38 protein-coding genes are annotated in these 43,984 nt (G+C 61.8%); 29 read left to right on the top strand and 9 right to left on the bottom strand.

Annotated elements, in window-relative coordinates; translation table 11 throughout:
* From IH971_03330 to IH971_03340, 3 genes are all read right to left on the bottom strand, one after another.
* A partial coding sequence (locus IH971_03330; GenBank protein MCH7496866.1) for a hypothetical protein occupies positions 1-263 on the bottom strand: 263 nt, incomplete at its 3' end.
* A 196-nt stretch (positions 264-459) separates the two neighbouring features.
* Positions 460-1,086: a hypothetical protein gene (locus tag IH971_03335; GenBank protein ID MCH7496867.1), complete on the bottom strand. Its 627-nt coding sequence runs from the start codon at positions 1,084-1,086 to the stop codon at positions 460-462.
* Between the two features lie 11 nt (positions 1,087-1,097).
* Complete coding sequence (locus IH971_03340; GenBank protein MCH7496868.1) at positions 1,098-1,826, bottom strand: TerB family tellurite resistance protein; 729 nt, start codon at positions 1,824-1,826, stop codon at positions 1,098-1,100.
* Between the two features lie 240 nt (positions 1,827-2,066).
* On the opposite strand from IH971_03340, the gene IH971_03345 reads away from it, so the two are divergent.
* The 6 genes from IH971_03345 (at position 2,067) to IH971_03370 (ending at position 10,246) form a co-directional block, all read left to right on the top strand.
* A complete protein-coding gene (locus IH971_03345) occupies positions 2,067-4,901 on the top strand; it encodes a PD40 domain-containing protein (GenBank protein MCH7496869.1) in 2,835 nt (944 codons plus the stop codon).
* A gap of 6 nt (positions 4,902-4,907) precedes the next feature.
* Positions 4,908-6,092 (top strand): PQQ-like beta-propeller repeat protein, encoded by a 1,185-nt coding sequence (locus tag IH971_03350; GenBank protein MCH7496870.1) that lies wholly within the window; start codon positions 4,908-4,910, stop codon positions 6,090-6,092.
* Positions 6,089-6,526, top strand: coding sequence for a hypothetical protein (locus IH971_03355; GenBank protein ID MCH7496871.1), 438 nt, complete (start codon positions 6,089-6,091; stop codon positions 6,524-6,526). Before IH971_03350 ends, IH971_03355 begins: the two co-directional genes overlap by 4 nt.
* On the top strand, positions 6,523-7,785 hold the full coding sequence (locus tag IH971_03360) for a hypothetical protein (GenBank protein ID MCH7496872.1): 1,263 nt from the start codon (positions 6,523-6,525) through the stop codon (positions 7,783-7,785). The genes IH971_03355 and IH971_03360 overlap by 4 nt, the downstream gene beginning before the upstream one ends.
* Before the next feature lie 69 nt (positions 7,786-7,854).
* Positions 7,855-9,336 (top strand): hypothetical protein, encoded by a 1,482-nt coding sequence (locus tag IH971_03365; GenBank protein ID MCH7496873.1) that lies wholly within the window; start codon positions 7,855-7,857, stop codon positions 9,334-9,336.
* Position 9,337: 1 nt separating this feature from the next.
* Positions 9,338-10,246, top strand: coding sequence for a DMT family transporter (locus tag IH971_03370; protein MCH7496874.1), 909 nt, complete (start codon positions 9,338-9,340; stop codon positions 10,244-10,246).
* Here IH971_03370 and IH971_03375 read toward each other — a convergent pair.
* Both IH971_03375 and IH971_03380 read right to left on the bottom strand, forming a co-directional pair.
* Positions 10,215-10,649: a type II 3-dehydroquinate dehydratase gene (locus IH971_03375; protein ID MCH7496875.1), complete on the bottom strand. Its 435-nt coding sequence runs from the start codon at positions 10,647-10,649 to the stop codon at positions 10,215-10,217. The genes IH971_03370 and IH971_03375 overlap by 32 nt on opposite strands.
* A gap of 28 nt (positions 10,650-10,677) precedes the next feature.
* A complete protein-coding gene (locus IH971_03380; protein MCH7496876.1) occupies positions 10,678-11,223 on the bottom strand; it encodes an NUDIX hydrolase in 546 nt (181 codons plus the stop codon).
* A gap of 73 nt (positions 11,224-11,296) precedes the next feature.
* Between IH971_03380 and IH971_03385 the strand changes: the two genes are divergently transcribed.
* From IH971_03385 to prmC, 15 genes are all read left to right on the top strand, one after another.
* The gene (locus tag IH971_03385; protein MCH7496877.1) at positions 11,297-12,193 is read left to right on the top strand and encodes a sugar kinase; all 897 of its coding nucleotides are present in this window, start codon (positions 11,297-11,299) and stop codon (positions 12,191-12,193) included.
* A gap of 81 nt (positions 12,194-12,274) precedes the next feature.
* The gene (locus IH971_03390) at positions 12,275-13,363 is read left to right on the top strand and encodes a tetratricopeptide repeat protein (GenBank protein MCH7496878.1); all 1,089 of its coding nucleotides are present in this window, start codon (positions 12,275-12,277) and stop codon (positions 13,361-13,363) included.
* A complete protein-coding gene (locus IH971_03395; protein MCH7496879.1) occupies positions 13,356-13,973 on the top strand; it encodes a hypothetical protein in 618 nt (205 codons plus the stop codon). The genes IH971_03390 and IH971_03395 overlap by 8 nt, the downstream gene beginning before the upstream one ends.
* 117 nt (positions 13,974-14,090) lie before the next feature.
* Positions 14,091-15,398, top strand: coding sequence for a phosphopyruvate hydratase (gene eno, locus IH971_03400; GenBank protein ID MCH7496880.1), 1,308 nt, complete (start codon positions 14,091-14,093; stop codon positions 15,396-15,398).
* Positions 15,395-15,763: a septum formation initiator family protein gene (locus IH971_03405; GenBank protein MCH7496881.1), complete on the top strand. Its 369-nt coding sequence runs from the start codon at positions 15,395-15,397 to the stop codon at positions 15,761-15,763. The genes eno and IH971_03405 overlap by 4 nt, the downstream gene beginning before the upstream one ends.
* 115 nt (positions 15,764-15,878) lie before the next feature.
* Complete coding sequence (locus tag IH971_03410) at positions 15,879-16,544, top strand: hypothetical protein (GenBank protein MCH7496882.1); 666 nt, start codon at positions 15,879-15,881, stop codon at positions 16,542-16,544.
* A 64-nt stretch (positions 16,545-16,608) separates the two neighbouring features.
* Entirely contained in the window at positions 16,609-18,375 is a 1,767-nt protein-coding gene (locus IH971_03415; protein MCH7496883.1) for a hypothetical protein, read from the top strand.
* Between the two features lie 87 nt (positions 18,376-18,462).
* Positions 18,463-19,989, top strand: coding sequence for an N-acetylmuramoyl-L-alanine amidase (locus IH971_03420; GenBank protein ID MCH7496884.1), 1,527 nt, complete (start codon positions 18,463-18,465; stop codon positions 19,987-19,989).
* Between the two features lie 64 nt (positions 19,990-20,053).
* Positions 20,054-21,286: a bifunctional folylpolyglutamate synthase/dihydrofolate synthase gene (locus tag IH971_03425; GenBank protein ID MCH7496885.1), complete on the top strand. Its 1,233-nt coding sequence runs from the start codon at positions 20,054-20,056 to the stop codon at positions 21,284-21,286.
* Positions 21,287-21,765: 479 nt separating this feature from the next.
* Entirely contained in the window at positions 21,766-23,013 is a 1,248-nt protein-coding gene (rho, locus tag IH971_03430; GenBank protein ID MCH7496886.1) for a transcription termination factor Rho, read from the top strand.
* 185 nt (positions 23,014-23,198) lie between these two features.
* On the top strand, positions 23,199-24,386 hold the full coding sequence (locus IH971_03435; protein ID MCH7496887.1) for a pyridoxal phosphate-dependent aminotransferase: 1,188 nt from the start codon (positions 23,199-23,201) through the stop codon (positions 24,384-24,386).
* A 15-nt stretch (positions 24,387-24,401) separates the two neighbouring features.
* Positions 24,402-24,614, top strand: a complete 213-nt coding sequence (gene rpmE, locus IH971_03440; GenBank protein ID MCH7496888.1) for a 50S ribosomal protein L31 — start codon at positions 24,402-24,404, stop codon at positions 24,612-24,614.
* The gene (locus IH971_03445; GenBank protein ID MCH7496889.1) at positions 24,595-25,575 is read left to right on the top strand and encodes a DUF1385 domain-containing protein; all 981 of its coding nucleotides are present in this window, start codon (positions 24,595-24,597) and stop codon (positions 25,573-25,575) included. The genes rpmE and IH971_03445 overlap by 20 nt, the downstream gene beginning before the upstream one ends.
* 6 nt (positions 25,576-25,581) lie before the next feature.
* Positions 25,582-26,643 (top strand): peptide chain release factor 1, encoded by a 1,062-nt coding sequence (gene prfA, locus IH971_03450; protein ID MCH7496890.1) that lies wholly within the window; start codon positions 25,582-25,584, stop codon positions 26,641-26,643.
* On the top strand, positions 26,640-27,533 hold the full coding sequence (gene prmC / locus IH971_03455) for a peptide chain release factor N(5)-glutamine methyltransferase (GenBank protein ID MCH7496891.1): 894 nt from the start codon (positions 26,640-26,642) through the stop codon (positions 27,531-27,533). The genes prfA and prmC overlap by 4 nt, the downstream gene beginning before the upstream one ends.
* Positions 27,534-27,548: 15 nt before the next feature.
* On the opposite strand, the gene IH971_03460 is transcribed toward prmC, so the two are convergent.
* Entirely contained in the window at positions 27,549-27,734 is a 186-nt protein-coding gene (locus tag IH971_03460; GenBank protein ID MCH7496892.1) for a hypothetical protein, read from the bottom strand.
* Between the two features lie 237 nt (positions 27,735-27,971).
* On the opposite strand from IH971_03460, the gene IH971_03465 reads away from it, so the two are divergent.
* From IH971_03465 to IH971_03495, 7 genes are all read left to right on the top strand, one after another.
* The gene (locus IH971_03465; GenBank protein ID MCH7496893.1) at positions 27,972-28,751 is read left to right on the top strand and encodes a geranylgeranylglycerol-phosphate geranylgeranyltransferase; all 780 of its coding nucleotides are present in this window, start codon (positions 27,972-27,974) and stop codon (positions 28,749-28,751) included.
* 147 nt (positions 28,752-28,898) lie between these two features.
* Positions 28,899-32,411, top strand: a complete 3,513-nt coding sequence (gene dnaE / locus IH971_03470) for a DNA polymerase III subunit alpha (GenBank protein ID MCH7496894.1) — start codon at positions 28,899-28,901, stop codon at positions 32,409-32,411.
* Positions 32,411-32,857, top strand: coding sequence for a D-tyrosyl-tRNA(Tyr) deacylase (locus IH971_03475; GenBank protein MCH7496895.1), 447 nt, complete (start codon positions 32,411-32,413; stop codon positions 32,855-32,857). Before dnaE ends, IH971_03475 begins: the two co-directional genes overlap by 1 nt.
* Positions 32,858-33,295, top strand: coding sequence for a cobalamin B12-binding domain-containing protein (locus IH971_03480; protein MCH7496896.1), 438 nt, complete (start codon positions 32,858-32,860; stop codon positions 33,293-33,295).
* Positions 33,295-34,854 (top strand): acyl-CoA carboxylase subunit beta, encoded by a 1,560-nt coding sequence (locus IH971_03485; protein ID MCH7496897.1) that lies wholly within the window; start codon positions 33,295-33,297, stop codon positions 34,852-34,854. Before IH971_03480 ends, IH971_03485 begins: the two co-directional genes overlap by 1 nt.
* Positions 34,851-39,845: a hypothetical protein gene (locus IH971_03490; GenBank protein MCH7496898.1), complete on the top strand. Its 4,995-nt coding sequence runs from the start codon at positions 34,851-34,853 to the stop codon at positions 39,843-39,845. The genes IH971_03485 and IH971_03490 overlap by 4 nt, the downstream gene beginning before the upstream one ends.
* Complete coding sequence (locus tag IH971_03495) at positions 39,842-40,942, top strand: aminopeptidase P family protein (protein ID MCH7496899.1); 1,101 nt, start codon at positions 39,842-39,844, stop codon at positions 40,940-40,942. Before IH971_03490 ends, IH971_03495 begins: the two co-directional genes overlap by 4 nt.
* 16 nt (positions 40,943-40,958) lie before the next feature.
* Here the strand turns inward: IH971_03495 and IH971_03500 are convergent, their stop codons facing one another.
* A complete protein-coding gene (locus tag IH971_03500) occupies positions 40,959-41,513 on the bottom strand; it encodes a hypothetical protein (GenBank protein ID MCH7496900.1) in 555 nt (184 codons plus the stop codon).
* A gap of 349 nt (positions 41,514-41,862) precedes the next feature.
* Between IH971_03500 and IH971_03505 the strand changes: the two genes are divergently transcribed.
* Positions 41,863-42,636, top strand: a complete 774-nt coding sequence (locus tag IH971_03505; GenBank protein MCH7496901.1) for a class I SAM-dependent methyltransferase — start codon at positions 41,863-41,865, stop codon at positions 42,634-42,636.
* 38 nt (positions 42,637-42,674) lie between these two features.
* Here IH971_03505 and IH971_03510 read toward each other — a convergent pair whose 3' ends face one another.
* Positions 42,675-43,568, bottom strand: coding sequence for a diacylglycerol kinase family lipid kinase (locus IH971_03510; protein MCH7496902.1), 894 nt, complete (start codon positions 43,566-43,568; stop codon positions 42,675-42,677).
* A 31-nt stretch (positions 43,569-43,599) separates the two neighbouring features.
* On the bottom strand, positions 43,600-43,984 hold a 385-nt coding region (locus IH971_03515; GenBank protein ID MCH7496903.1), incomplete at its 5' end, for a T9SS type A sorting domain-containing protein.

The following is a 43,984-nucleotide window of genomic DNA, read 5'->3' on the forward strand; positions in this document are numbered from 1 at the left end:
ACCTCCGCGGCGATCCTGGCTCCCGGTCCTCGGGCAGGGGTCAGACGCCCGGCCAGCCCGCGGTGCTGACTCAGCTCGATGGGCTTCAGCAGCAGCGGGGCGGCTTCCCGAGGCATCGGGACAGGTTCCGGCGGACCTTCCGGACGCTCCTCCCGCACGGCGATAACCTCGCCCAGTTCCCGGGCCAGAGCCTCCATGCGCCGCAGGAACTCCCCCGGCGTGGTGTCCAGCTTGATGCTGATGGCAGGCAGGCGGTCTTTCACGGACGACTCCTTAGTCCACGACCCCTAGTTTCACCCCGCGCTGCCCAATATTCAATTCTATTTTTTCATGTTCACTGGCAGGCCACCAACAGCCCCCGCTAGGCCCAACCCTGCTGGGCCTTAATCTCCTGGTAGGCCTCGTTGATGGCCTTGAACTTTTCCTCCGCGAATTGCCGGAATTCCTCGCCCAGGTGGTTCACCCGTCCCGGCGTTCGATGTCCACATCAAACTCGATCGAATAGGACTCGGGCATCGGCGGGATCAGGAGCCAGAAATACCGGCTAATGATCTTCTCGCAGGTGCCATAGAAGATGGCGTGTCCCCGGCAAATGTACCGCAGCTGTGCGTCTTCTCTGAACACCTCCACGCCAAAGCTATCGGCAGCGCAGCCGCCACCGCCTATTCCAATGCCCAAAAGGGTGTGGCTCGAGAAATCAATCTTGGGAAAACCAAAGATCGGCGGATCATCGGGATAGCCGCAATCCTTGACCATGCTGAAGGGGAGGAATTGGAACATCATGTCCTTGACCAAGGCCTCGTATTCTTCGTCGGTGAGCCCCGGGTTTTGCTGTTTCGCGGTTTCGAGAAGACCGGGATAAAAGCGCTCCCAATGACTGTCCAGTTTTTGCGTAAATCTATCGTCAAGGAACTGTTCGTATTCTTCTTGCGTCCGGACGACAAGCGTACCCGGAGCCATGATGTTGGGCATACACTTCAACGAAATCAGATCGAACGTCACCGATTCCAAGTCGTTTTCATCGTGAATTTCAGCACACGCGATCAGAAGTACCAGGCCGGAGAGGGATAAGTACCTATGTTTCATTATGTATCCCGCTAGGCCCAACCCTGCTCGGCCTTAATCTCCTGGTAGGCCTCGTTGATAGCCTTGAACTTTTCCTCCGCAACTTGCCGGAATTCCTCGCCCAGGTGGCTCACCTTGTCGGGGTGGTAGCGGTTGGCCATGCGGCGGTAGGCTTTTTTCACGCTGTCGGGGTCGGCGTTGGTGTCCACCTCCAGCACCTTGTAGGCGCTGGTGGTATCGCGGACAAACATGGCCTTGATGGACTCGAAATCCGCGGGGGCAATGCCCAGGTCGGCGGTGATGCGGGCGATGACCTTGATCTCGGCGGGGTGAATTTCACCGTCGGCTTGTGCCAGGCCGAACAGCAGGTGGAGCAGCTCCAGGCGGGAGGGGTGGTCCATGTGGCGGCGTATCTGGCGACAGACATCGCGCAGGGGGTAGTCCTGCTCCAGGATGTCCTTGAACAGGACCATCCGTTCCTGGGCGAATTCCGGGCCGAAAGTACGAATGAAGAAGTCCTTGACGAAATCGAGTTCGGACTTGAGGAGGCGCTTATCGGCGCGCATGACCGCCCCCAGTAGTACCAGCAGCGACACGCCGAAGTCGCCGGGGCGGGTGCGGGGGTAGGCGTCCGTCCGGCGGGCGGCACCCCCGAAGCGCTGGGCGCGCAGGGACCCCAGGGCAAAGCCCACGATGAGCCCGATAGGCCCTGCAACGGCCCAGCCCAGGCCGCCCCACAGCCATTTCTCCCAACCGGGCATCAGGGCACTCCCGGGGGACTAGCCGTCACGGACAGGCGCATATTCTCAGCCTCATACGCGGAACTTATGCCTGTGCGGTGAGGTGCCACAAGGCATGATCAGGCTACGGGCTGCGTGGCGCTTACGGCGCGCCCGCCAAGGGCGTCAAGGGTCACAGTGGCGGCAGATCGGTCACCAGGTGTGGACTTCGCGGCGGGGAGTGTCTATCTTCCGCATGATGCTCCACCGGACCCGACCCAGATGACCCGCCGCCCCAGCACCCGGGCAACCTGGGGCCAGACTGCCCGCGCCGCTACGGGGCTACTGGCCCTGATGGTGGTCCTGGCGGGGACACTCCACGGGCAGTTCTACTTCGGGCGCAACAAGATCCAGTACGACCACTTCGACTGGCAGGTGCTCAGCACACCCCACTTTCAGATTTTCTACTACCCGGAGGAAGAGGAGCTGGCACGGGCGGCCGCTTTCTGGGCCGAGGAGGCGTTCGGCGAGCTGGAGCAGAAATTCAACCACACCCTGGCGCGCCAGGTGCCGCTGGTGATTTACAGCAACCACCTTCACTTTCAGCAGACCAACACGGCCCCGTTTATGATTCCCGAGGGCGTGGGAGGCTTTTTCGAGTTTGTCAAGGGGCGCGTGGTGCTGCCCAACAACGGTTCCATGTACGACTTCCGGCACGTCATCCGGCACGAGCTGGTGCACGTGTTCATGTACGCCAAGATCAACGGAAAGGCAGCGGAGTCGGGTGTTTGGGAACGGCGGCTGCCGCCCTTGTGGTTCATTGAGGGGCTGGCGGAGTGGTGGTCCATTGCGTGGGACAGCCAGGCGGAGATGGTCATCCGGGATGCCCTGCTGAACGACCATCTGCTGCCGCTGGAGAGTATGTCGCTGATGGCAGCGGGGTTCCTGATGTACAAGGAGGGGCAGTCGTTTCTGCGACACTTGGATGCCCAATACGGCTCCGACCGCATCCGGCAGGTCATGGAGGAGTTCTACGCCCACGATACGTTCGAGGAGGCGCTGGCGGCGGTGACGGGCAAACTCTATTCTGAACTCATGCGGGACTGGCGGCAAGCCCTGAAGCAGAGCTCCGCCAATGCCCTGGCGCAGCAGTCCCTGCCCGGCAACAATGCCCGGCAGCTGACCCGTGCCGGAGCCAACGTGGCCCCCTCGGTCTACCGCGACGGTAAGGGCCAGGACCACCTGGTCTACCTCTCCTCCCGGGACGGCTACACCAATATCTACCGGCAACGCCTGGGCAGTTCCAAGGAGGAGCTCCTGATCCGGGGCGAACGGACCGCCGATCTGGAATCGCTGCACTTCCTGCAGAGCGGGCTGAGCGTTTCAACCGGAGGTGTGCTGGCCTTTGTGACCAAATCCTACGAGCGGGATGAGATTCGGCTGGTGGACCTGGAGAGCCTTGAGGAGGTGGGCAGTTACATTCATCCCGAGCTGCCGACCCTCCGGTCGCCCAGTTGGTCGCCCGATGGCCGCAGCCTGGTTTTCAGTGCCCAGAACCGGGGCGGAGTCACCGATCTGTATCTCTGGTCCCTGGACGACAGCGCCGCCGTGCGCCTCACCGATGACATTTACCTGGACCGGGAGCCGAGTTTCAGCCCGGACGGCAACTCGGTGGTGTTCAGCTCCGACCGCGGCCGCCCGGAACTCGACGGGGGGACCAACCTGTTCCTCCTTAACCTGGCGACCCGGGAGCTGCGCATGCTGACCAGCGGCCGCCACAAGGACCGGCGGCCCCGGTGGGCCAGCGGCAGCCCCGAGACCATCCATTTCGTCTCCGACCGCTCGGGGACCCCCAATATCTGGCGGCTCGGGCTGCAGGGCGAGGGCGCCACCGGCAGCGGAAATCCCACCCTGACACCGGTGACCAACCTGCACGTGGGGGCCGTCGACATGCTGCCACTGGCGGGGGACAGCCTACTCATCACGACCTTCCAGGGCTACAGCTTCCAGCTGCAGCTGGCAGCACCGGACCCGGGTGAGCCACTGCCCAATGCCAGGTTGCCTGAGGGCTCTGCAGCCAACTGGACGCCGCCCCAATACGAGGGGCCCAGCACCACAAAAGGCCAGCCCTACCGCCTCAAGTATAGCCTAGACATCGCCCAGACGGCCGTCGCTTACGATCCCATCTTCGGATTTCTCGGTGGCGTCCAGGTGGGCGTGTCGGACATGCTGGGGAACCGCTACTACCACTTTCTGGTGGCCAATACGGCCCAGTCCAGTTCGCAGTTCCTGAGCCGCTTCAACCTGGCCGCCACCGCCGCCAACCTCACCCACAGGGTCAACTATGCCGGGGGTGTGTTCCGCTTCGCCAACGAGTACTTCGACCCGTTTCAGGGCTTTTTCTTCGAGGAGGCTGTGGGGGTCAGAGCGGCCATGAACTACCCGCTCAGCGTCTTCCGGCGGGTAGAGCTGAGCGGCAGCCTGTGGCAGTCACACAAGGAATTCTTCGGAGGACGGGGCACGACAGACGCCACACTGGCTTCCAACTACGTGTCGTTCGTCCACGACAATTCCCTGTGGGTCCCGGTGGGCCCCATCGACGGCTGGCGGCTGCGTGTTACGGCGGGGCAAACCTTTGACTTTTCCCGGTCGCGGATTCACAACTACACCCTGTTGCTGGACAACCGCGTCTATTTGCGGCTGGCCCGACGCCTGACTTTCGCCCAGCGCACCATGCTGTGGTACAACGACGGCACCGACATCCGGCGGTTCTACATCGGGGGGAGCTGGGGCCTGCGGGGCTACGGATTCACGGAAATATCCGGGCGCAAGTATATCATGTTGAACCACGAGCTGCGCTTCCCGTTCGCGAGCAGCCTGGTGCTGAATACGCGCTCTTTCGCCCTGGGCATGGCCCCCATTCGGGGCGCCCTGTTCTTCGACGTGGGCAATGCCTGGGACCAGGAATTCCCCGGCTTTATCGGCAGCTACGGGTTCGGCCTGCGGGGTGTGTTTATGGGCGGACTGGTGCTCCGCCTGGACTACGGCAAGCGTACCGATTTCCATTCCAAGGACAGTCCCTTGTTCAGCCAGTTCTTTTTCGGTTGGGATTTTTAGGCCATCATGACGGTGCTGAAAATGCATGCCCATAAGGTGCTGAGCCTACTGCTGGCGGGCCTGCTGGCCCAGGCGTGCAGCCGGGGTCCCCGCCTGACCCCTGACGAGCTGGCCGCAACGGATGCAAGGCCTGATCTAACGGGCGTACCGGAGCTGGCCTGGGAAGTGAAGCTGCCCTCGCCGCCCGCGGCCCTGCTCTCAACGGGAGCCGAAACCCTGATCATTACAACGCATCGTGGCGAGCTGTACACCTTTGACCTAGAGGCGGGGATGCGCGCCAGCCCCCTGAGGCAGCCGTTGCGTAAGTCGATCTCGGCCCAACTGGTGGATACAGAGCGGCCGGCCATTTACATTGCCTCCTCAGCGGCGGCGGAGCTGCGGGCCTATGGCCTGGCCGACGGCAAGATGCTGTGGAAAATGAAACGCCACCGGGTCACCGGCCCCATGGCGCTCATGGACGGCCTGCTGCTGACGGCCAGCCGGGCGGGCAAGGTTTCGGCCGTGGACGTGGAAGACGGCCACATCCTGTGGCAGCGGCAACTGCGGGGACGAATCTATCAGGGTGTGTGGCGGGTTGACAGCCTGGCGGTTGTGCTCACCGATGGCGGGATCCTCTATGCCTTCCGCCCCCGTCCGGGGATGGATACCAGCGAAGAAGACCTGGCCGACTATCCGCATGTGTGGCGGCACGAACTGGGTTTGAGGCCCAATGCGGTGTTGGCGGCCGGGTCGGAGCGACTGCTGCTGGGCGATTCGGACGGCCAGCTGGTGAGCATCCGGGTGGGTCGCGAGGAACCCGATTTTCAGGTCCGGCTGGATGCGCCGATCTACAGCCGTCCCCTGATAACCGACCAGCTCGTGGTGGTGGCAACCTCCGCCGGGGAGGTCAGCGCATGGCAGGCCAGCGACGGCGCCCCGGTGTGGCGGGTGCAGGGGAACGGGCTGGTCAGGGAACCCCTGCTGGCATCCGCGCACAGCGCCACCAGCCCCCCAACGGCGGTACTGGTGCCCTTTGCCCGGGGTGAGCTGCTGGCGCTGGAACTGGCCACGGGCCGGGAGCTGTGGCGGCATACGTTTGAGCGGCCCCTGTCGCTGGTTAAGCTCACGCCGGGCGGGGTGGTGGCGGTCAACCGGCGCAACGAGCTCAGTTATTTGCGCCTGAAGCAGTCGTCCATACTCCAGCGGCCATGAGCCCCAGGCTGGCCCTGCTGGGCTCCCTGCTGGCGGTGGGGGCCCTCGCAGGGCAGACGGCAGACTCCAGCGACCGGGCCCCCCTAGCGCTGCCGCCTGAGTACTTCCCAGTCTGGAGCCTGCCCCCAGGCGCGGTACCGCTACCGGCGGCAGACACACTAGCCCTGCCGGGAACGGACTCCCGCCAGCGTCCACGGCTGAAGTCGGCCCGCTGGCTGGGCGTGGGAGCAGCTGCGTTATTTAGCGTGCTGGCATACCAGACCTACCAGCAGGCCGACGCGGCCTACCGGGCCTACCGGCGCTCGGCCAATCCCACCGAGCTGGATGCCCTGTTCAAGGAGACTAAGCGCCTGGACCGCCGCGCGGGCTGGTATTATGCCGCGGCGGAGGCTGGGCTCGTACTGGCAACGGTGTCGGTTGTCCTGGGCCGATGATGCGCGGGGCGCTGCTGCTGGCCGGGCTGCTGACCTTGGCCTGCTCGGACCGGGCGCGATCCAATCCCCTTGACCCCCTGAATCCGGTCTCCCACGGCGCGCCGACGGGTTTCCACGCCGCCACCAACCGCGACACCGCCCACCTTGTCTGGCAGTCCATGGACGTGGATGGCCTGTTGGGCTACCGGATCCATCGTGGTGTCGGCAACAATCCGCTGGCGGAGCTGGACACCGTTCAGCCAGCGGTTACCCGCTTCATGGATACACCGCTGCAATACGACACGCGCTACGCGTATGCGGTACAGGCGATCACCCCGGAGGGGCAGCCAGCCATTTCGACGCCCGACACGGTGGTGCCGGGACCGCACAATTTCTGGTTGGCCGACTTTAACCGCGGCAGTGTTGAGCGGGTGACATACGACGGCGGTCACTTGCTTGGCCAGCGGCAGCTGATTTCCCCGGAGGCGGTGGCGTACCTGCCGCAGGAGGGGCTGTTGTGGGTGGCCGATTTCTTTGACCGGACCGTGTTGCTGCTGGATGCCGGCCTGCGCGAGCTGCTCACGATCCGCCTGCCGGGGACGCCTATCGAGCTGGCCGCTGATGAGGGCGGCTCAGCGGTCTACGTTCTGCAGATGGACCCCGATTCGATTTACCACCTGGGGACCGGGGGCCAGGTCCTGGAGGCGTTTGGCGCGCCAGCGGAGGTGAGCATCGGCGGCTCCCTGGCATATAATGGTGTAACGGGTGCCCTCTGGCTGGGCCAGCCGGTGACAACAACACAGGGCCGGGTCTATCACCGGGCGCTGGGCGCAGGAGGCGACTGGGCCTTGGCCGCCAGCGGGCCACCCCCCCGCCGCCTGGCCGCCGACCCCATCAACGGCGGCTGCTGGGTGGCGACCGATGCGGGGGTCGTCAAACTCGATCCGGCGGGAGGCAGGACGACGTTTCTCCCGGAGATGCAGGTCTGGGACGTAAGCGTGAATACTGCCAACGGCGACTGCTATTACGTGGGCTGGATACAGGCGGAGGACCGCTGGCAGGCGGGGCGCATCCACGGCTGGCCGGATGCCAAGATTGCCGTCATCCTGGACAATAGTTACACCTCCCTCGTCCGCATTCAGGCGCTGCCGGGTCCAGGACAGACCGGGTTTATTACCAGCCAATCCACCACCGGCCGCATCCTCCGATTTGACGGGGCCGGCCAGCTCATGGGCGTGCTGGAAAACTACAGTTTTCCCCTGGAATTCGCGCTGGAATAACAGCAGCTCCAGCGCCTATCGCGCAGGCAGACAGATGGTGGCGGCCTGTGTACCTAAATTAGCGGCCTTATGACCGCCATCTGGGCAGCCTTTTTGCTATACGCCGCCGGGGCGATTGCCCTGGGTTGGCGGGCCAACCGGCGCTCACGCGCCCAACGGGACCCCGCGGCCACTGAGGACGAATTCTGGACTGCCGGGCGGCAGCTGGACGGGCTATCCGTGGGGCTGTCCATCTCGGCGGGCTTCATGTCGGTGTCGTGGTCGTGTGTTTACGCGGTGCAACTGTTCTATTGGTACGGGCTGGGGGCGCTCTGGCTCATCACGATCCCGTGGCTGCTGAGCCTGGCCGGCATCTACCTGCTGGCACGTCGCTACCACGGGCTGAGAGCGTTCAGCCAGCCGGAAATGGTGGGTCTGCGCTTCGGCGCAGCGGCCCGGCGAACCGTGGCCCTGGCCCTCGCACTGGTATTTCTGATTTGGGGCGGCGCCGAAATCTACGTGGCGGCCACCCTGCTGGCGCCGCAAATGGGAACTTCGCCCCAGGTGGTCACCATCATGGTGAGCGTCGTCGTCGGGGTGTACGCCACCCTGGGCGGGTTCCGGGCGGTGGTTGCCACTGACAAGTTGCAGTACGTACTGGTGGCACTCTATATCGTGTCGATGGGCTGGCTGGCCGCCAAGGGGCTCGCTCTGCTTGACCAGGGGCTGCCACCGGCCGCCACTACGGGCACGAAGTCCCAGCTGGGCTGGACCCGGCTGCTGTCACCGGGCCTGGCTACCGTCGCACTGACGTTCCTGGCCTACCTGCCGGGCTGGTTATTTGAGACCGACCTGTGGCTGCGGGTACAGGCTGCCCGCGATGATCGCGCGGCCCGCAAGGGGGTGGCACTGGCCGGGGCCAATGCGCTGGTGTTCGTGGGCGTGCTGCCCCTGTTTATCGGCGTTGCGGCCCTGGCCCTGTTTCCGGTGGAGGGCGGAACTTACCCCGCAGTTGTGGGCGCGGAGGGTGATGCTATCTTCGCCGCACTGGTGACCCGCTATGCGCCCGGCTGGTTGGCGGTGCTGGTAGCGGTGGGACTGGTGGCCGCCGCCATGAGCACCATCGACACCACGGCCAATGTGGTGGCGCTGGCAGTGGCCTACGATATGCTGGAAACCCACCGGCGGCCCGGGGGGCGGTTGTGGTCGCGGGTAGCGACGGCGGGGAGCATGGTTGCAGCGGCCGTGGTGGCCCTCAACATCGAATCGCTGTGGGACCTTTTTTACCTGTCATCGGGCATCCTCACGGCAGCGGTGGCCTTTCCCGTGGCGGCGGTCTTCCTGCCGTGGGCCAATCGCCGCGGTGTGTTTTGGTCTGCCATGGCCGGGCTGGTGGGCATCATCGCGGCCTACTTCCTGGAAGCCAGAGGCCCCCTCCTGGTTTGGGAGCCAGTCTGGCTGGCGGATTCGGGGTTGGGCTTTATTTTGTGGGGGCTTGTGGCGGCGGTGACGGGCTATCTTCTGGGGTGGCGGGCGGATGCGATCGTCGCGCGATCCGCAGCACGGCGCTAGCATGAATCTTACCCGCGGGAACCCGCTGCTACCCGAACTGGTCCTCCTGCTGGCGGTGTTTATCTGGGGCGCCACTTTCACGGTGGTCAAGCAGGCCCTGGAATTCACATCACCGTTCATGTTCATGACCCTGCGCTTTGCCATAGCCCTGGCCATCATCTCCGTAGCGAGCGCGCCGAGGCTGGGCGCCATCACGCGGCGGGAACTGCTGGGGGGCGCCATCACCGGGGTTGCCCTGTTCGCCGGATTCGCCTTCCAGACCTGGGGCCTGGTCTATACCAGCGCCAGCAAATCGGCCTTCATCACCGGTCTGAATGTGGTGCTGGTGCCCATCATGCTGTTTGGGTTCAACCGTCGGCCGATTGCGGGCAAGCGCTGGGCGGCGGTGGGGCTGGCCACATTGGGCCTGTTACTGCTGACAGACCCCACCAGCGCCGCCGGACTCAACCGTGGTGACGTGCTCACCGTGGGTTGTGCCGCCGCCTTTGCAGGGCAGATCATATTTCTGAGCATCTATGCACCCACTGTCAACACGCTGCGCTACTTCTGGGTGCAGCTGATCACCGTCACCACCCTGGCGGCGGCCGCCACGCTGGCTGTGGGTGGCTGGCGAGTGACGCCAACGGCCACGCTATGGTGGAGCCTGGGCATCACCGGTGTGCTTGGCACCGCCCTGGCCTTCCTGGCACAAACCTGGGCGCAGCGACGCACCTCGCCGACCCGCACGGCCCTCATCCTGACGATGGAGCCGGTTGTCGGGGCGCTCTTTGCCGTCGTCGTGGCCGGAGAAACGCTCCCGGCGACCGCGTGGTTGGGGGGCATCATTGTGGTTGCGGCGATTGTGTGGTCCGAGCTGGGGGTGAGCGGGAGAGAAGCGCTCAGGACGAGAGGTGCGACACCAGAGCCTTGAGTGCCCCGGCCAGCTGCTCCCCATCGGGACCCGCCGCGCTCAGCACCGCCACATCTCGAAAGACGGCATCTTCTTCCAGGGCCCACGGTCCCGGCTCCGGTGTCAGCTGGAAGACGGCCACCGGCAGGCCGACCAGCGTGAGCGTCTCGCGGAGGAGCAGGCCCGTGCGCGCCCATATACCCGGTATGAGCAGGACGCCGGCCACCTTCCGGCGCTGGCGTTGAACGAGTTTGCTGGCCGCGGCTTCGTCCTGGAGCTGGGCAATGTGCAATTCTACACTCAACCCGGCTGCCTGACGGCGGAGAGCACGGTTCAGCTTGTCCAGGGTTAGCCGGCCACCCGCAGCTCGAGATACCAGACCGAGCAGATTGAGGTTGGGGCCGTACAGGACCAATATTCGCATGCCAGCTGCCTGCCCTACTCAGGCGCGGCTACGCCCCGCCGGGAGCACCGGGCACTGCCTGCAAGATAACATCGGGAATGGTCATACCTTCGAGGTACATGCGAATGAGCTCCCGATGGCAGGCGAACACCACCGGGGGCAGGTGTTGCCAGTCGAAGAAGGTCGCCTCGACGGCATCGTCGCCGGGTGCCAGCTCGCCCGATATGCCGTCGGCCGTGCAGCCAATGACCAGCACGTCGCCCCGGACGCCGCCTGGATGGGGGCAAACGCCCAGCAGTTTCAAGGTCTCCGCGGTGAGGCCGGTCTCTTCGGTCAGTTCTCTGCCAGCGGCCTGGGTCAGGCTTTCACGCAGCTCCATGAAACCGCCCGGCAGGCTCCAGTGGCCTTTGCCAGGGGGCACACCGCGCCTGATAAGCAGCAGTCGCCCTGCCGCGACCACCAAGATAACCACGGCGGGGAGGGGATTCTCATAGTGGATCGTGCCGCAGTTGGGACAGACCTGCCGGGAACGCCCATCAAACTGCCGGGTCTGATTCTGGGCCCCACAGTGGGAGCAGTATATCAGGTTGCCCACAAATCAAATTAGACTTGATTGGGAGGCATTCAAACTTGCTTTTTGCTACGCTGCCGTCCTAAACTGGTCTGTTGTGGCTGCAAAACCAATCCTTGCAGTGGGCTCCATCGCCCTCGATACCATTGAGACGCCCCATGGCGGGCGCCAGGAGGTATTGGGCGGGTCAGCCACCTTCTTCGGTGTGGCGGCAGCCCTGTTCGCCCCCGTGCGGCTGGTGGGCGTCGTTGGCACTGACTTTCCGGATGCAGGCTGGCAGCTGCTTGAAGACCGTGGCATCGATGTCACCGATGTTCAGCGTGTGAAAGGCGCCACTTTCCGCTGGGGTGGCCGCTACTCAGCCGACCTTGACAGCCGCGAAACGCTGTTCACGGAGCTGGGCGTGTTCAAAAACTTTCGACCCAGCCTTACGGATGCAAACCGTGACTGCCGGATCGTCTATCTGGGCAATATCCAGCCCAGCCTGCAGCTGGCCATCTGTGCCGAAATGCGCAACGGTCCGGCAATCATCAGCGACACGATGAATCTCTGGATCGACCGCAACCTTGATGAACTAAAGCAGGTTCTGGCCCTGAGCCATATCCTGCTTATCAGCGACGAGGAGGCCCTGCAGCTCACGGGCCAGAGCGAGGTGGCCCAGGCGACGGATCGCCTGCTGGAGCTGGGTCCCGCGACCGTGGTGGTCAAGCTGGGTCGGGCAGGCGCCATCCTGGCAACCGGCAGTGAGCGCACCCTCATCCCGATCTATCACCCGGCACCCCGGGTCGACCCCACTGGTGCCGGCGACAGCTTTGCCGGGGGCCTGATCGGACACCTGGCCAACCACGGCGGGGCCGACATGGTGGCCGCGGTCATCATGGGCACGGCCACGGCGTCTTATACCATCGAAGGATTTGGCCTGGAGGGTCTTTTGAAGGCCACACCAGAGGGCATTAGGGCCAGAGCGGAGGCCGTGCGGCAAGCGATGGACTAATCCTTCGTTCCACCAAACCGATGGTTGTATATTCATTAACAGAGTGGTACCACAGGTGCCCAAGGACATAGAGGCAAATCCGTGAACAACAAAATTGCTTTCCTGGCGGGGTCATTACTCCTGGCTGCCTTGGGTTGCGAGAGCCAGGAATTTGTATCCGCCAAAATGTATATCCAGCAAGATGACCTGGAAAGCGCGGAGGAATACTTCCTCCTCGCAATGGACGTGGAAACCGAACAGCGCAATGCGGTGGTGCCATTTCTGCTCGCCCGGGACGTTTACGCCAAGCAACGGCGTTATGAGGACATGAACCGCATGCTGGATGAAGCCCTGCGGCGTAATCCCGCCCAAAGGCTGGACAATTTTGCGATGGATGAACTCGTACTGAACCTGCGGCGGATGGAGTGGTCCGCGGCTTACAAGCAGGCCGCTGCGCTATATAATGCGGTGATCGCCGAAACGGGCGGCGCCCCCCCGAACGACCTCCAGCGGGAGCAGCTGATCAAGGCCAAGGACCATTTCAAAACGGCCATCCTCATCTGGCCCGAAGAGCCATCAACGTTTGCAAACCTGGTTTATTGCTACCGCCACCTGGGAGATACGGAGAGCGAGAGGGCCGCCATTGCAACCGCCCTGGAGAAGGACCCCGAGAATGGCGTGATACTGCTCCTGGCCGGGGAGCAGGCCTGGAAGCTAGACGAACGGGAGCGCGCACTGGGGCTATACCGCCGCGCCTTGGAGGCCATGCCCGACAATATCGATGCGATGCAACGGCTGACGACGGCCTACCTTGAACTGGGTGACCGCGAGTCTGCACTGGAAACATTGGAGCTCACCCAGCGGCACGCCCCCAAGGACCCCGACGTTTACTACAATATCGGGACGGTCTATGCCAACATTGGAAATGATGCCGTGCAGCGGGGGCAATCACTCTACCGCGATGCCGTCGGTATGGAGGAGATACCCGTTCATAAACTCGTTGAGGCGGAAGAGGATTTCAAGCAGGCTCAGAGGGCGTTTTCAGAATCTCTTTATTTCATGGATAACACGTTGGCACTCAATCCGGATGATGAGGCGGCCACCCGCGCGATCAACGAAATACAGAAGATGAAAAAAATTCTCATCACGCTCCAGCGGTCCACTGAAGAGCTGATCAAACAGCGTGAGTGATCCCCGCCTAACGGTGGCGACCCGTTCGATGGGGGTCGTTGCGCTGGTGGGTCTGGTCATGCTTACCACGGGCACCCTGTGGGCCGCCCACTACGGCAAGGGGGCCCGGTCTGCCAGCACCAACGCCCCCGGCGAGCCGTCCTGCCAAGCCAGGAAGTGCCACACCCAGAACGAGCTGAACAGCGGCAATGGATCGTTGCAGCTGGCCGGGATTCCTAAATTTTACGAGCCGCTGAAGCGCTATACGGTTACCGTCACGCTGCAGCAAGAGGGGCAAAAGCGCTGGGGGTTTCAGGTCACCGCGCTGGATTCGAACAATCTGCCCATAGGCGATTTCTGGCTTAAGGACGAGGAACAGACCCAACAGAAAACACACACCTTTGAGGATGGCTCGGTACGCCAGTACGTGGAACACACGCTCAAAGGATCTTTCATGGGCCAACTGGACGGCCCGGTGGGCTGGCAATTTGGCTGGACGGCGCCGGGCAAAGGGGCGGGGCCGGTTTACTTTTACACCGCTGCCAATGCGGCCAACTTCAACAAGAAGCCCTGGGGCGACTATATTTACACCCATGTTGACACTGCCGAATCATCGGCACCCAGCCTGTAGCGCCCGCGCTCCCCTGCAGGGACAGACGCTGGGGGTGACGAGTCCGGCCACGCTCAACTTATCGCCAGCCCTGGAAACGGCCCCGTGGGCAGTGCTCCAGCTGCCGAGGGCACACTCATGGTCACCGTAAGCGCCGTCCACGGGCGGGAGGTGCTGGACTCCCGGGGTAACCCTACCGTTGAGGTGGAGGCACACCTGAGTGACGGGAGCCAAGGCCGAGCCATCGTCCCCTCGGGCGCATCCACCGGCAAACACGAAGCGGTGGAGCTGCGGGACGAGGACAGCCGCTATCTGGGGCGGGGTGTCCGCAAGGCCGTCGCGCACGTGAATGGCGAGCTGGCCCAGGCAGTGCAAGGCCGCGACGCGTCCGATCAGGCGGCCATCGACGAGGCTATGATCGCCCTCGACGGCACGCCCAACAAAGGACGTTTAGGCGCCAACGCCATCCTGGGTGTTTCACTGGCCGTGGCCCACGCCGCCGCCGCTGCTGCGGGGCTGCCCCTGTACGCCTACCTGGCCGGAGCGCAAAGTCCCCGCACCTTGCCCATTCCCATGATGAACATTATCAACGGTGGCCTGCACGCCGACAACAACGTGGACATCCAGGAATTCATGGTCTACCCGGTTGGGGCCGACTCCTTCTCCGAGGCGCTGCAGATGGGGGTGGAAACCTTTCACCAGCTCAAAGCCCAGCTCAAGAGCAAGGGACTGACCACGGCCGTGGGCGATGAGGGCGGCTTTGCCCCGGACCTGGCCTCCAACGAGGCGGCCATCGAATACATTCTGGAGGCTATCCAGCGCACCGGATACCGGTCCGGTGACCAGCTCTACCTGGCGTTGGATGCCGCCGCCAGCTCATTCTATGATGCGGGGTCCGGGCGCTATCGTCTGGCCTCCGAGGGAAAGGACTTCTCCGCCGAGGAGCTCATTGACTACTACGAGCGGTTGGTCCTTTCCTACCCCATCCTGTCGCTTGAGGACGGGCTGGCCGAAGATGACTGGACCCACTGGCCGCTGCTCCAACAGCGTCTGGGCGGCAGTGTGCAGATTGTTGGTGACGATCTTACCGTCACCAACCCCCAGCGCCTCCAGAAGGCCATCGATACGGGGGCCATGAACGCCATCCTGATCAAACTGAACCAGATCGGCACGCTGACGGAAACCCTGCAAACCGTGGCCCAGGCCCGGGCTGCCGGGTTCGGGACGGTCGTATCTCACCGCTCGGGTGAGACCGAGGATACCACCATTGCCGATCTGGCCGTGGCGACGGGAGTAGGACAGATCAAGGCCGGCTCGGCAAGCCGCAGCGAGCGGGTGGCCAAGTATAACCAGCTCCTGCGCATCGAGGAGGCCCTGGGAGCCGAAGCCCACTATCCCGGCATGGAGGCACTGCCCATATCCCGGAGCGAGGTGTCCTCAACGTGACCCGGCGCTCAGTCCGTCGTCAGCGCAGGCTCAATGCCCAGCATCGCCGAGGGCGATTCAAGGTTTGGATCAGCGTGCTGGTCGTCGTGGTTGTGCTCCTAATTGTTGCCCTTAACCGGCAGGGGCTGGGCAGATTATACCGGTTTAAGGCCGAGCAGGCACGGCTCGAGCTGGAAATTGCGGCCCTGGAGGCCCGGGCGGTGGAACTAAAGGTGGAGCGAGCCCACTTGGAGGTCGACATGGCCTACATTGAACGGCTGGCCAGGGAGAAATATCGCATGGTAAAACGGGGGGAGAAAGTATTCCGGGTGATGCCCAACAGCCCACCGACGGGTGGGGAGGTGGAAGAAAACGATCCCCCATAGCGCTGGATTCACCCTTGTTCTGTGTCTCTGGCTGACGCCACTGTCGGGCGCCTTTGAGGGGGCAGGTCTGTTTCGGACCGTCGGCGGCGGGGCTGAAGGCATTTTTCCGCCCGCCATGAACAATCCCGCCCGCCTGCCGGACCGGCCGTTGTGGTTGGCGCTGGGGTGGGGACAACCCCTGGGGTTGCCGTGGGCCAGCTATGGGAGCGCCTCGTTGGGCGGGGCGATCCACGACTGGCGGGGCGCGGCTGGCGTGTGGAGCTCGGGCGACGAGATCTACCGGGAAGTGAGCCTCAGCGCCGCCTTTGCCCGGCACATTCCCGGACTCTTTACCGCCGGTTTCAGTCTCGCTTACAACCAGGTCTCGATTCAAGACTTTCCACCGGCGCAGTCGGAGCTCCTCATTGGCCTGGGGATTGTAGCGCCTTTCACCAGCAGCAGCGAATTCAGTCTGTGGTATGCGGGCCAAACCCTCACCGATGAGCAGGCTTACCAAAGCCTGGGCCGGCAGCTGTATCAGTTGGCGGTAAGTTCGCGCGCTGGAGAGGCAGCCCGTTGGACCCTGGCGTTGGAGAAAACACCGGGTTACGACTTGCGCCAGTTGGCAGAGTTCAACCTGTTGGCCCGGCAAGGGGCGGCCCTACAGCTGGGGTATCGCACGAGCCCTGGCACAACCTACGTTGGGGTGCAGCTGCCTCTGCGGCGATTGTCCGTCAGCCTCCGGGTAAATATCCAGCCCCTGTTCGGGCTCTCCACCGCTATTGGCATCAGTTACAAGTAGGCTCCTGCCGGCCCTATTTATCGCGCTCCTTCGAGCGCAATCGCCCGAGCCTTTCAGCGGCGCCGTGCGCCACCTGCAGCTGCTCTCGGATGACGACCTTGCAGGCCTGTCATCCTTGTTGGACAATCCCATCAGCCTCAACGACGCCACAGAGAGCGACCTGTGGTTCTTGAGTGCTTCGCTGGTTGCTGCAATCGTCTCGGCAAAGGGGGCCGTGAATTTTCGCGACTGGGCCGATGTGGCCCGGCGCACGGCACTCCCGCTGGCGGCCATCAACGCGCTGCGACCCTTTTTCCGGCTACCCGACCCCGACCAGCTGGAAGCCCGTATATCGACCCGTGTCACAGCAACCGGTAGCGATGAGCGCCTTCGTACCCGGTTGAACCTGAGCTCAGGCTCCTGGCAGGCCCAATGGGTGCTTCAGAGGGACCCGGAGGAGTACAATCTGGCCGACCTGTCTGCCCTGAGCCTGAGTTTGCGCCGGGACTGGGGGCAGGTGGTCTTGGGAACGCACCGTATGAACTGGGGACTGGGATTGGTGTTGGCCGGAGAATTCGCCACGCCAAGGGGCGAGGCCCTCCTGCGGCCGGTGTCACGACTGGTGCGCCTGCGAACGGGTTTCAGCAACAGCAACATCGGCGCGCTGCGGGGGGCCGCCGCCGATATCCAGTGGGAGCGCCTGCGACTGGTGGCCGGCACTAGCGCCCGGCAAACCGACATTACCCGCGGCCCCGATGGCGGGCCCCGGGTGGTGGCCTACCGCACTCACGACGCACCGGCAGCCACCACGGGCGAGACCTTGCACTACCTCGCAACCACCATCACCGTGCTGGGTACGCGTGTTGGCGGGCTGGTCAGCCGCTATCACCTGCAGGCTACGGCGGAGACGGACCTGCTGCGGGACATGATCTACTCACTGGTGATCCAGCGCGAGTATCAAGGCCAGCTGGGCGCATGGCAGGCGACCCACGAACAGGCGCTGCGAACGACCTCCACGGGACCAGCTAGGGGCCAGAATGCGAGCCAGACCCGCCTGACGTTTGCATCACCCCGGGGGCTGGGCAGAGCGCAGCTGCGCCTGGCGCTGATGTATCGGCGCTACCCGCCGGGTTGGACCCCACTGCGTGGTCGGGCGGTAGGCCGGCGGGTAAGCCGGGGCAATGAATCCGGGTGGTTTTTCGGCTGGCGCATAAGCCGCAGCCGCCTTCGGGTCCACGGCTACCTGGACCTGTACCAGCAGAGGGAGGCCGAATCAGCCGGCGGCTGGCCCCGGGGCGGATCGGAGTGGGGGCTTACCGCCACGGCAAGCAAGCGCCCCGCCGAGGTATCCGCCTACTACCGCCAACGGGAGGAGGTCTCCACGAGCACCGTTCTAGACGGCAGGGGGCTGGAAGTGGTGGCGCAGCAGCTGGCCCGGTCACACTATGCCAGCCTCACTTGGGCACACGCTTGGTCCGCGGCTATCAGCACCCGGCTGATCGCCAGAGTCAACGTTTTTCCGCAGAACGGCCAGGTGCTCTGGGGGCGGGCAACCGGGGGCAGGCTGCTGCTCAGGATACGCTCGGCAAGTTCACTTGCTCTAGGTCTGCACACCTACCGGAGCGACGGGTGGGAGCAACGTGTCACGATCTATGAAGATGGCCTGCCCGGAGAATTCAACCTGCGGGCTCTGTCCGGCCGTGGGGTGCGCGTTCATACCCGTTGGGGACTGAACATCGGCAAAGGCGAGCTCTCCATCCGGGCGGCTTGGCAGTGGCAGCGAAGCAGTTCAGACCCTGCAGTGCTTGAAAGAACTGTTCAGACCGGCCTTCAGATGGATGTTGCACTGTAGCCGGCCCTCCTCTAAGTTTTCCTCCCGAGGACGCTAATTGACCGCATGCGACAAGTCAGCAGGAATCCCCACACGCACTCCACCCCGATGAGGCGCCGCCCAATCAGCGCACACTCGAGCCACCTGGGCTGGCTGCCCTATGTGGTCATGGTCATGCTGGCCAATGTTGTCCGCCCGGATGAAATACGGGTCGTGTTTCCCAACCAGCCAAATCGCCAGGAAGCGCTGCGTACCTTTTTTCGTGGCGACGTAGAGTATCTGAACAGCCGAGAGCTGGCCACCATATTTTCAGTCAATACATACGTCAATGATGACGTGAACAAGCTGGTGCTCTATTTTCGGGAGGGCGACGTCAAAATTACGGCGTTTTCATCTTTCGTGGTGGTGGACGAGCAGGCTTACCAGATGCCCTTGCCGGCCTATTTTGACGGCCAAGACTATTTCCTACCGGCGCAGTCCTTCTTTACCGTGCTGGGCGCAACCGTCTTGCGAGGCGCTCGCTATGATGTTGTTGACCGCACTTTCATCGGGCCATCTGCTCACACGGTATACAACATCCACTCTGCCACGGTAGAATCCAAGCAGAACGGCACCCTTATCCGGGTGAAGACCAGCAAGCGCTTCGACGGCCGCAACATCGTGCGGTATATCACCGATAACGGCTGGCTGGTTGTGCAAGTGCCGGGCGGCATCGTGGATACGCTGGCGCTGAAGCGGTCGTTGCTGGGGGGGATCATCAGGGCTGCATGGGGACGCCAGCTCGAGCGCTCAGCGGAGCTGCGTTTCAAGCTTGCCGAGAAGGTGAGCCTGCCGGAAGTCTACCAGGTTGACCAGGGCGCCGAACTACACGTGGCCATCCGCAATCCCGTGCGGAAGAACCGCGACCGCCGCGCGGCCATGCGGGAGCAGTGGTTCCTGGACACCATCGTCCTGGACCCGGGACACGGCGGCATCGATGCGGGCACGCTGGGTAAAGGGGGCCTGAAGGAAAAGACCGTGACGCTGGACGTGGCGCTACGCCTGGGTCGCCTCATCAAGCGCAAGACCAATTTGCGGGTGGTATACACCCGGGACGAGGATGTCTTTATCCCCCTTTGGCAGCGCACCAAGATTTCCAACGAGGCGGGCGGGAAACTGTTCATTTCCATCCATGCCAACGGGGTGGATAACAGGTCGGCCCATGGCTTTGAGACCTGGTTACTGGCGCCGGCGAATACTGAGGAAGCCATCGAGGTGGCCCGGCTGGAAAATGCCGTGATCGCATTGGAGGAGTCGAACCACACCTACCAGGATTTTTCCGATGAGGCGCTCATCCTGTCCACCATGGCCCACAGTACCTGGATGAAGGATAGTGAGGTGCTGGCCGAATTCATTCAGGCGGAGCTGGCGAAGCGGCTCGACGCGCCCAACCGGGGGGTGAAGCAGGCGGGATTCCTGGTGCTCATCGGGGCCACCATGCCCAATGTTCTGGTGGAGGTGGGCTTCATCAGCAACCGCATCGAGGAGAAAAAACTCACCCAGAACGAATACCGGCAGAACCTGGCAGAGGGTCTTCTCGCGGCCATTGTGCGTTTCAAGGAAAAGTATGAGGGCACCATGCTTGCGAAGCAGTAGTCGGCACGCCGTCAACCCCAGTCCAGGTCCGCCTGTCGGGCCAAGATCAGCCCAACCTCAAAACATGCTCCACTCCCGTCACGAGACCGAACGCCCCCATCTGGATTATCTGTTCGGCCTTGAGCGTCGCGGCATCAAGCTGGGGCTGGGCCCCACCACCGAGCTGCTCAGGCGCTGCGGAGACCCCCAGAGCGACCTGTCCATTGTGCAGATTGCCGGCACCAACGGCAAAGGAACCACGGCCGCCCTTACTGCCCGCATCCTCCAGGAGCATGGCCGGCGGGTGGGGCTGTTTACATCGCCACACCTGCTGCGGCTCCACGAACGCATCCGCGTTGATGGAGCCCCTATTGAGGACGGCTATATCATCGCTTGGCTTGACCGGCAACGGCCGGACATCGAAGCGATTCCGGCCACGTTCTTCGAGGCTATCACCGCTCTAGCTCTGTGCTATTTCAGTGACCGGCAAGTGGATGTGGCCGTGCTGGAGACCGGGCTGGGTGGCCGCCTGGATTCCACCACCGCCACAACCCCCTCCTGGACTGCCCTGACACCCATCGCCATGGATCACATGGACATGTTGGGCGATACGCTGGAAGCGATTGCCCGCGAGAAGGCGGGTATCCTGAAACCGGGCGTGCCGTGCTACTCGGCCCAGCAGAGACCCGAGGTGGAAGCGGTTATTCGGGCTGAAGCGCAGCGGGCGGCCGCGCCTGTTATTGACCTTGACCCACACGAACAAGTTCCCCAACCACGCAACCTGGCAGGCGCCCATCAGCATGCGAATGCCCGGTTGGCCTGGGCACTGACGCAGGGCATATTGGGCGGCGACTTTGACAGTGGCCGTGCAACCCGTGCGGTGGCAGCCACCATCTGGCCCGGCCGATACCAGCAACTTGGATCGCACCCGAAAATCATTTACGACGTGGCGCACAACCCTCACGGGATGGCCGCCTTTCTGGGAACGCTGGCCGCCGAGCCCGTCCGGGGACGCCGGAGGCTGGTGCTGGCCCTGCAGGAAGGCAAGGGGGCTGAAGAACTGCTGAGTCTGCTGCTACCAGTATTCGACGCTGTCACGTTTACCCAGACCGAAACGCGGCATTTCATTCCCGCCGCGCACCTGGCGAAGCTCGCAGCGGGTGGAAAGCATCGAACCCGAACTGAGCCGAACCCGATCGCAGCAATTGCGGCAATTCTCTCGGAGGCGGGGCAGGATGACCTGGTGGTCATCCTGGGGTCGCACTATCTGGGTCCGGCAGTTGCGGAGGTGTTCAAGATTTCATTTGACAACCTGTGATAAATGAGACAATTTATGGGCAAGCGCCTTACCCCGCTGATTTGATCCCAGAAATCATCGTCTTCAACCGCATAATTCGTTGCAAAAGGCGTAGCAGCTAAAACAGGACGACAACTGGTGTAGGACCGAAGGGGATGATCGACTGGTGGCGGGGAACTTTGGGGCGTAGAAAACATTTTATTGGGGACCGGCGGGCTGCAGATTAGCCGGTCGTGGCGCGGCAGCGTCAAGCAACCGACCCTTTTATTTGCATCCAAGTCCAGGGACTCATGCACGGCATGAGTTCTCATATTGCAACCGGAACGCAACGAGCGTTCCAGACCGTTTTTTCTAACCGCAGGGACCTATTATGGACCTGTATGCTGGCAACTGGATACAAAAGCAGTGCCGGCTTCAGGGTGCTGGCCGCTGCCGGCATCAACGATCCCAATTGATAACCCGTATTAGAATCTGAATTTTTCATGGCAGAGACGACTCAAATGGACATTAGTGAACTGCAATCACTGCGGGTGAAGGACCTCACCAAATTGGCGCAGGACCTGGAGGTCAGCGAGTTTTCGGGGTTAAAGAAACACGAGCTGATCATGAAGATCCTGGAATTCCAGGCCCAGAAGCAGGGGAACGTGTATGCCCGTGGGGTCCTGGAGATCATGCCCGATGGTTACGGCTTCCTGCGCTCGCCCGATTACAACTACCTCCCGGGCCCCGATGATATATATGTGTCCCCGTCGCAGATCAAACGGTTCGGCCTGCGCACAGGGCACCTCATCAGTGGTCAGGTGCGACCCCCCAAGGACAATGAACGCTTTTTTGCTCTGCTGCGCGTGGATGCTGTTAACGGTATCTCGCCGGATGAGATCAAGACGTACCCCCACTTTGAGGACTTGACGCCTGAATTCCCCACTGAGCATCTGGTCCTGGAAACCACCGCCAAGGAGAGCTCTGCGCGCATCATTGACCTGGTGGCACCCATCGGTCTGGGCCAGAGGGCACTCATTCCGGCGCAGCCCAAGACGGGTAAGACCATCCTTCTGCAGAAAATTGCCAACGCCGTGTCGCAGAATTATCCCGACCTCTTCATGATTATCCTGCTCATTGATGAGCGTCCCGAGGAGGTCACTGAAATGAAGCGGGGGGTGGATGCCGAAGTCATATCCTCTACCTTTGACGAGCCTCCCGAGCGTCACGTTCAAGTGGCCGAAATGGTGCTTCAGCGGGCCCGACGAATGGTGGAGGTGGGTAAGGATGTCATGATTCTGCTGGATTCCATTACCCGTCTTGCCCGGGCAAATAACACGGTGATTCCTCACAGTGGAAAAATTTTGTCGGGAGGCGTGGACGCAAACGCGCTGCAGAGACCCAAGCGCTTCTTCGGCGCGGCCCGAAATATTGAGGAAGGCGGCAGCCTCACGATCGTGGCCACAGCTCTCATCGATACGGGCAGCCGCATGGACGACGTCATTTTTGAGGAGTTCAAGGGTACCGGCAACATGGAACTGGTGTTGGACCGCAACCTCAGCAACCGCCGCGTCTACCCGTCCATCGACATCAATCGCTCCGGCACTCGGCGCGAGGAAAAGCTGCTCAGCCGGAAGGACCTGTCGCGCATCTGGATACTGCGGCGGTTGCTGAGCGAGATGAGCGTGGTGGAGGCCATGGAATTCCTGCTGGACCGCCTCCAACGCACCAAGACCAACCGGGAATTTCTGGATACGATGGGTAGCTAGACCGGTGTACTGACAACCCGGGTCCACCAGCGACTCCGGCTGGGTTGTCATCGGCGGCAAGTCCCCGCCGTCCTGGGGCCACCACTAGCGCTAGGCTCCGTGGCCCTGATTCCGTGAAACATGGCCGCCGCTTGCATTCATTCCGCACTGGGCGGAACTTCGTGCATGATGAATGGGACTGGATCATGACGTTTGCTGATCGGGTCGGCCGCATTAAGGGATCCATTACCCTGGAAATGACCGCCCGGGCTGCCGAGCTCAGGGCCCAGGGGGTGGATGTATTGAACCTTTCGGCCGGCGAGCCCGACTTCCCCACGCCGGATCACATTATTGAGGCCGCCAAGCGAGCCATGCACGAGGGCTACACGCGTTATACGCCGGGGCCGGGCCTGCCACAGGTGCGCCAGGCCGTGGCAGAGAAGCTTGAACGGGACAATGCGGTGCGGGTGACCCCCGATCAGGTCATCGTGAGCAACGGATGCAAGCATGCGCTTTTCAACGCCAGCATGGCCCTGTTCCAGCATGGAGATGAGGTGATTATTTTCGCGCCCTACTGGGTGTCATTTCCTGAGCTCGTAAACCTAGCCGATGCCACCCCGGTGATCATCAGTACCGATCCCGAAAAGCAATTCGAGCCCCTTTTCGATGAATTGGAAGACAGCATTACGCCGCGCACCAAGGGGATTATTTTGAACTCACCCTCTAATCCCACCGGTGGAGTATGGAGCCGCGAAGCCGTTGAGCGCATCCTTGAACTGGTCCGACGCCACGACCTGTGGCTGTTTTCCGATGAGTGCTACGAGGCCCTGTCCTACGACCGGCCTTTCGAATCACCTGCCGCATTGGATCCCGATTTTGAGAAATTGCTCACCTTCCAGAGCTGCTCCAAGACTTACGCCATGACGGGCTGGCGCCTGGGTTACATGGCGGGCCCGGTCTCATTGGTCAAGGCCATGACCAAGATCCAGAGCCAGTCCACCTCATCTCCTAATTCCATCAGCCAGATGGCTGCCGTGGCCGCGCTCACTGGCGATCAGGCGATTGTGGCTGAGCGCAGGGAGGCGTTCAGGCACAGGCGGCAGATCATCGTGCAGGAACTTGCGCAGATTCCGGGCTTGTCGTGCCGGAACCCTGGGGGTGCTTTTTACGTATTCCTAGGGGTCCGGGACCTATTCGGCCAGACTGCGGCCGGCAAGACGCTCCGCAATGCGACCGATGTGACCGAATATTTTCTTGACCAGGCCCGAGTGGTGACCGTCAGTGGCGAGGGTTTTGGCGACCAGGAGCATATACGCCTGACCTATGCCGTTTCGGATGCCGATATTAGCGCCGCTACCAGCCGCATTGGCTCAGCGGTGGCACAATTAGAATAATAGGGAAGAAAAGCCATGAAAAAGGACATCCACCCCGAATACCATCTGGTGACGGCACACTGCGCCTGCGGCAACACCTTCGAGACGCGTTCCACGGCGACAGAGCTGCGCGTTGAGATCTGCAGCGCCTGCCACCCGTTTTACACCGGTAAGCAGAAGCTGGTGGACACGGCCGGCCGGGTGGAGAAATACCGGCGCAAGTATAAGCTTGAAGCGCCTGCGGAATAATCTGCCGCTGCCCCTGCTGCTGGCGGGCCAGTCCCGTATTCTTGTGGGCGGGCAGGCCGTTATCGAAGGGGTCATGATGCGTGTGCCGGGCGCCTACGCCGTGGCGGTGCGCGATCCCGAGGGCGAAATTCGCACGCGGCGGGAGGCCTTTACCTCCGCCGTGGAGCGTTGGCGCTGGCTGAAACTGCCCCTTCTGCGGGGCATGGTACATCTGTTTGAGTCGCTGAAAATCGGCCTGGCCGCCCTTAACTGGTCGGCCGACGTGGCGCTGGCTGCCGATGAGAGCAAGGCGGGCTCTGCGTCCAACGTGGGGGGCACCATTCTGGCGCTGGTGCTGGGGGCGGGACTGTTCTTTGTGGCGCCGCTGTGGATCTCCTCCCGCCTCATCGAGCTGGAGCAGCACGCCCTGGCGTTTAACCTGATCGCGGGAACCATCCGCATCACGTTCTTTTTGCTCTACCTGGCCCTTATCTCCCGCCTGCCGGATGTGCAGCGGCTGTTCCAATACCACGGCGCCGAACACATGACCGTGTTTGCGTTCGAGGCCGGCAAGCCCCTCACGGTGGACAGCATCCGCGATTACCCCACTCAGCACCCTCGCTGCGGAACCAGTTTCATTTTCATTGTGCTCGTTGCCGCGATCCTGGCATTCGCCCTCATCGATAGCATCATACTGGCGGTGACGGGTGAGATTTCACTGGGACTGCGGCTGCTGGTGCACCTGCCGCTGATTCCGCTGGTGGCTGGGTTGGGCTATGAGGCTCTCAAATTGACCTCCCGCTACCAGCACGTGGCCCTGTTCCGATGGCTGTCCAGGCCCGGAATCTGGCTGCAGTATATCACCACCAAGGCACCCGATGACGAACAGGTGGCCGTGGCGCTGAACTCACTGAAGGTAGCCTTTGGCCCCGAGCTGAGCCGGGTGGAGGGCCGCCGGTACCTCGCTGATGCCATCGGCTGAGCGGCCATGATTACCAAGCTACGCGAAATTATCCAGCGGCAGGACGACCTCACCGAGCGCATGTCCGAGCCGGAGACCGCTTCCGACCCCAAGCGCTACGCCCAGTTGGCGCGGGAACACAGCGAGCTGAGCGAAGTCGCGGACAAGGCCCGCCGCTTTGTTGACCTGGACGGGCACCGGCATGAAATCGAGGACATGCTCACGGGCGATGATGAGGAACTCAAGGTGCTGGCTGCCGAGGAACTCCCGACCCTGATTGCACAGTTGGCCGCGTTGGAGGAGGAGCTCAAGGTGCTGTTGCTGCCCCGCGATCCGGCTGATGACAAGAACACGATTCTGGAGATTCGCAGTGGCACCGGCGGTGAAGAGGCGGCCCTGTTCGCAGCCGACCTGTACCGCATGTACAGCCGCTATGCCGAGCGCCGCAACTGGGACACCGAGGTGCTGTCGCTGTCGGAATCGGAAACGGGCGGCATCAAGGAGATTATCGTCTCTGTAAAGGGCAAAGGGGCCTATGGTGACCTGAAATACGAGCGCGGCGTCCACCGGGTTCAGCGGGTGCCGGCGACCGAATCGAGCGGGCGTATCCACACCAGTGCGGCTTCGGTGGCTGTTCTTCCTGAGGCCGACCCCGTGGAAGTGAACATTGTCCAGGCCGACCTGAAAATCGACACCTACCGGGCTTCAGGCCACGGCGGACAGCACGTGAACAAGACCGACTCGGCGGTGCGCATCACCCACCTGCCGTCCGGTATCGTGGTGACGTGCCAAGACGAGAAATCGCAGCACAAGAACCGCCTGAAGGCCATGAAAGTGCTGGCCGCGCGCCTCTACGCCAAGCAGTTAGAGAAGCAGCAAAACCTCCGGGCCAAGGAGCGGCGCAGTATGGTCTCCACGGGCGATCGCAGTGCCAAAGTGCGCACCTACAATTTTCCCCAGGGGCGTGTCACCGATCACCGCATCAACCTGACCCTGTATCGGCTCAGCGAGATCACCGATGGGGACCTGCATGAGTTGATCGCCCAGCTGCGGCTGCGGGACCGGATGGATCGTCTGGCCGAGGTGTGAGCAGCGCCGCTCCTCCCCGGGGGCGCACAGCTAACGGGGCGACCCAGTGGGACATCGTAGGGCTTATCCGGTGGGCCAGCGGTTACTTTGCAGCAAAAGACATATCCAATGCACGGCTGGAAAGCGAATGGCTGCTGGCCCACGTATTGGGCCTGGAGCGGGTCGACCTTTATGTTCAGCATGACCGTCCACTGGGGCCCGGCGAGTTGGCGCAGTTCAAGGCCCTGGTGAAGCGGCGTTCAGGGGGGGAACCGTTTCAGTATATCCTGGGCAAGGCGCCCTTTTATGGCCGTGACTTTCGCGTAACGCCGGATGTGCTTATTCCCCGCCCGGAAACCGAGACCCTCATCCGCGTGCTGCACCAAAGCATGGGCGCGCCGGAGCCCGGCGCCATTCTGGATATCGGAACGGGTTCGGGTTGCCTGGCCATCACAGCGGCGCTGCTTTATCCCGAGGCCAAAGTGCTGGCGGTGGACATATCCGCGGACGCCCTCAGTCTGGCGCATGAAAACGCGCAGCGCCTGGGCGCGGACAACGTGGACTTTCAGCGGCTGGATGTTATGACGGAAGAACCCATCGGGACATTTGATGCCATCCTGTGCAATCCACCCTACGTAGCCAGCGGGGAGCTGCCCGGCCTGCAGCGGGAAATTCGCGATCATGAGCCACTCGCGGCTATCACCGATGGGGCCGATGGGCTGAGTTTTTTCCGGCGGTTGGCTGCGATCGGCGCCAACCTGCTATACGACGGGGGGCGCCTCATCATGGAGCTGGGGGGGGTGCCGCAGGCAACGGCGGTGAGCGGGATGTTTAGACAGGCAGGCTTCGCGGTCACGATCCACGACGACTTGCAGGGTGATCCGAGGGTCTGCGAGTCCCTGAAAAAATAGGCGGGGTGAAACGGCCTAGCTGATATCCTTAAATGATGCCGCCGTGACTCGCCGGTCCAGGTAGAGCCGGCGGTTGAGCTGGATGCGTCGATCGGCGCCGCTCCTGTGTTCCTGGCTGATGGCTATGACATCGATGCGCCGGATCATTACCTGTCGCCGGAGCATATCCCTGCGGCGTGCCGCGCCACTTCTTTTGTCCACTTCCGGATGCCCCTCTCGTACAGAAAAAACTGTCGGTGAACGGATATTAGCATGCGCCCACCCTATGGACGGTGATCATGGTCACAGGCATTGCGCCGGAAAGATCAAACTCCTGCTGAGCTAAAAAGGGGGCCGTGCGCAGCTGGTCAAGACCCCCTAAATTCAGCCGTGGATTTCGTCTGGGCGGCAGTCCAACTTCTCCGACCCCTTAACCTTATTTTAGGGGCCTTGGCTGTGATGATTGCTGCCACGCTGGTGCCGGCCTGGCCGGATACGGAAGCGCTTATTGGGGTGCTCGTCACTGTTCTGAGCTATAACGGTGCGGCCAACGCGCTGAACGACTACTTCGACTACCCCGCCGATAAGGTGAACCGTCCCGGCAGGCCTCTTCCCCGAGGTGGACTCCGGCGTGGTGCGGCGCTCTGGCTGGCGGTGATACTGTTTGCCATTGGCAGCCTGTTTGCCCTGCACCTGCGCCCACTGGCCACGGCCATCGCCGTGCTTATTGCCCTTCCGCTTATGGCGTTCTACTCACCGGTGCTGAAAGGATTAGCGCTGGTTGACAATGCCATTATTGCCGCGCTTCTGGGGCTCACGTTCCTGTTCGCCGGCGCAGCGTTTGGGCAGCTGCCCGCCATGTGGCCCCCGGCGGGCTTGGCCTTTGGCTTCAATCTGTTGCGTGAGCTGGTGAAGGACATTGAAGATCTGGAGGGGGACGAAGGGGTCGGCGTAAGAACGTTTCCTGTGCGCTACGGCGCAGAAGCCGCGATAAAATTGGCCTTGATTCTGACTTTAATTTTGATGTTCGGCTGCCTGTTGCCTTACATTCTGGGTGTCTATAACAGCACCTATTTGGCCGCTGTTATTATCGGGGTTGAGATACCCCTTCTGTATGCCTTCAACTACCTGGTCAAGCATCCCACTCCAGCGGGTGCGGGATGGGTGGCCAAGGTGCTGAAAGTGGACATATTTGCCGGCCTATTGGCCATTTATTTGTCAGGGATCGGCACGGGTTGACGCGGCCTCCGGGCTCGTGGAACCTTGCCGTCCATCCACTTGGGGAGCCAGCACGAATATTCGGCCCGCGCACGAGCCTCAGATTTCCAGCCACGCTGAGTGGACGGCCGATTGTGCCCGGCAGCTAACCCAGTTGCTCCGCCAGGCATGACCAACTTCGTTCACCTCCATAACCATTCCGACTATTCGCTACTGGACGGCGCCCAGACCATCGATACATTTGTCAGCACCATCGGTGATCTCAACATGAGCCGGGTCGCCATTACGGAGCATGGCAACCTGTTCAGCATGGTGCCCTTTTACCAAGCGGCGGTGAAAGCCGGTATCCAACCTATCATCGGCTGCGAGGCGTACATCGCCAAGGGTGACCACCGCAAGCAGGAGTCCACCCGTGAATCTGGCTGGGGCTACAACCATCTGGTGCTCCTGGCCCAGAATCAGACTGGCCTGCGGAACCTGGTGAAGCTGGTGTCGATCGGCTATTTGGAGGGCTTTTACTATCGACCCCGGATGGATAAGAACCTGCTGCGCAAGTATGGGGAGGGGCTGATCTGCCTGTCCGGCTGTCTGAAGGGAGAAGTCCAGGAAAAGGCCGTCAGCGGCGACCTCGACGGGGCTCGCGCGGCCGCTCTAGAATTTGCCGAGATTTTTCCTGACCGCTTTTACCTGGAAATACAGCACCACGGCATACCCGAGGAAGATGCTGCCCGGGAAGCCAACGTGAAGCTATCATCGGAACTGGGCCTGCCGCTGGTGGCCACCAACGACTGCCACTACGCCCAGAAATCCCACTGGGAGGCACACGACATCATGTTCTGCCTGGGGACCGGGAAGGCCCGTAATGATCCCAACCGCCAGCGCTATGCGACCCCAGAGTTCTATTTTAAGACCGGCGACAGCATGTACCAGATGTTCAAGGATAGCCCCCAAGCCCTGGAGAATACGGTGGCGATTGCAGAGCAATGTTCCGTGGAGCTGGACCTAGGTAAGCTGCACCTGCCACAGTTTCCCATACCCCAAGAGGCCGACACACAAGACCCAGACGACTATCTTCGGCACCAGACCCAGACTGGCCTGGGGCAAAGAATTGCGGATGTTTCGGATGAGGTGCAGGCGCGGCTTGACCATGAGCTACAGGTCATCAAGGATACCGGCTACGCGGGCTACTTCCTCATCGTGGCGGACTTCATCCGCTATGCCCGCAGCCAGAATATCCCGGTGGGACCCGGCCGGGGCAGCGCGGCGGGCAGTCTGGTGGCCTATGCACTGGGTATTACCGGTGTTAATCCCATTGAGTACGATCTGCTCTTCGAGCGCTTTCTCAATGCCGAGCGCGTTTCCATGCCGGACATTGACATCGACTTCTGCCAGGAACGCCGGGGAGAGGTCATCGATTACGTGAAGCAGCGTTACGGCGAGAACGCCGTCAGCCAGATTATCACTTTCGGTAAGCTGAAGGCGCGGTCTGTTGTTAGGGATGTTGCCCGGGTCCTGGGCATGAATTTCAGCGAGGCAGACCGGTTGGCGAAGATGATCCCCGACAGCCCCAGGATCACCATAGATCAGGCCATGGAGGAGAACGCAGAGCTGGCGCAGGCAGCCTCGGTGGATCAACTGCATCAGGACCTGTTCACGTTCAGCCGCGTGCTGGAGGGCATGAACCGCCATGCATCCACGCACGCGGCGGGAGTTGTCATTGCCCCGGGAGAGCTCACCGACTATGTAGCGCTTTACCGGAATCCAAAAACGGGCGAGGTGGCCACGCAGGCGGACATGAACGGCCTGGAAGACTTGGGCCTGCTGAAAATGGACTTCCTTGGCTTGCGCACCCTCACTGTCATTGACAAGACGGCAAAAATGCTGGCCAAAAAGGGGCTCAAAATTGATCCTGAAAAGCTACCCCTGGATGATGAAGCGACCTTCGAGCTGTTTGCCAAAGGTCAGACCACGGGCATCTTTCAGTTTGAATCTTCAGGCATGCGGGAGTTTCTCACTCGACTGCGGCCCACCAGTCTGGCCGACCTGATCGCCCTGAATGCCCTTTACCGGCCCGGGCCCATGGCCTTCATTGGTGAGTTTATCGACCGTAAGCACGGCCAACAAAAGATCGCCTATCTGCACCCCATGCTCGAGCCCATCCTGAAGGAAACCTACGGCATCATCGTCTATCAGGAGCAGGTTATGCAGATCGCCCATGCCGTGGCCGGCTTCAGCCTCGCACAAGCCGACATCATGCGCCGGGCCATGGGGAAGAAAAAGAAGGCGGAGATGGCCCGCATGCGGGCCGATTTCCTGAAAGGTGCCACAGCAAATGGCTTTGCCGATGATAAAGCCCGCCAGGTGTTTGATCTCATTGCCCGGTTTGCCAGCTACGGTTTTAACAAGAGTCACTCCACTGCTTATGCCCTGCTGGCCTATCAGACGGCCTATCTGAAAGCCCACCATCCGGCGGAATTCATGGCGGCGAATCTGTCATCGGAGATGGGCAACCCGGACCGCGTAGCCGTGTTGCTGGCGGAGGCACGCAGCATGAACCTGCAAGTGCTGCCACCAGACGTGAACCACTCCGGGCGCAATTTCAGGGTAGATAGCGAAGGCCAGATCATCTTCGGGCTCAACGCCATCAAACACGTGGGCCAGAAGGCAGCGGACATCATTAAGACCGCGCGCAAAGCTGGCGACGGGTGGAAAACTTTACCCGCATTTGCGGCAGACGTGGACATCCAGTTGGTCAACCGCAAGGCTCTAGAGTGCCTGATCAAATCAGGAGCCTGCGACAGTCTGGAAGGTACCCGGAGCCAGAAATTTGAGTCCATGGACGACGTCATCAGGTTTGCCCAAAGCGCGCAGGCCGGCGCAAATTCGAATCAGGAAAGCCTGTTCAGCGCCAGCGCCGACCTGCCCCTGATTGCCGAGCCGCCTCTGCCCCCCGTTCCATCCTGGACCGATGAGGAGCACTATGAGATGGAAAAAGAGCTCACCGGTTTTTACCTCAGCGGGCATCCCTTGGAGGCTTTCGAAGAGGATCTGGCCGAATTTTCCACGCACGAGCTGACCGTTCAGTCACCGGCGTCCGGACAGGACCAGCTCCGCCTGGGAGGACTGGTGGCTAACCTGAAATTGCACCAGACCAAGAAGGGCACGCCCATGGCCTTCTTTACACTGGAAGGATTGGTGGGCCATGCTGAAATTGTCGTCTTTTCCGATCTGTATACCCGCATTCGGGATCTGCTGACCATAGACGCCAAGGTGTTTGTTATCGGGCGGCAATCCACCCGGGGATCGTTTCCGGGTAACGGCCAGGGCAATGGCGCAACGGGCTCCAACGGCTCCCAGCCTGCAGATGGGCTGAAGGTGGTGGCTGAGGATATCCTGCCGCTGGAGGAGCTGCGGCAGCGCCTCGCCAAACGAATCAATGTGCGGCTCAGGCTGAGCAGACTGGATTCTGAGGTCATCCAGAAAATCCGTTCCCTTTCTGACCAGTATCGCGGAACGTGTGAACTTTGGTTGCACGTCGCGGATGACACCCTACCGGATGATGGGGCAGCAGGTCCTTTGCGCCGAATTCGCTCCACCGCTGTTCACGTAGCGCCTGCACAAAGTTTTCTCAACGATTTGAGGGCCCTCATCGGCGACGAAAATGTCTGGGTATCCACGTGATGATCGCCGTGCTCCAGAGGGTATCCAGAGCCCGGGTGTTCGTGCATGGGGAAGTCACCGGCGCGATTGATTTGGGACTGGTGATCCTGCTTGGCGTGCACCGCGATGATTCGGAGGAAGACAGCAGCTATCTGGTGGAAAAGACCGCCATGCTTCGTATCTTCGCAGACGATGCCGATAAAATGAACCTGTCGCTACTGGATGTGGGCGGTGGCGCCCTGGTAGTGAGTCAGTTTACGCTCCTGGGCAACTGGCGCAAGGGCCGCCGGCCAAGTTTTACCCGTGCCGCCCCACCCGATACTGGAGAGCGGCTGTACCGGCATTACATCGACAGCCTGGCCGCGCGTGGCGTGCCAGTGAGCAGCGGCAGATTCGGTGCACGGATGGAGGTCGAGCTGGTGAATGATGGTCCCGTTACATTTGTGCTGGACAGCAAGGAGCGCTGAGTGGCCCGGAAAATTCGTGTATTGATGGCCAAACCGGGGCTGGACGGTCACGACCGTGGCATCAAGGTTCTTGCGCGGGCCTTTCGGGATGCTGGCATGGAGGTCATTTATCTGGGCCTGCGCCAGAAACCGGACATGATCGTAAGGGCAGCGGTGCAGGAGGACGTGGATGTGGTCGCCCTGTCCATCCTCTCCGGAGCCCATATGACCATCTTCCCCAAGGTGCTGGAACTCATGCAAGCGGCAAGTCTGGATAATGTACTGCTCACCGGTGGCGGCATTATTCCAGCCAACGATAGGGAAGCCCTCCAAAAGCAGGGGGTGGGCCGCCTGTTCGGTCCCGGCAGCTCCATGGCAACGATCACCGAGTATATCATCGGCTGGGTGAGGGAGCACCGTATGGAAGCAACGGCCACAGGGAAAAGAACCGACGCCTGATGGCCTCAACTGGTCATGCAAGCAACGAAGCGATCCTCGCGGCAGCCCGGGCCGAGGCACTGCTGGGCGGCGGTAAGGAGCGACTGCAGACACAGCACGACAAGGGCAAACTCACTGCCCGGGAGCGGCTGGACCTCTTTCTGGACGAGGGTTCGTTCACCGAGCTGGACATGTTTGTCCGTCACCATTCACATGAATTGGGGCTGGAGAATAATCGGCCACTGGGTGACGGTGTCGTCACCGGCTATGGCACTGTGGACGGACGGAAGGTATTCGTATTTGCCCACGACTTCACCGTGTTTGGCGGTTCGCTCTCTGAGTCATTTGCCGGGAAGATTTGCAAGATCATGGACCTGGCCATGAAAGTGGGCGTGCCGGTGATTGCATTCAACGACAGTGGCGGAGCGCGCATTCAGGAAGGGGTGGTGAGCCTGGGAGGATACGCCGACATTTTCCTGCGCAACACGCTGGCCAGCGGCGTCATCCCCCAGATCAGCCTGGTACTGGGCCCCTGTGCCGGCGGTGCCGTCTATTCACCAGCCATAACCGACTTCATCATCATGGTCAAGGGCACCAGCCATATGTTTGTCACCGGACCCAATGTGGTCAAGACGGTGACCCACGAGGAGGTCTCGTTCGAGGAGCTGGGCGGGGCCGAGACTCACGCCACCAAGAGCGGCGTCGCTCACTTCGCCTGCGAGAATGAGGTGGAGGCCATCGGCTACGCGCGGCAGCTGCTCAGCTACCTGCCGCAGAACAACCTGGAGAGCGCGCCGCGGGTCAACACCAATGATCCTGGCAGCCGTGAGGAGGTCGCCCTGGACAGCCTGGTGCCGGAAAACCCCAACAAACCTTACGATATGCACCTGGTCATCGAAGCGGTGGTGGACCAGGCGGAATTTCTCGAGGTTCACCGCCAGTTCGCCGCCAACCTTATTGTGGGGTTCGCGCGCATTGAGGGCAGAGCGGTGGGTATCGTAGCCAACCAGCCCGCACATCTGGCTGGAGTTCTGGACATTGACGCCGCCACCAAGGGGGCGCGCTTCGTGCGCTTCTGTGATGCTTTCAACATTCCATTGGTCACATTCGTGGACGTCCCAGGTTTCCTGCCGGGAACCGATCAGGAATGGCGGGGCATTATCCGGCAGGGAGCCAAGCTGCTGTTTGCCTACTGCGAAGCGACGGTTCCCAAACTGACCATCATCACGCGGAAGGCGTACGGCGGCGCTTACGACGTGATGAGCTCGAAGCACATTCGCGGTGATATCAATTTGGCCTGGCCAGGCGCCGAGCTGGCAGTGATGGGACCCCGGGGTGCCGTGGAGGTGCTGTGGAAGCGGGACATTGAGGCCGCCGACGATCCTGAGGCCCTCACCAACAAACTGATTCAGGAGTACCGGGAGATGTTCGCCAATCCATACGTGGCCGCCGAACGGGGGTTTCTCGACGACATCATCCTCCCCCGGCAAACGCGGCCCCGCCTGGCCGCCGCGCTGAGCATGCTGGCAACCAAAGTGGATACCAATCCACGCAAGAAGCACGGCAATATTCCACTGTGAGCGAAGCAGGCCTACACCAGCCGGAAACGTTGAGCCGGCAGGAGCGGAAGCGGCGGCTGGAACACCACTTCGCATCGAATTTCGATTCGCTGGCCTACCCTCTGCTGGCCGAGTTCTACTTCGCCGAGGGTGACTCGAAGCGGGCGCGCAAGGTTTGCGCCATCGGCCTTAAGCAGCACCCCAATCATGCGCTCGGTTTGTACATGTTGGCGAAGTTGACCATTCGTGAAGGCCAGCTGGAGAAGACTGAGGAACTGCTGCAGCTGGCATTGGCTAGCGACAGCCACCATGTGGAAGCGGCCGAATTGCTGGTGGCGGTGCAGGAGCGCCTGAAACGCCAGGGATCCATTCTTGAGCAGGCCTATCGCCAATTATTGGTAGCAAATCCGCTGAGCCGGGGCGCCCGGCAAAGACTTGAACGCATTGAGGCGGACCGGAACATGGTGCTGGAAGTAACGGCCCACCTGCAGGTCGAAGAGACCGGTGAAGAGCCCCCACTTGGCGCCGCCAGAAACAGCACGGCAGCCATAGCGCCACCGCGGAAGCAAACGGCCACGCCGAAGAAACAGGGTGACGTTGCCCCCGGTGCTCCTCCCGTGCGGAGTTCGACCCCAGCAAAGGTTGCGGCACCTACGGAACAGGCTCATCAGGCAGCTGGGGATGAGTTGACCTGGGAAGCCAACATCAAACGCCTGGGCGCGACTGTATCTCTGACAGGCGCGCAACAGGCCGAGTTGGAGGGGCCCACCCCTGACAGCGAGCCTGAGTCCCCCGCTGAGCCGGCAGCCGCACCCGAGGTTATTCCCGCTATGCTCAAGCCCCCAGCGCCGCCCATCGATGTAGGTCCCACTGGTACTGGACAGGCCAAACAGTCAGTTGCCCCTGCTACCGGACCGATGACAGCAGAACGGACCCATGGGGAGTCGCCGTACACCGGGGATGAGGTCGCGGACAAGTCCACGGACGTGAAGCCATCAATGGTCAGCGGTAAAGGGGCGGGGCGGGAAGATCGAATGGCCCCTGCCAGCGTCGCGCGAGAGCCGATCAGCATGGAATCGGGCTCCCTGGAAATGGGTATTGGCGCCGACGAAAACACTGCACAGCCGGGCGGGGTGCGCACTAATCAAGAGGAGAGTCAAGCGGCTACGGAGGTGCTTGAGTCTTTAGCGATAGCGACACTGGAAACGGAGCCAGAGGAACTGTTGGCGGTGCTGGATGACAGGGCGCCGGACGAGCTCAGCTCCACGACCGAAACTTTCGAGCCGGGGGCGGATGCAGAGCCTACAACCGAAAGCATGGATCCCGACCAGATCGAGGACACCATGACTGCCCTGGAAGAGGCGGAACGGAATGGCTCCAGAAGTATCTGGCCTGGTGAACATGACCTGCCGGAGTCAGATGAACTCCCCGGCGGAGACCCGACCCGCCGCGGACCCGAGGACAGTTTGCAGGCCGCCCCGCCCGTATTGCCGGCAGACCAGCTGGGGCCGGTCCCCGCGATGGAAGGAGAAGACGAGCCAGCCTCGGCAGCTTTGGCGCTGGATGACAATCTCGATCCGGGCGGCGGCGAGTCGCCTGCGTCGAGTAAGTCCGTTGAAGAAATTGACACCGACGGGACCGTCGCACTGCCAATGCGGGGCACCCCCTTTCAGCCTGGCGATACCGAGTTACCCTCCTCCGCCAGCCTGGCCCCCGCTGAATCGACCGATGTTGACGTTACCCTTGCAGACCAGCATACCCGAGCCCACCCGGCCGAGGCTGGCGAAGCGCATGAGGATGCCGATAGCGATCAAGAGTTGCGGGACGAAGTCAATTCGGAGACTTTTGAGCAGGCCAGCCCTGATAATGACGTAGAGGGCGAAACACCCGCGCTGGAAGAACAGACCGAGGACGGCGGGCTGGACGAAATCAGGGGCACACCTGAGCAGGAGTCCCCTTTCCAGCCCGGCGATGCAGCAGCTGCTTCACCTACCTACCAGTCGACCATCGCCGGCTCAGATCACGAGGACGAAGACATCGATCTGATGCCGGAGGGCGCGCGCTCCCCCATGGCGGGCGGACCAACCACTGAGGATGAAGCGGAGCTCGAGCAGGCGCTCACCGCCGATTCGGAGGCCACCGATCTCGACGGCGATACCCCCGGTGATGACGACACGACTGAGGTCGGCGATCGTGAAAACGCTAATGGAGACGAGGCCAACGAAACCCCTTTCCAGCCCGGTGAGGCCGCAGCTGCATCACCTGCTTTCCAGTCGACCATCACCAGCTCAGATCACGAGGACGAAGACATCGATCTGATGCCGGAGGGCGCGCGCTCCCCCGTGGCAGGCGGAGCCACCACTGGGGATGAAGCGGAGCTCGAGCAGGCGGCCGCCGCCGATTCGGAGACCACCGCTATCGACGGCGATACTCCCGGTGAGGACGACACGACTGAGGTCGGCGATCGTGAACACGCTGACGGAGACGAGGCCAACGAAACCCCTTTCCAGCCCGGCGATACCGAGTCGCCCTCCTCCGCCAGCCTGGCCCCCGCTGAATCGACCGATGTTGACGTTACCGGTGCAGACCAGCATACCCGAGCCCACCCCGCCGAGGCTGGCGAAGCGGATGAGGATGCCGATAGCGATCAAGAGTTGCGGGACGAAGTCAATTCGGAGACTCTGGAGCAGGCCAGCCCTGATGGTGATGTTGAGGGAGAAACACCTGCGCTGGAAGAACAGACCGAGGACGGCGGGCTGGATGAAATCAGGGCCACACCTGAGCAGGAGTCCCCTTTCCAGCCTGGCGATGAAACAGCTGCCTCATCCGCTTTCCAGTCGACCATCACCAGCTCAGATCACGAGGACGAAGACATCGATCTGATGCCGGAGGGCGCGCGCTCCCCCGTGGCAGGCGGAGCAACCACTGAGGATGAAGCGGAGCTCGAGCAGGCGCTCACCGCCGATTCGGAGACCACCGATATCGACGGCGATACCCCCGGTGATGACGACACGACTGAGGCCGGCGATCGTGAACACGCCAATGGAGACGAGGCCAACGAAACCCCTTTCCAACCCGGTGAGGCCGCCACGCCCACAGCCACAGATCAGCTCCGCCGGGAAGAAGCAGCGATGGAAGGTGAGCAGGACCTGATTGAGGCCGGTCAGGAGCGTGTGTTAACGGCAGATAAGCGAGTGTCCGATTCGAAGGCCGACCCGTTGGAGGTGGCCGACTCTCATGCCCTGGACCAAGACATCAGTTCCGGCGAGGCCGACGGAATAACGCCGGGGGCCACTGACGACACCGAGCGTGACAGCGCCATCACCGAGATACCTGAGCCTGCCTTCCGACCGGGCCAGGATACCACACCTGGCGGTGAAGCTCAGCTTCCGGAACAGTCGTCTGCCAGCGAGTCCATTGACAGCGGTCAGGCTCCGGAGTCTGCATCACCAGATGATCAGTCTGCCCACAATCAAGGAATGGGTGCTGATGACTTGATGACCGGAAGCGAGTCCAGGACTCCCGATTCTGAGGAAGATCATACCCGGCCCGGGGGGGATACGCCGAGCCTGGATGCCACGCTTGGTACCGATGATGCCCCCGAGCCAGCTGCCAGCAGCGATGATGCTACGGAGGCTGTCTTCCAGCCTGGTGAAGCAACGGGGCTGCCCGCCGACGGATTGACGCAGGAGACGCAAGCTGACATCACTCCTGCCGCTACGCCGTTACAGGGGGAGTCCTATCCTCATGATGTTGCGCCACGGGATCAGGATCGTGGTGAAGAGCGGGATTCATCTGCGACGTACGCATCAGATACCGAAAAAATGTCCGGCGATCGTGAAGCACTGGATGGCGAGACCCCCAGCGAGGATGAGTCGAGTGAGGCAAGCGGGATTGAGGTCGGGGACGATGCTGAAGGTGCGCCAGCCCCCTTCCAGCCTGGGACGGGGTCCTCGACGGTTGCTCGTGACGAGGTAGTGCCTGGCGGCGAGGGGAGCGATACCGAGGGCGCTGACGTGGCCGCAGCGGATCCCTTTGAATCGGATGGGCCGGTCGACGCAGAACACACCGCCGGGTCTGTCAGCGCTGATGCTGACGGCGGTACGGTTGCTGTTCAGCCCCAGAAGGATGAGCCCTTGCCAGGCGCCGAGTCCGGTGGCGACGCTACGCCCGAACCTGAAGCTGTGCCCGAGGATGGGCCCGGTCTCGATGGCAATAATGATGAGACATTTCAGCCAGGAAAATCCGCGGTCAGTGAAGGTGACGGGCTACCGCAAGGCGAGTCCAAGGAGCAAACATCCCCCGATGAGCTTGTTCGTGCCGGAGGCGGACCCGACGCCGAAACGACTCTGAATGACGATGCCGAAAATGACCGGGCCGTACTCGACCGTAAGGACCTTGTGACCGGAACCCCCGCGGACGAAGCCAACCTGGATTCAGGGACGGCTGACCCGGATCGTGGCGCCGACAGCGAAGTGGCCCTGGATAGCGATGATCTGGGCGCAGCACCCTTTGAGCCTGGCGACAAGTCAGAAGCAGCCGAAGAGTCGCCCAGCGAGGTGGATAGTTCGCAGGAGGCAGAGCGCGCAGGCGGGGATGATTCACAAGAGCCCTACCGGTCCGATATCGTCATGCTTGAGAAGGCAGCAGATCAGGAGGCCGAAGACCTGGACAAGCTGGCCCACGCGGGCGGGGACATGCCTGGAGAGCGGTTTGAGCCTACCCGGATCAAGCCTAAAGCTCCTGACGACGCGCCGGAGACGGACGACGAAACAGTCACGACTGAAAGGGAAGCCGACCAGGAAGAGGCTGATGCCGAACGTGACGCTCTGCAGATTGATCCCAAGCTGGCCACCTTTACTCTGGCGACCATTTACAAGGTGCAGGGACTGTATCATCAGGCCCTACAGGTGCTGGATATGCTGGAGGAAAAGGGCGCTGATCCGGAACGCATCAACGCCGAGCGCGATTCCATCCGCAAAGTGATGACCTCCGACACGAAATCGGAATGACCCCCACACAGCAACGCCTGGCCCGGCTCAGGTTGCGGCTGGCGGAACAGGGGTTGTCCAACTTGCTGGTTACCAATCTCACCAGCATTCGCTACCTGACCGGCTTTAGCGGTTCAGCCGGCATGGCTCTCATCAAGGAGGAGGAGGCGCATTTCTTCTCTGATGGTCGCTATCAGGAGCAGGCGCGCCAACAGGTTTCCGGCTACCAAATTCATATTGACGCAGGGACTGCTCAGACCCAGGCTCCGGGACTGGCTGGCTTTATTCAGGGGTTGGACCTCATTGACGCCGCACAGCACATTGCCTTTGAGGCAGACCATCTGACCGTGGCGGCTCTGAATCAGTGGCAGGAACTGTTCCCGCAGGTCACCTGGGTCGAGACAGCGGGCATGGTATCCGACCTGGCGGTGGTGAAGGATGACGAGGAGCTGGCCGCCTTGAAGCAGGCCGTCGCCATTACGGACCGGGTGTTTGAGTCGCTCCTGGAGGCGCTACGGCCAGGGGCTGTGGAGCGGCAGGTGGCCGCCCGCATCTCCTACCTCATCAAGCACCACGGCGGCGACAGTGACAGTTTCGAGCCCATCGTGGCCAGTGGCTGGCGGGGCGCCTTGCCCCATGCACGCCCCTCGGACAAAGTCTTTGAGCGGGGTGACTTCGTGGTGCTGGACTTCGGCGCCCGATTTGGCGGCTACCACGCCGACATGACCCGTACCGTCTGTGTCTCGTCGGCCAGCGACCGCCATCACGAGATCTACGACATCGTGCTGGAGGCCCAGCGCCTGGGAATCGCCGCTGCCCATGACGGGGTGCCTACGGCCGATGTGGACGCCGCGTGCCGGAACTATATCGAAGCCAAGGGTTTTGGCGACTATTTCATCCACGGCACTGGCCACGGGGTGGGACTAGAGGTTCACACGGCGCCACGCCTGTCGAGACAAAGCCGTGAAGTGCTGGCAGCGAATATGGTGGTGACGGTGGAGCCGGGCATTTATATCCCGGATTGGGGCGGCGTGCGCATCGAGGATGACATCCTTGTCGGCCTCGACGGCAGCGCCCCACTCAACAAATCGACGAAAGAATTACTGGTAGTTGGTTAGTATAGTCGGTTAACAATTATTGCCCATCGGCAGGCACGGGTTCGCCCAGGTCATTGCCTGGTGATTCGGTGCCACCGCTGCCGTTTTGCCCGCTAGCATGCGGGACCTCAGACTGACCATCATCCAGAAGCTGCTTCAGGCGCGCCAGCATGATGGTCAGATCTATCATGTCCATAAAGTGGTTGACGGTACGACCACCATTCTCAGCCAACAAATCCTCTAGCTCCGCCTTGCCCAGGACTACGCCGGCGTGTTCGGCCCTATCGCCCGCTATCGTGCTCCTTACGTCCTTCATCATGAGCTGCACCATTGACATGATATCCGCCTCCCGCAGGAAAGGTGAAGCCGTATTGCGGCTGACTTGGGAGACACCCAACCTCAAATGCGCTACATAGGCACGCCTCAGCGGGCGCGCCTCCGAGGCGTCATACTGAAGATCACGATAATGTGATTCAAGCTCAAGTGATTGGGCTGAGGCAGGATTTGAGGCCGCCACGGCGAGCTGGCCACCCTCGGTGGTCGCGCGCTTATCTGCCAGCCTCTGACCACGGGGGTCTGCCAGCGCCTTCATTTGTCCAGGCGTCAAACCCACCTTTGACAGCGAAACGGCGAGAGGGGAGAGCTGGGTGGATACACCGGGCTGCTCAGCAACTGAGGGCGCGAAATGCCGAGAACGACCTGCCGGGCGTAATCCCCGCAACGGCTGGGGCTTTTGCAGAGCATCCTTCCCCAACAGTAGCATGGCGCTCATTCGAACTGATTCAACCGAATTGTGCATGCTATTCATCCGAACTCTCTACATCCACTTATCGGCGCGCCCAGCCCTATTATAACCCAAAAGATGCGTTTTCGTGAGATCATTTCCAGTGTGCATGGGGGGATAACAAAATCTATCACCCCAGCGATTAAATTCAGACACCATGCCGCAGCGCCATTCCAAGCCAGATTTGAACATCTATCAGGATGCGGCCAGGTACGACGCTGAAAACTGGTGGAAGACTGACGACCTGGCGTTCTGGGGCGAGATGGCACGTGAATTTGGCCCCAACGTGCTGGAGCTGGCTGCGGGCACCGCCCGTCTGGCCCCTACCATCCTGGATTCCGGGGCCAGCTATACCGGACTTGACGCGGCCACGGAGCTTTTGCAGCGTGCCGGCAGCAAGGTGGCAGAGTACGGTGAGAGGGCCCGGTTGCTGGAGGGCGACATGCGCCAATTTGACCTGGGCAATACCTTCGACCTGATTATTATCGCCTTCAACTCGTTCCTGCACCTGCTTACCGATGAGGATGCGCTGGCGGCCCTGGCATGCATTCGCCGGCATTGCCACGCCCATACGCGCTTTGCTCTTGACATATTCGTGCCCGACCCGCTATTTCTATATCGCCCGGAAGGCCAAAAAGTCCCCGCCAAGATCTATACCGACCCCGCCACCGGTGCCAAGGTCAACGTGATGGAAACCAATCGCTATGAACCGGGCACCGATCTCAACCAACTACGCTGGTACTATTCCACGGCGGACAACCCGGATTTCCTGGTGCTGGACTTCACCTTGCGCATGATCTTTCCCGATACCATGGACCGCCTCCTGCATGATGCCGGATTCCGGGTGCTGGAGAAATGGGGAGACTACCGGCGGACGCCACTCAACAGCGGAAGTGCGCTACAGATTTATATGGCCGAGCGTGCGGGTTGATTCGGTGGGGACTGATTAGGGCGCCAGAAGCGGCGCTGCTAGATCAACATTTGAAATGCGCGCGGCATCATCTTCACGTGCAGGGGGCCGGCTGCAGTTAGTTCGCCATCGATATTGTTCCGCTCGTCCTTCTCGGGTATGATGGAAAACTCCGCTGTTTGAACATACTCAAGCAGCGGCGAGTTCACGTGCGAACCGTCGAAGACCTTGGGCAGCAGACGCAGGATTTTCAGTCGCGGGGCCGCACGGACAATGATCAGATCGATGAGTCCATCGGACACGTCTGCGCGGGGCGCCATGCGCATCCCCTTGCCAGTATAAGGCGTATTGCACCCCAGTATGAAACTGAAGCGATCGGTAGAATCGCGGCCATCGAAAATGAGGCGCGCCCGCCGCCGCCGGCCCTTGAGCACTTCCAGTGCGCTTGCCAGGGTGTAGCGTGTTTCCCCCAGCCAGCGGAGCTTCTCCGAAGTAGCCAGTACGTCGGCAACCAGCCCCCAACCCACGATGTTAAACGCATAGATGGTCTGATCACCCAGGGAGACGTGCGCAGCGTCGATGGCCCGAGCGTTGCCGGCGACAATTCGCCGGGCAGCATCGACGGGGTCCAGGCATTCAAACCCATGCAGAAAGGCATTGCCGCTACCGGCGGGAATCATGGCCAAAGGGAGTGCAGGCTTGTCCGGCCGGGACAGCAGACCGTTCACCGCCTCGTGCATGGTGCCGTCGCCACCCACAACGCAGAACGCGTCCAGCTCACTGGTGTCCAGCTGCCGCACCAGGTCGGCCGCGTGGCCGGCGTGCCGGGTCTCATGGATTGTGAGGGCGACATCGGCGGCCTCGAAGATGGGCATGAGACTGCGCAGGATGGACGGCCCGCGGCCGCCACCGCTATGGGGATTGACTGCGATCCAGAGGCGCCGGGGGATCATGTACCCACTCGATTAACCGAGTTGCCGAAGCCTACTTTAGTATGACCAGTTTGCGCGTTACGGCAAGATTGCCTTGCCGCAGACGATACAGATAAAGGCCCGATCCAACGCCCTCCCCGGCCCAACTGGCCTGATGGCGTCCCCTGGTCTGGACCTCATTCACAAGGGTCGCAACCCACCGCCCAGCGATATCGTAGACCGTCAGCGTAACCTGTCCTGACTGGGAAAGGTCGTACCGAAGCGTCGTGCCTGCGTTGAAGGGATTGGGAAAGTTCTGCGCCAGCTGGATTTGGCTGGGCAGGGGATCGGCGGAGGGACGGGTATCGACCGCGACCCAGTCCACCTCCAGCACGTAGAGTCCGGTTTGCATGTCGGAAGCAATGATTTTGCCCGATTCGAAGTAGGGATAGACCGAC

This window comes from Candidatus Neomarinimicrobiota bacterium (assembly GCA_022560655.1).
Classification (GTDB): domain Bacteria; phylum Fidelibacterota; class Marinisomatia; order SCGC-AAA003-L08; family TS1B11; genus JADFSS01.

Coding starts and splice junctions, on each gene's coding strand:
- IH971_03435 (MCH7496887.1), top strand. CDS start 23,199: ATGACGTTTGCTGATCGGGTCGGCCGCATTAAGGGATCCATTACCCTG.
- IH971_03335 (MCH7496867.1), bottom strand. CDS start 1,086: ATGAAACATAGGTACTTATCCCTCTCCGGCCTGGTACTTCTGATCGCG.
- IH971_03350 (MCH7496870.1), top strand. CDS start 4,908: ATGACGGTGCTGAAAATGCATGCCCATAAGGTGCTGAGCCTACTGCTG.
- IH971_03510 (MCH7496902.1), bottom strand. CDS start 43,568: ATGATCCCCCGGCGCCTCTGGATCGCAGTCAATCCCCATAGCGGTGGC.
- dnaE (MCH7496894.1), top strand. CDS start 28,899: ATGACCAACTTCGTTCACCTCCATAACCATTCCGACTATTCGCTACTG.
- rpmE (MCH7496888.1), top strand. CDS start 24,402: ATGAAAAAGGACATCCACCCCGAATACCATCTGGTGACGGCACACTGC.
- IH971_03495 (MCH7496899.1), top strand. CDS start 39,842: ATGACCCCCACACAGCAACGCCTGGCCCGGCTCAGGTTGCGGCTGGCG.
- IH971_03365 (MCH7496873.1), top strand. CDS start 7,855: ATGACCGCCATCTGGGCAGCCTTTTTGCTATACGCCGCCGGGGCGATT.
- prfA (MCH7496890.1), top strand. CDS start 25,582: ATGATTACCAAGCTACGCGAAATTATCCAGCGGCAGGACGACCTCACC.
- IH971_03375 (MCH7496875.1), bottom strand. CDS start 10,649: ATGCGAATATTGGTCCTGTACGGCCCCAACCTCAATCTGCTCGGTCTG.
- IH971_03410 (MCH7496882.1), top strand. CDS start 15,879: ATGAACAATCCCGCCCGCCTGCCGGACCGGCCGTTGTGGTTGGCGCTG.
- IH971_03425 (MCH7496885.1), top strand. CDS start 20,054: ATGCTCCACTCCCGTCACGAGACCGAACGCCCCCATCTGGATTATCTG.
- IH971_03355 (MCH7496871.1), top strand. CDS start 6,089: ATGAGCCCCAGGCTGGCCCTGCTGGGCTCCCTGCTGGCGGTGGGGGCC.
- IH971_03345 (MCH7496869.1), top strand. CDS start 2,067: ATGACCCGCCGCCCCAGCACCCGGGCAACCTGGGGCCAGACTGCCCGC.
- IH971_03420 (MCH7496884.1), top strand. CDS start 18,463: ATGAGGCGCCGCCCAATCAGCGCACACTCGAGCCACCTGGGCTGGCTG.
- rho (MCH7496886.1), top strand. CDS start 21,766: ATGGACATTAGTGAACTGCAATCACTGCGGGTGAAGGACCTCACCAAA.
- IH971_03500 (MCH7496900.1), bottom strand. CDS start 41,513: ATGAAGGCGCTGGCAGACCCCCGTGGTCAGAGGCTGGCAGATAAGCGC.
- IH971_03360 (MCH7496872.1), top strand. CDS start 6,523: ATGATGCGCGGGGCGCTGCTGCTGGCCGGGCTGCTGACCTTGGCCTGC.
- IH971_03505 (MCH7496901.1), top strand. CDS start 41,863: ATGCCGCAGCGCCATTCCAAGCCAGATTTGAACATCTATCAGGATGCG.
- IH971_03475 (MCH7496895.1), top strand. CDS start 32,411: ATGATCGCCGTGCTCCAGAGGGTATCCAGAGCCCGGGTGTTCGTGCAT.
- IH971_03465 (MCH7496893.1), top strand. CDS start 27,972: ATGATTGCTGCCACGCTGGTGCCGGCCTGGCCGGATACGGAAGCGCTT.
- IH971_03370 (MCH7496874.1), top strand. CDS start 9,338: ATGAATCTTACCCGCGGGAACCCGCTGCTACCCGAACTGGTCCTCCTG.
- IH971_03485 (MCH7496897.1), top strand. CDS start 33,295: ATGGCCTCAACTGGTCATGCAAGCAACGAAGCGATCCTCGCGGCAGCC.
- eno (MCH7496880.1), top strand. CDS start 14,091: ATGGTCACCGTAAGCGCCGTCCACGGGCGGGAGGTGCTGGACTCCCGG.
- IH971_03340 (MCH7496868.1), bottom strand. CDS start 1,826: ATGCCCGGTTGGGAGAAATGGCTGTGGGGCGGCCTGGGCTGGGCCGTT.